General features: G+C 43.2%; 52 protein-coding genes, 2 tRNA genes, 2 pseudogenes and 1 riboswitch (1 of these 57 running past the window's edge). Of the genes and pseudogenes, 21 read left to right on the top strand and 35 right to left on the bottom strand.

Translation table 11 applies throughout. From position 1 onward, the window contains the following. From AB5706_RS13985 to AB5706_RS13975, 3 genes are all read left to right on the top strand, one after another. Window positions 1-443, top strand: the final stretch of a protein-coding gene (locus AB5706_RS13985; protein WP_118583552.1) for a carbohydrate ABC transporter permease. The gene continues 445 nt to the left of window position 1, outside the view; 443 of the gene's 888 nt are visible here — the last part of the coding sequence; the start codon falls outside the window, past its left edge; its stop codon occupies window positions 441-443. 12 nt (window positions 444-455) lie between these two features. Beyond that, the gene (locus AB5706_RS13980) at window positions 456-1,310 is read left to right on the top strand and encodes a carbohydrate ABC transporter permease (RefSeq protein WP_173769643.1); all 855 of its coding nucleotides are present in this window, start codon (window positions 456-458) and stop codon (window positions 1,308-1,310) included. Window positions 1,311-1,444: 134 nt separating this feature from the next. Then, window positions 1,445-3,616 (top strand): glycoside hydrolase family 3 C-terminal domain-containing protein, encoded by a 2,172-nt coding sequence (locus tag AB5706_RS13975; RefSeq protein ID WP_226837860.1) that lies wholly within the window; start codon window positions 1,445-1,447, stop codon window positions 3,614-3,616. 133 nt (window positions 3,617-3,749) lie between these two features. Here AB5706_RS13975 and AB5706_RS13970 read toward each other — a convergent pair whose 3' ends face one another. The 3 genes from AB5706_RS13970 to AB5706_RS13960 all read right to left on the bottom strand — a co-directional run bounded on the left by AB5706_RS13970 (window position 3,750) and on the right by AB5706_RS13960 (window position 6,678). Continuing rightward, window positions 3,750-4,448 (bottom strand): L-ribulose-5-phosphate 4-epimerase, encoded by a 699-nt coding sequence (locus AB5706_RS13970; RefSeq protein WP_118583558.1) that lies wholly within the window; start codon window positions 4,446-4,448, stop codon window positions 3,750-3,752. Window positions 4,449-4,876: 428 nt separating this feature from the next. After that, on the bottom strand, window positions 4,877-5,845 hold the full coding sequence (locus AB5706_RS13965; protein WP_173774036.1) for a Gfo/Idh/MocA family protein: 969 nt from the start codon (window positions 5,843-5,845) through the stop codon (window positions 4,877-4,879). 122 nt (window positions 5,846-5,967) lie between these two features. Beyond that, complete coding sequence (locus AB5706_RS13960; protein ID WP_173774035.1) at window positions 5,968-6,678, bottom strand: acyl-[acyl-carrier-protein] thioesterase; 711 nt, start codon at window positions 6,676-6,678, stop codon at window positions 5,968-5,970. 25 nt (window positions 6,679-6,703) lie between these two features. On the opposite strand from AB5706_RS13960, the gene AB5706_RS13955 reads away from it, so the two are divergent. Together AB5706_RS13955 and AB5706_RS13950 are read left to right on the top strand one after the other, a co-directional pair. After that, the gene (locus tag AB5706_RS13955; RefSeq protein ID WP_368366141.1) at window positions 6,704-6,847 is read left to right on the top strand and encodes a DUF6783 domain-containing protein; all 144 of its coding nucleotides are present in this window, start codon (window positions 6,704-6,706) and stop codon (window positions 6,845-6,847) included. Window positions 6,848-6,905: 58 nt separating this feature from the next. Then, a riboswitch (purine riboswitch) is annotated at window positions 6,906-7,002 on the top strand. A 146-nt stretch (window positions 7,003-7,148) separates the two neighbouring features. After that, entirely contained in the window at window positions 7,149-8,525 is a 1,377-nt protein-coding gene (locus AB5706_RS13950; RefSeq protein ID WP_173774034.1) for an amidohydrolase family protein, read from the top strand. Window positions 8,526-8,599: 74 nt separating this feature from the next. Here the strand turns inward: AB5706_RS13950 and AB5706_RS13945 are convergent, their stop codons facing one another. The 6 genes from AB5706_RS13945 to AB5706_RS13920 all read right to left on the bottom strand — a co-directional run bounded on the left by AB5706_RS13945 (window position 8,600) and on the right by AB5706_RS13920 (window position 20,061). Continuing rightward, window positions 8,600-9,607: a GTP-binding protein gene (locus tag AB5706_RS13945; RefSeq protein WP_173774033.1), complete on the bottom strand. Its 1,008-nt coding sequence runs from the start codon at window positions 9,605-9,607 to the stop codon at window positions 8,600-8,602. Between the two features lie 3 nt (window positions 9,608-9,610). Beyond that, entirely contained in the window at window positions 9,611-10,924 is a 1,314-nt protein-coding gene (locus AB5706_RS13940; RefSeq protein WP_173736161.1) for a sensor histidine kinase, read from the bottom strand. A gap of 6 nt (window positions 10,925-10,930) precedes the next feature. Continuing rightward, on the bottom strand, window positions 10,931-12,337 hold the full coding sequence (locus AB5706_RS13935) for an MATE family efflux transporter (protein ID WP_173772776.1): 1,407 nt from the start codon (window positions 12,335-12,337) through the stop codon (window positions 10,931-10,933). Window positions 12,338-12,719: 382 nt separating this feature from the next. Continuing rightward, window positions 12,720-13,331 carry a type II secretion system protein gene (locus AB5706_RS13930; protein ID WP_173716958.1) on the bottom strand — a complete coding sequence of 204 codons (612 nt, stop codon included), beginning with the start codon at window positions 13,329-13,331 and terminating at the stop codon, window positions 12,720-12,722. 29 nt (window positions 13,332-13,360) lie between these two features. Next, on the bottom strand, window positions 13,361-18,418 hold the full coding sequence (locus tag AB5706_RS13925; protein WP_368366139.1) for a leucine-rich repeat protein: 5,058 nt from the start codon (window positions 18,416-18,418) through the stop codon (window positions 13,361-13,363). A 167-nt stretch (window positions 18,419-18,585) separates the two neighbouring features. Beyond that, on the bottom strand, window positions 18,586-20,061 hold the full coding sequence (locus AB5706_RS13920; protein ID WP_148463463.1) for a nicotinate phosphoribosyltransferase: 1,476 nt from the start codon (window positions 20,059-20,061) through the stop codon (window positions 18,586-18,588). 326 nt (window positions 20,062-20,387) lie between these two features. On the opposite strand from AB5706_RS13920, the gene AB5706_RS13915 reads away from it, so the two are divergent. Then, window positions 20,388-20,459: transfer RNA gene (locus AB5706_RS13915), tRNA-Gln, on the top strand. Window positions 20,460-20,930: 471 nt separating this feature from the next. On the opposite strand, the gene AB5706_RS13910 is transcribed toward AB5706_RS13915, so the two are convergent. The 3 genes from AB5706_RS13910 to AB5706_RS13900 all read right to left on the bottom strand — a co-directional run bounded on the left by AB5706_RS13910 (window position 20,931) and on the right by AB5706_RS13900 (window position 22,011). Then, a complete protein-coding gene (locus AB5706_RS13910) occupies window positions 20,931-21,248 on the bottom strand; it encodes a type II toxin-antitoxin system RelE/ParE family toxin (protein WP_173716955.1) in 318 nt (105 codons plus the stop codon). A gap of 2 nt (window positions 21,249-21,250) precedes the next feature. Then, the gene (locus AB5706_RS13905; protein WP_173719200.1) at window positions 21,251-21,529 is read right to left on the bottom strand and encodes a type II toxin-antitoxin system Phd/YefM family antitoxin; all 279 of its coding nucleotides are present in this window, start codon (window positions 21,527-21,529) and stop codon (window positions 21,251-21,253) included. Window positions 21,530-21,723: 194 nt separating this feature from the next. Beyond that, window positions 21,724-22,011, bottom strand: coding sequence for a hypothetical protein (locus AB5706_RS13900; RefSeq protein WP_173772743.1), 288 nt, complete (start codon window positions 22,009-22,011; stop codon window positions 21,724-21,726). 200 nt (window positions 22,012-22,211) lie between these two features. Between AB5706_RS13900 and AB5706_RS13895 the strand changes: the two genes are divergently transcribed. Next, the gene (locus tag AB5706_RS13895) at window positions 22,212-22,706 is read left to right on the top strand and encodes a transposase (protein WP_226837848.1); all 495 of its coding nucleotides are present in this window, start codon (window positions 22,212-22,214) and stop codon (window positions 22,704-22,706) included. A 157-nt stretch (window positions 22,707-22,863) separates the two neighbouring features. On the opposite strand, the gene AB5706_RS13890 is transcribed toward AB5706_RS13895, so the two are convergent. From AB5706_RS13890 to AB5706_RS13860, 7 genes are all read right to left on the bottom strand, one after another. Then, window positions 22,864-25,050, bottom strand: coding sequence for a glycosyl hydrolase 2 galactose-binding domain-containing protein (locus AB5706_RS13890; protein WP_368366138.1), 2,187 nt, complete (start codon window positions 25,048-25,050; stop codon window positions 22,864-22,866). A 14-nt stretch (window positions 25,051-25,064) separates the two neighbouring features. Then, window positions 25,065-25,907, bottom strand: a complete 843-nt coding sequence (locus tag AB5706_RS13885; RefSeq protein ID WP_148463458.1) for a carbohydrate ABC transporter permease — start codon at window positions 25,905-25,907, stop codon at window positions 25,065-25,067. A 13-nt stretch (window positions 25,908-25,920) separates the two neighbouring features. Further along, complete coding sequence (locus AB5706_RS13880; protein WP_148463457.1) at window positions 25,921-26,787, bottom strand: carbohydrate ABC transporter permease; 867 nt, start codon at window positions 26,785-26,787, stop codon at window positions 25,921-25,923. A 66-nt stretch (window positions 26,788-26,853) separates the two neighbouring features. Continuing rightward, complete coding sequence (locus AB5706_RS13875) at window positions 26,854-28,134, bottom strand: extracellular solute-binding protein (RefSeq protein ID WP_148463456.1); 1,281 nt, start codon at window positions 28,132-28,134, stop codon at window positions 26,854-26,856. 145 nt (window positions 28,135-28,279) lie between these two features. Continuing rightward, the gene (locus AB5706_RS13870) at window positions 28,280-29,902 is read right to left on the bottom strand and encodes a response regulator transcription factor (protein WP_148463455.1); all 1,623 of its coding nucleotides are present in this window, start codon (window positions 29,900-29,902) and stop codon (window positions 28,280-28,282) included. Continuing rightward, a complete protein-coding gene (locus AB5706_RS13865) occupies window positions 29,880-31,751 on the bottom strand; it encodes a sensor histidine kinase (RefSeq protein ID WP_195589066.1) in 1,872 nt (623 codons plus the stop codon). Before AB5706_RS13865 ends, AB5706_RS13870 begins: the two co-directional genes overlap by 23 nt. A 69-nt stretch (window positions 31,752-31,820) precedes the next feature. Beyond that, complete coding sequence (locus AB5706_RS13860; RefSeq protein WP_368072576.1) at window positions 31,821-31,910, bottom strand: DUF6783 domain-containing protein; 90 nt, start codon at window positions 31,908-31,910, stop codon at window positions 31,821-31,823. A gap of 54 nt (window positions 31,911-31,964) precedes the next feature. On the opposite strand from AB5706_RS13860, the gene AB5706_RS13855 reads away from it, so the two are divergent. After that, window positions 31,965-32,219: a hypothetical protein gene (locus AB5706_RS13855; protein WP_226822672.1), complete on the top strand. Its 255-nt coding sequence runs from the start codon at window positions 31,965-31,967 to the stop codon at window positions 32,217-32,219. A gap of 37 nt (window positions 32,220-32,256) precedes the next feature. On the opposite strand, the pseudogene AB5706_RS13850 reads toward AB5706_RS13855, so the two are convergent. The 6 genes and pseudogenes from AB5706_RS13850 to AB5706_RS13825 form a co-directional block, all read right to left on the bottom strand. Beyond that, a pseudogene (locus tag AB5706_RS13850) lies at window positions 32,257-32,466 on the bottom strand (HEPN domain-containing protein); the annotation flags it as partial. A 28-nt stretch (window positions 32,467-32,494) separates the two neighbouring features. After that, on the bottom strand, window positions 32,495-32,830 hold the full coding sequence (locus tag AB5706_RS13845) for a nucleotidyltransferase domain-containing protein (RefSeq protein ID WP_148463452.1): 336 nt from the start codon (window positions 32,828-32,830) through the stop codon (window positions 32,495-32,497). A 551-nt stretch (window positions 32,831-33,381) separates the two neighbouring features. Beyond that, window positions 33,382-33,996 (bottom strand): sugar O-acetyltransferase, encoded by a 615-nt coding sequence (locus AB5706_RS13840; RefSeq protein WP_368366137.1) that lies wholly within the window; start codon window positions 33,994-33,996, stop codon window positions 33,382-33,384. A gap of 11 nt (window positions 33,997-34,007) precedes the next feature. Continuing rightward, the gene (locus AB5706_RS13835; protein WP_368357402.1) at window positions 34,008-34,610 is read right to left on the bottom strand and encodes an HDOD domain-containing protein; all 603 of its coding nucleotides are present in this window, start codon (window positions 34,608-34,610) and stop codon (window positions 34,008-34,010) included. An 88-nt stretch (window positions 34,611-34,698) separates the two neighbouring features. Beyond that, on the bottom strand, window positions 34,699-35,613 hold the full coding sequence (locus tag AB5706_RS13830) for a helix-turn-helix domain-containing protein (protein ID WP_368366136.1): 915 nt from the start codon (window positions 35,611-35,613) through the stop codon (window positions 34,699-34,701). 153 nt (window positions 35,614-35,766) lie between these two features. Beyond that, window positions 35,767-36,723: a ketopantoate reductase family protein gene (locus tag AB5706_RS13825; protein ID WP_227199174.1), complete on the bottom strand. Its 957-nt coding sequence runs from the start codon at window positions 36,721-36,723 to the stop codon at window positions 35,767-35,769. A gap of 230 nt (window positions 36,724-36,953) precedes the next feature. On the opposite strand from AB5706_RS13825, the gene AB5706_RS13820 reads away from it, so the two are divergent. Both AB5706_RS13820 and AB5706_RS13815 read left to right on the top strand, forming a co-directional pair. Further along, window positions 36,954-38,081, top strand: coding sequence for a glycerate kinase family protein (locus AB5706_RS13820; RefSeq protein ID WP_173770243.1), 1,128 nt, complete (start codon window positions 36,954-36,956; stop codon window positions 38,079-38,081). Between the two features lie 10 nt (window positions 38,082-38,091). Continuing rightward, window positions 38,092-38,169: pseudogene (locus AB5706_RS13815) on the top strand (DUF6783 domain-containing protein); the annotation flags it as partial. Between the two features lie 3 nt (window positions 38,170-38,172). Here the strand turns inward: AB5706_RS13815 and AB5706_RS13810 are convergent. The 3 genes from AB5706_RS13810 to nadA all read right to left on the bottom strand — a co-directional run bounded on the left by AB5706_RS13810 (window position 38,173) and on the right by nadA (window position 41,638). After that, complete coding sequence (locus AB5706_RS13810) at window positions 38,173-39,195, bottom strand: sugar kinase (RefSeq protein ID WP_226837972.1); 1,023 nt, start codon at window positions 39,193-39,195, stop codon at window positions 38,173-38,175. 4 nt (window positions 39,196-39,199) lie between these two features. Next, the gene (locus AB5706_RS13805) at window positions 39,200-39,838 is read right to left on the bottom strand and encodes a bifunctional 4-hydroxy-2-oxoglutarate aldolase/2-dehydro-3-deoxy-phosphogluconate aldolase (RefSeq protein ID WP_227199176.1); all 639 of its coding nucleotides are present in this window, start codon (window positions 39,836-39,838) and stop codon (window positions 39,200-39,202) included. An 879-nt stretch (window positions 39,839-40,717) separates the two neighbouring features. Continuing rightward, complete coding sequence (nadA, locus tag AB5706_RS13800) at window positions 40,718-41,638, bottom strand: quinolinate synthase NadA (protein ID WP_173719528.1); 921 nt, start codon at window positions 41,636-41,638, stop codon at window positions 40,718-40,720. Window positions 41,639-41,992: 354 nt separating this feature from the next. Here nadA and AB5706_RS13795 point away from each other — a divergent pair, with 354 nt between their 5' ends. The 3 genes from AB5706_RS13795 to AB5706_RS13785 all read left to right on the top strand — a co-directional run bounded on the left by AB5706_RS13795 (window position 41,993) and on the right by AB5706_RS13785 (window position 44,880). Next, on the top strand, window positions 41,993-43,330 hold the full coding sequence (locus AB5706_RS13795; protein ID WP_173774275.1) for an L-aspartate oxidase: 1,338 nt from the start codon (window positions 41,993-41,995) through the stop codon (window positions 43,328-43,330). Beyond that, window positions 43,323-44,180 (top strand): carboxylating nicotinate-nucleotide diphosphorylase, encoded by an 858-nt coding sequence (nadC, locus tag AB5706_RS13790; protein ID WP_173774274.1) that lies wholly within the window; start codon window positions 43,323-43,325, stop codon window positions 44,178-44,180. The genes AB5706_RS13795 and nadC overlap by 8 nt, the downstream gene beginning before the upstream one ends. Before the next feature lie 151 nt (window positions 44,181-44,331). After that, a complete protein-coding gene (locus AB5706_RS13785) occupies window positions 44,332-44,880 on the top strand; it encodes a transcription repressor NadR (RefSeq protein ID WP_173774273.1) in 549 nt (182 codons plus the stop codon). 124 nt (window positions 44,881-45,004) lie between these two features. Here AB5706_RS13785 and AB5706_RS13780 read toward each other — a convergent pair whose 3' ends face one another. After that, window positions 45,005-46,429, bottom strand: a complete 1,425-nt coding sequence (locus AB5706_RS13780; protein WP_368366135.1) for a GGDEF domain-containing protein — start codon at window positions 46,427-46,429, stop codon at window positions 45,005-45,007. 349 nt (window positions 46,430-46,778) lie between these two features. Between AB5706_RS13780 and spoVT the strand changes: the two genes are divergently transcribed. Then, window positions 46,779-47,327, top strand: a complete 549-nt coding sequence (gene spoVT, locus AB5706_RS13775) for a stage V sporulation protein T (protein ID WP_173717488.1) — start codon at window positions 46,779-46,781, stop codon at window positions 47,325-47,327. Window positions 47,328-47,480: 153 nt separating this feature from the next. Here spoVT and AB5706_RS13770 read toward each other — a convergent pair whose 3' ends face one another. Continuing rightward, window positions 47,481-47,888 carry a hypothetical protein gene (locus tag AB5706_RS13770; RefSeq protein ID WP_226837975.1) on the bottom strand — a complete coding sequence of 136 codons (408 nt, stop codon included), beginning with the start codon at window positions 47,886-47,888 and terminating at the stop codon, window positions 47,481-47,483. 293 nt (window positions 47,889-48,181) lie between these two features. Between AB5706_RS13770 and AB5706_RS13765 the strand changes: the two genes are divergently transcribed. After that, window positions 48,182-49,039 (top strand): M23 family metallopeptidase, encoded by an 858-nt coding sequence (locus AB5706_RS13765; RefSeq protein ID WP_118583191.1) that lies wholly within the window; start codon window positions 48,182-48,184, stop codon window positions 49,037-49,039. 535 nt (window positions 49,040-49,574) lie between these two features. Next, window positions 49,575-49,817, top strand: a complete 243-nt coding sequence (locus AB5706_RS13760) for a GIY-YIG nuclease family protein (RefSeq protein WP_148463437.1) — start codon at window positions 49,575-49,577, stop codon at window positions 49,815-49,817. 103 nt (window positions 49,818-49,920) lie between these two features. Here the strand turns inward: AB5706_RS13760 and trhA are convergent, their stop codons facing one another. Next, a complete protein-coding gene (gene trhA, locus AB5706_RS13755; protein ID WP_118583187.1) occupies window positions 49,921-50,583 on the bottom strand; it encodes a PAQR family membrane homeostasis protein TrhA in 663 nt (220 codons plus the stop codon). Window positions 50,584-50,790: 207 nt separating this feature from the next. Then, window positions 50,791-51,756 (bottom strand): SpoIID/LytB domain-containing protein, encoded by a 966-nt coding sequence (locus AB5706_RS13750; RefSeq protein WP_173719533.1) that lies wholly within the window; start codon window positions 51,754-51,756, stop codon window positions 50,791-50,793. A gap of 238 nt (window positions 51,757-51,994) precedes the next feature. Between AB5706_RS13750 and AB5706_RS13745 the strand changes: the two genes are divergently transcribed. Beyond that, window positions 51,995-53,185, top strand: a complete 1,191-nt coding sequence (locus tag AB5706_RS13745) for a metallophosphoesterase (RefSeq protein WP_173774282.1) — start codon at window positions 51,995-51,997, stop codon at window positions 53,183-53,185. 82 nt (window positions 53,186-53,267) lie between these two features. Here AB5706_RS13745 and AB5706_RS13740 read toward each other — a convergent pair whose 3' ends face one another. Next, entirely contained in the window at window positions 53,268-53,693 is a 426-nt protein-coding gene (locus tag AB5706_RS13740; RefSeq protein WP_173774283.1) for a hypothetical protein, read from the bottom strand. Between the two features lie 45 nt (window positions 53,694-53,738). Continuing rightward, on the bottom strand, window positions 53,739-54,008 hold the full coding sequence (locus AB5706_RS13735) for a DUF6783 domain-containing protein (RefSeq protein WP_325064570.1): 270 nt from the start codon (window positions 54,006-54,008) through the stop codon (window positions 53,739-53,741). Between AB5706_RS13735 and AB5706_RS13730 the strand changes: the two genes are divergently transcribed. From AB5706_RS13730 to yedF, 4 genes are all read left to right on the top strand, one after another. Further along, complete coding sequence (locus AB5706_RS13730) at window positions 53,940-54,092, top strand: DUF6783 domain-containing protein (RefSeq protein WP_325064571.1); 153 nt, start codon at window positions 53,940-53,942, stop codon at window positions 54,090-54,092. The two genes, AB5706_RS13735 and AB5706_RS13730, sit on opposite strands and share 69 nt — an antisense overlap. A 113-nt stretch (window positions 54,093-54,205) precedes the next feature. Next, window positions 54,206-56,149, top strand: coding sequence for a serine hydrolase domain-containing protein (locus AB5706_RS13725; RefSeq protein ID WP_173774284.1), 1,944 nt, complete (start codon window positions 54,206-54,208; stop codon window positions 56,147-56,149). A gap of 73 nt (window positions 56,150-56,222) precedes the next feature. After that, the gene (locus AB5706_RS13720) at window positions 56,223-56,459 is read left to right on the top strand and encodes a putative Se/S carrier protein (RefSeq protein WP_173772864.1); all 237 of its coding nucleotides are present in this window, start codon (window positions 56,223-56,225) and stop codon (window positions 56,457-56,459) included. Between the two features lie 169 nt (window positions 56,460-56,628). Further along, window positions 56,629-57,255, top strand: a complete 627-nt coding sequence (gene yedF, locus AB5706_RS13715) for a sulfurtransferase-like selenium metabolism protein YedF (protein WP_148463431.1) — start codon at window positions 56,629-56,631, stop codon at window positions 57,253-57,255. 342 nt (window positions 57,256-57,597) lie between these two features. On the opposite strand, the gene AB5706_RS13710 is transcribed toward yedF, so the two are convergent. Further along, window positions 57,598-57,670, bottom strand: a tRNA-Lys gene (locus AB5706_RS13710). Window position 57,671 lies beyond the last annotated feature (1 nt).

The following is a 57,671-nucleotide window of genomic DNA, read 5'->3' as shown; positions in this document are numbered from 1 at the left end:
TGGACTCTACCGGATTTATTGTACTTCCCATGTGGGTTATCGCATTTGTTGCCCTGTGGCAGTACCTTGGTCAGAACATGATGCTTTATATGGCACAGATCACCGGAATTTCCCGTGACATTTATGAAGCTTCCTATATAGACGGTGCGTCAAAGGTAAAAGCATTCCGCTACATTACCCTTCCGCTGATCAAACCAATGATGATCACATCACTTTCCCTGAACTGTATCGGTTCTCTGAAGTTCTTCGACCTGGTTTACAACATGACTCAGGGTGGTCCGAACCACAGAACAGAAGTCCTTGCAACTGAACTTTATGCAGAAGGTTTCAACTATTTCAAATACGGCTACGCCAGCGCCATTTCCGTAGTTCTCCTGGTGCTCTGCCTGCTTGTAACCCTTCTGGTAAAGAAAGTCATCAAAGTTGAAACTTACGAGTCATAAGGAGGTGGGAAAATGAGCAACGTAAAAGTAAAAGCTCCGAAAAAGCCGGTAAAACCGGTAATCGTAGTGATTTATATCCTGCTGGTGATCCTGGCAGTTATTTATCTGGCTCCGCTTCTGTGGATGCTGTCCGTATCTCTGAAAGATAACGCTGGTGTTATGTCCGCACCATTTTCCCTGCCAGAGGTATTTCATTTTGAAAACTATGCGCAGGCATGGCAGATGGGAAAACTTGGCACCGCCCTTATAAACTCTGTCATCGTCTGCGGCGCTACCCTGATTGTCAGTCTTTTCTTCGGCGCTATGGCAGCTTTTGCCATCGCCAGAATGCGCTGGAAATTATCGGAATTCATGCACACCTTCTTCCTCATCGGAATGATGGTTCCAGTACATTGTGTTCTGATTCCTCTTTTTGTAAGATTTGCGAAACTTGGTCTTACCAATTCCCAGGGCGGATTGATGATTCCTTATATTACCTTCTCCCTGCCAATGACCATTTTCCTGCTTACCGGATTTTTCCGTTCCATGCCAGGAGAAATGTTCGAGGCTGCTGCCATTGACGGCTGCGGAATCTACGGATGCTTTTTCCGGATCGCACTGCCACTTTGCAGAACCGGTTTCTTCGTATCCGGTCTGATGACCTTCATCAACAACTGGAACGAGCTGCTTCTTGCCATGGTATTTATCTCTGATCCTATGAAAAAGACACTGCCGGTTACACTGACCTATTTCGTTGGTCCTTACGCAACCAACTATGTGCAGATGTTTGCTGCGATCATTATCGCAATCGCACCTACCGTTGTTGTTTACTCACTGTTCAGTAACCAGATCGTAGAAGGTCTTACCACAGGTGCAGTCAAGGGATGATACATAACATTGAAACCTTTTCATTTACTAAACTTTGTGACCTGTATTTGTGCAGGTCACAGAGTTTATATACCCCGATTTAACATTGTGTTTTATAGTCACCATGAATTTATGACAACAACAGGAGAAACATTATGAACAGAGAAGAGGCTAGAAAAAAAGCGACCGAACTGGTCAATCAGATGACTTTGGAGGAAAAAGCAAGCCAGCTGCGTTATGACGCTCCGGCGATCAAGCGACTGGGCATCCCGGCTTACAACTGGTGGAACGAAGCTCTCCACGGAGTCGCACGCGCCGGCCAGGCAACTGTTTTCCCACAAGCAATCGGCCTTGGAGCTACTTTTGACACAGAGCTTCTAGAGGAAATCGCAGATGTGACTGCCACTGAAGGCCGCGCCAAATACAATGCTTATTCCCAGGAAGAGGACCGTGATATTTACAAAGGGCTTACTTTCTGGTCCCCAAACGTAAATATTTTTCGCGATCCCAGATGGGGACGAGGACATGAAACCTATGGTGAAGATCCTTATCTTACCAAAGAGCTGGGTGTTTCCTTTGTAAAAGGACTCCAGGGTGATGGAGAAGTTATAAAAGCCGCTGCCTGCGCGAAACACTTTGCAGTCCACTCAGGACCGGAAGCGATCCGCCATGAATTTGACGCCATTGCTACCCCGAAGGATATGGAAGAAACCTACCTGCCGGCTTTTGAAGCCTTGGCAAAAGAAGCAGACGTGGAAGGCTTCATGGGTGCTTACAACCGCACTAACGGCGAACCTTGCTGCGGAAGTCCTACTCTTCAGAAAAAGCTGCGCGGTGACTGGAGCTTCCAGGGATATTTCGTTTCCGACTGCTGGGCGATCAAAGACTTCCATGAGCACCACATGGTAACCAGCACACCCGCTGAATCGGCTGCTCTTGCCTTAAACAACGGCTGCGATCTGAACTGTGGAAACACTTATCTTCATATTTTGAAAGCTTATGAAAAAGGGCTGATTTCAGAAGAAACTATCACAGAATCTGCGATCCGTCTTTTCACAACCAGATATATGCTGGGATTATTTGAAGAAACAGAATATGACAAGATTCCATATTCAGAGGTAGAATCCCCGGAGCATCTGGCACTTTCCAGAAAAGCCGCCGAAGAAAGCTTCGTGCTTCTGAAAAACAACGGAATCCTGCCATTACAGAAAGAGAAGATCAAAACCATTGGAATCGTGGGACCAAATGCAGACAGCCGCGCGGCACTGGTAGGAAACTATCACGGTACCGCATCCCGTTATTGTACCATTCAGGAAGGCATTCAGGATTATCTTGGTGCTGGCGGAAGCGATGTCCGGGTGCTTGCTTCCGTGGGCTGTGATCTTTTCCGCGACCGTACTGAGCATCTGGCACTTACCCAGGACCGACTGGCCGAGGCCAAGATTGTTGCCGCAAACAGTGATGTGGTAATCCTCTGTGTAGGACTTGATGAAACGCTGGAGGGTGAAGAAGGAGATACCGGAAACAGCTACGCTTCCGGTGACAAAGAGACCTTGCAGCTTCCACAGGTTCAGCTGGATCTGATGGAAGCCATGGCACAGTCAGGCAAACCGGTTGTTCTGTGCTTAATGGCCGGAAGTGACATTGATCTTTCTTATGCAGAAGAACATTTCGATGCAGTGATGGTTCTGTGGTACCCAGGTGCCGAAGGTGGAAAAGCCGCCGCAAGAATACTGTTCGGAGATGTCTCCCCATCCGGCAAACTGCCAGTGACCTTCTACAATACCCTGGAAGAACTTCCGGATTTCACCGACTACGCCATGAAGGGACGCACCTACCGCTATATGGAAAATAAGGCGCAGTTCCCATTTGGATATGGATTGACTTATGGGAAGGTAGTAGTGACAGATGCAGTTGTCAGTGAAAACAGCGCAGCCGACACAAATGGTACAAGTGTTTCCGGCAAGGCAGGTTTCGAAAGCGGCACTAATACCACAGCAGCACCAGTTACAATCCAGGCCACTGTCACCAACCAGGGCGCAATTGATACCCGGGATGTGGTTCAGGTTTACATAAAGAATGCAGATTCTTCTCTGGCCGTTCCAAACCCGGAGCTTGCTGCTTTCACTCCTGTTTTCCTGAAAGCAGGCGAAACAAAAACCGTCACACTTTCCATTGCTCCAAAGGCCTTCACCGTAGTAGATGAAACTGGAGCAAGAACAGAGGACGGCAGCCACTTCCATATTTACGTTGGCTGTACACAGCCGGACAAGAGAAGTATGGAACTTGCAGGTGCGAAACCAGTGGAAATTGAATATAGTAAATAATCTTTATAAGGCGAACTACTATCTTAGTTGTTCGTCTTATATTTTTCCTCCTTTAAAAGCATCGAATATTAAGTAACCGCCATTCATACCTATCTCAAGGTACAAACAGCGGTCACGCAATTCATCTCAGTTTTCACTCAATATTTTCCTGTCCATAATAAGCATTTGCACCATGTTTTCTATAGTAATGCTTATCCTGAAGCTCCTGCGGAGCAGGTTTCACATTCGGATTGATCAGCTCGCAGCGGGAAGCCATCTTGGCAACTTCTTCCAGAACTACTGCATTATGCACTGCCTCGTGCGCATCCTTGCCCCATGTGAAAGGACCATGATTCTTGCAAAGAACAGCCGGAACAGCCTCATAATCTCTCTTCTTGAAATAGTCGGCAATGAGAATACCAGTATTCTTCTCATAAGCTTCCGCAATCTCACTCTTATCCAGATTACGGACGCATGGAACCTCACCGTAAATATAATCAGCATGAGTGGTTCCATAGCATGGAATTGCGCGGCCGGCCTGTGCCCAGCTGGTAGCCCAGGAGGAATGAGTATGTACGATTCCACCGATCTTCGGGAAAGCATTGTACAGAACTACATGAGTGGGTGTATCAGATGATGGGTTATATTTACCTTCTACTTTATTACCTTCCAGGTCTACAACTACCATATCTTCCGGTGTCAGTTTCTCATATTCCACACCACTTGGCTTGATTACGAAAAGACCTTTTTCACGATCAATTCCACTTACATTTCCCCAAGTAAAAGTAACCAGGCCGTATTTCGGCAGGTCCATATTTGCTTTGTAAACTTCTTCTTTTAATTTTTCAAGCATAGCTGTATCCTCCTTTTTACACACGCAAATACGCATTTTATTCTTCAGATGTCTGGTTACATCTCACAAAAAGCTTCCGCTATCTTTCCATTCCCCTTGTCTATCAGAGCTCCTGCATTCTTTACCGCAGACATCATATTAAACATAATATAGCACTTGTGCGGATGTATTTCTACTTGTATCTTATATTTTTTTGTATCTGTTGCTATTGTTGTTACTGTTCACTGGTAACGTTCCGCGAGGTGTTTTTTGTGAACAAAGTTCACAGAAAACCCGAGAGTTGCGGCGCGAAATCATGCAAAGCATGATTTCTGTGCATCGCGAAGCGCGTTACTGTGAACGGAGTGAACAGTAACCTATTGTTGTTACTGTTCACTAAAGCATGTTTGAAAAAGGCTTTCTGCAAAATAGCTGAGCTTCCGCCCTGCCTACTCATACAACGGAATCTCATAGCCCCAGGATTTCCTGATTCCATCCATAATCTCCATCACACGCACAGTCTCATCATGAGGCATTTCCAGACATTCCTTTTCGCCCTGTGCGATTGCTCTGGCGCAGGCCTCAACCTCATACTCATAGCCTGTGATCTGTGCCGGCGGCAAATAAGCTGCAACCTCCTTATGCTCCTTGTCAAACACTGTGATTTTCTCCGGATTATTAATATTCTGCACCTGAATATAACCTTTGGTTCCAAAAATACTTCCCATTCTGTCAGAAATTTCACGGGCACCACACTGCAAGGTAGCCATACGGTCGCCTTCAAATACCATAGCAATCGTATCCAGCATATCCACACCTTCACGGAAAATAGCAGTTGCCTGTACATTCTTCAACTTATCCCCAAGAACCATGCTTGCGAAATTAATGGTATAAACACCAACATCCAGAAGCGCACCGCCTGCCAGCTCCGGCTTACGGATACGTTCCACCTCACTGATGGCATAGTTCAGATTGGCAGTAACAGCTGTCACTTCACCGATCACACCGCTTGAAATAATATCATCAATCATCTTTCTGGATGGCATATATCTGGTCCAGATTGCCTCTGTGATCAGCAGGTTTTTCTCTTTCGCCAAGGCAAAAAGCTTTCTTGCCTGGTCTGCATTTACAGTAAACGCCTTTTCACAAAGCACATTTTTTTCAGCCTCCAGGCACATCTTTGCATGAAGATAATGATGGGAATGAGGGGTTGCAATGTAAACCAGATCCACCTGTGGATCTGCAAGCATTTCCTCATAAGAGCCATAAGCCTTGGAAAAACCATATTTCTCGGCAAAGGCCTGCGCCCGTTCAAAGCTTCTGGCTGCCACTGCGTAATTCTCCACATCCTTCATTCCAGCTACCGTTTTCGCCATCTGAACTGCAATTCCTCCAGCTCCAAGTATTCCAATTTTCATTTATGTAAACCGCCTTTCTAATAAAATCTCCTGCTTCGCTGTTCTCAGCTGACTTTCCCGTATGGAGATGTCGCTAAAGCGATACGGTTATTTCGCTCACATGATATTCATATAGTCTTATCTCATGCAGACATAAACTCTACAATCGCATAAGGTTCGCCATTTTCCGCGGAAAGCGCAACCGTAACCTTTCCCGCTTCCAGCTTCACTGCCGGATAAAAAACGTCTCCAAGCAGTGCCTGCTTCTTATATTCTGCCCTCATCTGGCGGATTTCAAAGCCTTCTGGCAGATAGTCTGCCCCCATGCGGATATACTGGCAATTATTAACATGGTGATGGGTGTCCAGATGATGTTTCTGTATTGCAAAAGGCTCCTGGGCTTCCATCCCTTCCGGAAGGGCAATCTTACGGGGCGCATAATCCATCTCCAGCTTTTCATCCAGTTCGTATCCTCTGGTGTCTTCGTCTGTAAGTCTGGCCGGCAGACCGGTCTCTGTATCAATATTGGTCCAGATACTGTTTGCATAGGATAAAAGCTCTCCATCTTCTGTTTTCAGAGTGAAGTTACGCATTCCAAGAAAGCCTTTGAAGCCATATGGCGCCGTTGATGCCACAACCGTCTCTCCCAATCCCGGATATCGGTTCACCACAATCTGCCAGGATGACAATACCCAGGCTCTCTGGCGTTCCTCCAGCGCCTCCATTCCCTGCCCTATTTCCTCAGATTGAAAGGTGCAGCAATCCTGATAATAATTCTGAATTCCAGGAAGAGTCAGGCAGCCATCCTCGCCTATTTCACTGTATCTGACACGGCCTTTAAAACTGTAACTCATGTTATGTCAATCTCCATTCTAGAGCCTGTTTGAAAAATCATTCCTGCAATCTCCCACAAATTGTGACGCACATCTTGCAGAAAGCCTTTTTCAAACACGCTCTAATTTCTTGTCCGCGAATTTTACTTCATTATATAACAAATCCATCAATAAAGATATGAAAATGTAGATTTTTTTGTGAAAATCCCCTTGATTCTGCACCCTCTACCATGTACAATAAAGATATAAAAATAAAAACAGCAAACGCTTATATATGTCCATAATCTGGTTGGACGTTTCTACCAACTACCCTAATAGTTGTCTATAAGCTGCATGCGAAGAGGTATGCAGGTATGGCATTTTCCGGGTGGTTTTTTTATTGCTGAATCAGCCCGAAATCACATTTTGCATGTTTCCGGCAGTACGTTCTCAGCCGCAAACTATCCCGGAACTTTACTTTGCCTCGCCTCTGGCAGAAAGGATGGTCTGATATGAAAAAAGATTTGTTTGCTTTGAAAGGTACAATTTGTTACAGCAAGAATCAGAAAGAACTTGTTTTTGCAGAAAACTCTTATGCAGTCTGTGAAAACGGGCTCTGTGCCGGTGTTTTTTCCCAGCTTCCAGAGGAATATAAAGATATTCCTGTAAAAGACATGGGTGATCGACTGATCATCCCAGGATTCACCGACCTTCATCTGCATGCTCCCCAGTACGCTTACCGCGGAACCGGCATGGATCTAGAGCTGCTGGACTGGCTGAACACCATCACTTTCCCGCAGGAAGCCAAGTACGCTGACCTGTCCTATGCGAAAAAGGCTTACTCCATTTTCGTGGATGACTTAAAGCACAGCTTCACCACCAGAGCCTGCATTTTCGCCACCTTGCACCGTCCGGCAACGGAGCTTCTCATGGACATGCTGGAGGAAAGCGGTCTGGCAACTATGGTTGGAAAAGTAAATATGGATCGCAACGGAGCACCGGAGCTTCAGGAGAAAAGCGCACAGGCTTCTGCACAGGATACACGCCAGTGGCTGGAAGAGATCAAGGGACGTTACGACCACACCTACCCAATCCTAACCCCACGTTTTACCCCATCCTGTACGGATGAGCTGATGACCGAGCTTGGAAAAATCCAGAGGGAATATCACCTTCCGGTTCAGTCTCATCTGTCTGAAAATTTCGGGGAAATTGCATGGGTAAAGGAGCTTTGCCCGACCAGCAGATTTTATGGAGATGCGTATGACATGTTCGGGCTGTTTGGAACAAAACCCGCATTCAATACTAACGAGGCTGATTTCGCTTCCGCATCCGGCCTTAATACCACTGATAACACAGCAGCTCATATTTCATCTGATGGTGCCAGCGTCTGCCCTACCATCATGGCACACTGCGTCCACTCCACCGACGAAGAGATCCAGATGATCAAAGACCAGGGCGTTTACGTCGCCCACTGTCCGGAGTCCAACACAGACATTGCTTCCGGAATCGCACCTGTCCGCCGCTATCTTGATATGGGACTTCATGTAGGACTTGGCACCGATGTTGCCGGAGGTTTTTCTCTCTCCATGTTCCGTGCTATGGCAGATGCCATCCAGGTTTCCAAGCTCCGCTGGCGCCTGATGGATCAGACCCAGGCCCCGGTTACTCTGGAAGAAGCCTTCTACATGGCTACGATCGGTGGTGGCTCCTTCTTCGGAAAAGTCGGCAGCTTCGAAAAAGGCTATGAATTTGACGCCATGATCCTGGACGACAGCAACATCCGTCATCCCCAGGAAATCTCCACCCGTGACAGACTGGAAAGGCTTGTTTATCTGTCCGACGACCGCAATTTGGTTGGGAAATATGTACAGGGACGGAAAGTAATTTAAAAAGCTAAAAAACCTCTGGTCAGGAAATCAATCTTCGACCAGAGGTTTTTCCTTTTGCTCGTTGCTCGCGTAAATTATTCTGTCCCCAGATACTCCCGTATCCGCGCCTCATTCATATTCTCCCCGATCACGATCACTACTTCCTGTCCTGCGGAAATAGGCTTCAGGGAAAATTCTTTGCGGGTGGCGTTTAGTTCCAGCCAAATATTGTTAGTGGATGCTTTCTGAACGGAGTCCGAATTCATTTTTTCGTTTTCGGTTACCGCGGCAGCACTTTCTTCTAATTTCACAAAGCCCTTAATTCGGAAAACATCCCCACATTCCGGATCATCCAGGATCTGATGCGCCGCTTTCTCCAACTGTGTCTCGGAAATCTTCAGCTCCATAAAATACAATGACTGGAACCCTTCTTTCTCATCAAAACACTGTTTCTCAAAATCTTCCATCACATACCCGCTGTTGAAAATCCGCTGAAAATCCTCATCTGTAAACGTTTCCCAATCCTTATTCAGTATCTCATTTTCCGTAAAACGTCGTTTACATTTCACACTTTCCAGTGCGCGATTCAGATGTTTCACAGTTCCACTAATCTCTTCCTCAGATGCCTCCTGGCTCTTGCTCAGAACAATACAACCTGCATCAGCTGCCTCTGAAGCCAGAATATACTCTGCCTGTGGCTGCAGCTTCTCCTCCAGTCTGGCATCCAGAATGGTGATCACATTTCCAATCTGATACCACTTATCCAACGGCTCTTCATAAAGGGCATCGAAAAACTCATCCACATCAAAAATCCCGGAAGGCTCAATGAGAACCCGGTCATATCCGCACATTCCCATTGCGATCAGCTTGGTCTTGAAACGTCTTCTGTGGCAGTCCGCATCACATCCACCTGAAACCATTTCCAGCTCGCAGTTCTCCCCTTCCAGGTCATGAAGCAGCATCATGTCCACATTCACTGCACCAAAATCATTCTCCAGAATTCCAATATTCTGCCCCTGGCTCATCAGCCATGCAGCATATTTCTTTATGAAAGTCGTTTTTCCCGAACCAAGAAAGCCTGTAATCAAATCAACTTTAACCATTTTTTAATCTTCAACCTCATTTTTCAATATAAAGCTGGCCTGGAACCTGTTGCCGACCGCTTCGAAGCGACTGGCTCCGCCATGTTTTTCGCAAAGTTTTTTCATGGAAAGAATGCCGATTCCTTCCTGTTTGTTTTGCCGTTTTTTTGAGTAAATTTTCCCATTTTCCTGGAATAATATTCCGTCAAAAGAATTGTCTACCGTAATCAGAAGCATGTCGTGTTTCTTCTCCGTAGCAACTTCAATAAAGCGTTTTCCGTCATACTGACCGGCGGCAGTCACCGCATTATCCAGGGCATTGCCCAGAATCGTACAAAAATCAGTGTCCGGAATAGCAATATCTTTCAGATAGCAGCATACGGAAAACTCGATATTTTTCGCCCTGGCAATACAGCCGTAATGATAAAGGACGCCGTCTGCCGCGGCGTTTCCTGTATATGGAATTGTTACTTTTCCCATCTCTTCCAGTTCCAGATCATCACAATATCCCCGCAAGCCCTCCATATCATTTTTATCAAGAAAACCTTTAATAGCAGCTACCTGATGACGGAAATTATGGCGTGCTTCACGTTCTGCCAGAACCTGCTCCGTGAGCGCATGATAGTAACCTTTCTGCTGATCGATCTGCCGGTTCAGTTCTTTTTCATTTAGAAAATGCTGCTGATCATAAGACACCGCAAAGCAAATCAGCAATGTGGCGACGCCGATCAGACATTTACTCAACATTTGTGGAAAAGTGGTAGTGTAGACATCCACTCCTTCTGAAAAAATACTGGAAAAAAACATGGCAATAGGAATGAACCATAAGGTCTCCCAATAATTTTGGCATTCAATTTCAAGGAATGGTGTTACGGTATAACGGAGCAGGCTGCTAAGCAGCGGATATAGAAGCGCATACACTACAATTGCAATTGCGCTGGTTTCTGCAATTCCAATCGCATTTCCCTGCATTCCCAAAAGTGAACTGACATAAGCTCCGATTGACAGTGCAATCATGACAATATCTGCCACAATTCCAAATACAAACAAATGCACCTTGGTGTATCCAGGGACAAGCCAGATATTTACAGCAGCCATTACAATACAGAAAGCAATAAGATTTATCTTATAAAACGGCACGTCAATTTTCCGGTAATTTCCCACCCACATGCAGATTCCGAAGTCCACAGCCAGACCAATTGCATAGATTACAGTCAGTCTGATCCTGTCTTTATCTGAGATTTTTTCGTGAAACGGAACAATTCGCAGGATCAGAGTGGGGACATGAGCCAGGATACAGAGAAGACTTACAATCGCGATTATAATTGTATTTTCCATATATTTTTACCTCGTTTTAAAGTACTCCATGGGACGGTCCGCCTCTCCGTTTTTCTTCTCCATCCTCTTTAACTCCGGCAATATAGTCAGCAGCATTGTAACAAAACAAAGGCTTCCGCCAATTACATTAGATACCGGCTCTGCCAGGAATACTCCGTGAGTTCCCATTTTAAACACGTAGGGAAGCAGGTATGTCAACGGAACTACAATAAAAACTTTTCTCAAAAGCGAGAAGAAAATGGCCTGTTTTTTCTTATTTAAAGACTTGAAAACAGTCTGTCCAATGTATTGCAGATCCATAAAAATAAAGGCTGCAAAGTAGGTTTTCAATGCCGGAACTGCATCCTTTATCAAGAGCTTATCGGAGCTGAAAATGGCAATCAGATAATCCGGGACAAAGATAATCACGCTCCACATTACTGCTGTATAAACCAGAACCATTACTGCCAGAGTGACCATTGCCTTGCGGACAAGCTTCGGTCTTTTTGCCCCATAATTATAGCTCAGAATAGGTGATGTTCCTTCATTTATAGCATAAATCGGCGTCTCTACCATCTGACGGACACTGGATACGATAGTCATAACGGATATGTAAACATCCCCTCCGGTGACCCCCAGAACATTGTTGCAGCAGATGGTTACCAGGCTGTTTGTCAGCTGCATAATGAAGCCTGCAGTACCAAGACTGACAATGTTTTTTGCATTCTCTTTGCAGCTTTTCAGCTCTGTTTTTTTCAAAAGCCGAGCTTTCATTTCCGCTCTTTTTTCAAGAAAAAGTAGTACATAAGCAGCTGATAGGAACTGGGAAAGAACAGTCGCAATGGCAGCTCCTTTGATTCCGAAACCAAGCACAAAAATGAATAATGGATCCAGGATCAGATTGGCGACTGCACCAATTGCTACAGAAAGCATGCCAGTTGTCGCGTATCCCTGTGCATTGATAAACGGGTTCATTCCTGTGGCGATCATGGATGGAATCGTTCCGATCAGGTAGATCATCATGTAGGGATATGCATAAACCAAAGCATCCTCAGATGCTCCAAAAAGTACCAGCAGAGGTCTTGCAAAAAGCATACCAGCTATCATCAGAATGATCCCGCTTCCGCACACCATAGTAAAGGAAGTGTTCATCACTTCCTGCGCTTTCTGGTTGTCTTTCATACCTCTGTTTATAGAAAAAACAGGAGCGCCGCCACTGCCAAACAGATTTGCAAAGGCAGTGATAATCACGATTAACGGGAAACATAAACCGACTGCGCCAAGCGCTGTAGTTCCCACTTCAGGGATTCTGGCGATATAGATTCTGTCTACAATATTATATAAAAGACTGAGTATCTGTGCCACCAGCATGGGGATTGCAGCGCTGAAAATGTTTCTGGTTACCGTACCATTTTCAAAATCAATTCGTTTCATTTTGTTTCACAGCTTTCTTTTTAATTCATATTTTTATAATACTCTTGTTCTGTCAGTACAAATCGTTCCATTTCTTATGGAAATCTGGTAATCTCCGACATCCAGACAGTCCCCATTTTGGAAGGTTGTTTTTATGCAGAATGGGTTACTGCTGCGTAGGGCATCCTGGCCGGAAAGTGTCTTCTAACTCCAGTTTTCCGGTGCCTTTAAGTGTAAAAACTCCTGTCTCATGATATAATTTCTCCTGAAATTGTTTGAACTTTATAGGTTTATTTTGCACATTACGTGGAAAAATGTCAAGAGAAAAGGGACTATAACAGATGAATGTCACTTCATACGCAGCACGCATCTATTACAGTCCCTTATATATTCTCTTGTTACATTAATTTGATCCGCCTATTGCTTTTTCGATGTTTGAAGATCCAGCTTCTACAACTTCCATACCCGATTTATCCCCTTTAAAGCCACTATAAATACGTGAGTAAAACTGCTCCTTTGCAAACCCGACTTCTATAACAATCCAATCCCAGCCTTTCTCCTTATCGTTTCTGCTTTTAATTTTCAGAGTATCACAATTTAAACCGGCCTCCTTTAATACGGCTTCAACACCAGTATTATACGACTTCCAATTATTGCTTTTTACACCGTTTACTGTAACTCCGGAATTTGCTCCACAATAGATACTTTTTCCATTTAACATATCTGAAGTATATGCGTCTGGCAGTTCACTTGTGCTACGACATATCACAACCCAGACACCACAGCCTGAATTTTCTTGTCCTACAGCTTTCTTTGGAATATCCATTCGTCCTTCATTATATGCATTCGTCAATGCCGACTTAATAATTCGCGCATTTTGCATATCCACTGCCCTGCGTGCTTTTTCCAGCTGTCCATTAAAAATCGGGATTGAAACAGCAACCAATACCGCAATAATTGCAACTACAATCAATAGTTCCGCTAGTGTAAAACCGTTTTTGCTTCGGTATTTCATACAAGACCTCCCCATAACGCAAACAAATATTACATCTTCTTTATTACAATCTTTTTGCTTATGCCTCGTTTTACAAAAACCGTTTTGTAGCTCTTTGCCTTTTTCCTGGGGACGTAGATTTTCATCCTGGATGGAGTGCCTTTGAAGGCATTGGAGCCTACGTATTTGGCTTTCAGGCGGGAGGTGTAGATTCTCATTTCGTTTAACTTCTTGCAACCATAAAAGCTTTGTTTTCCGATAGCTTTTACTGAGCCGCCGATTTGTACGTAAGAGAGTTTCGTGCACTTATAAAAGGCATAGCTCTTAATCTGGATTACATTGTTTCCTATAATAGCCTTTTTCAGGTATTTATTGCTCTTGAATGCTTTGGAGGCTATTGAGGTTACTTTGTAATTCGCGCCCTTTAGATTTACGCTGTCTGGAATTGTGACAGTGCTTACTTTTTTCTTTATCGGTTTTATATATTCTACCGTGTCTGTGGCGGTAACTTTATAATATCCGTTTGTCGCTGGATGTTTCACTGTTGTGCCCACTTTATATCCAGTCGGCGCAGGTGTGTTTGTCGGCGTTGCTGTTGGCACCGGCGTATTCGTCGGCGTTGCCGTTGGTACTGGCGTGTTCGTCGGCGTTGCCGTTGGTACCGGCGTGTTTGTCGGCGTTGCCGTTGGTATTGGCGTATTCGTCGGCGTTGCCGTTGGTACCGGTGTGTTTGTCGGTACTGGCGTGTTCATCGGCGTTGCCGTTGGTACTGGCGTGTTCGTCGGCGTTGCCGTTGGCACCGGCATGTTTGTCGGTACTGGCGTGTTCGTCGGCGTTGCCGTTGGCACTGGCGTATTTGTCGGCGTTGCCGTTGGTACCGGCGTGTTTGTCGGTACTGGCGTATTCGTCGGCGTTGCCGTTGGTACTGGCGTGCTTGTCGGTACTGGCGTATTCGTCGGCGTTGCCGTTGGCACCGGTGTGTTTGTCGGCGTTGCCGTTGGCACTGGCGTATTTGTCGGCGTTACCGTTGGTACTGGCGTGTTCGTCGGCGTTGCCGTTGGTACCGGCGTGTTCGTCGGTACCGGTGTGTTCGTCGGCGTTGCCGTTGGTACCGGCGTGTTCGTCGGTACTGGCGTATTCGTCGGCGTTGCCGTTGGCACCGGCGTGTTTGTCGGTACTGGCGTATTCGTCGGCGTTGCCGTTGGTACTGGCGTGCTTGTCGGTACTGGCGTATTTGTCGGTACTGGCGTATTCGTCGGTAAAACAACCAACTTCGGAATTTCCTCTTCGCGTTTGCTCTGGCACACAGTACAAGTATATGTCTTAATTCCTGTACTCGAAGTGGTAGCCTCTTTCGTTATAACTCCGGCATCCCAGGTATGCGTATGCTCAGTTTCCCCGGAACCACCCTGCGTTTCATCATAAAAAACGACTGTAACCGTATAGGTTATCTTCGTTACGCCATCTGGCGCTGTCAGAACATACTGTACCGGATTTGTAAAATCATGAGATCTTCCACTGGTAAACTCATCTGCCACCGCTGTTCCTGTACCAGAACCATAATCAATATTCGGTGCCAGCCTGGTAACATCAGTTCCTTTTGGCAACCGCAGCGTAATCTTACGGTTCTCATTATCAATTTCCCCAACAACATCCTCTTTTAATTGGGAATTAAACGCCTTGTTAAGTACAAAACTATAAAATCTTGCCTCATTAGAAGCCGTCACTATAATTTTTATTGTGACTGGCAAAACTGCCTTTGTTCCTGTATCCACAATTTTATACTGTGACTCATAAATTCCCACTGGTGCAGTGACAGTTCCGGAAAAAGTAAAGTATTTGCTTCCATAAGAGCCTCCGCCAGGAACCGCAAAAACAGTTAAACCAGCTGGTAAATTCTCAGAAACAACCTGAGTTTCATACTTACCACTTCCACCTGTAACAAAGCCTGAATATATCCACTGCTCTTTTCCAGTTCCTGTAACCGCGTACAGCTCAGTATCTGTAATCGCCAATGGTTCTGTTACGCTCATTGTTCCAAGCACAGCGATCACGGCACCATATTCTCCTGGCAGCTTATCAGTCGCATAAGCAATAAGATCTTTTCCATTATCTGATGACTCTGTTATTCTGCCATTATCAATCACTGCCGATGAACCGCTTCCACTTCCAAGCGCCAAATGTATTCCATAAGTATTCAGATCAGCCCTTGTAATAACCGGCGATACTTTTCCATTGCTATATGTAATCTGAAGCTTCACTCCGGTCAGATCGAGTTTATCTCCAGCTACATAATTCAGTTTCTCAGGAGCTGCAAGCATAGTCAAAGCCGCTGGTGCATTCGCTGCAACCGTAATCGCCCACGGTATTTTTGCTCCAAAGTAATCAAAAGTAACCTGAGTATCCGAGGTTTTCAGTGCACCTGTTTTGTCATAGGTAAATCCACTGTAAATATAAGCTGCACGACCACCAATCGTCGCATACATACTGGCTCTGGATGGATTGAATACATCTCCTTCCACATAAGATTTCTTCGGCTGTCCTGATATTACAATGCTGCTGATATCACTGGTTTTTGGCGCAACAACTTCCATTGAATAAGCAACCTGTTTGCCCTTATATTCTACATAAACATGAGTAGTTCCTTCAGCAGAACTGTCAAAGCCGCTTATCATATCGGCTGTAATCTCAGAATAAGTTGTACCATTTATCAAAAGCCTGCCCCAATACCACGGTTTTTCTCCCACGTAACAGGAAGTCCAGTTGTTTTTTACCTCCAATGAAGTAATCTCCGGATTCTTCACCCGCTCTGGCAAACCATCCTCTGAAATCTTCCAGTCAGTTCCAAACTCCCAGCCCACGTAAGATTTGGAATCTTTCATCTGTGCCTCTGTGAGAAGTCCACCTGTTCCAATGGAAGCATCAGTTCCGCCGACAAGATTCCCCTCTCCACTCTTTCCATAACAGTTCAGCACATGTCCGCTTAAACCGTAAGAAGAGCTGAGTACATTATCAGCAGCAGTTCCACACATCTGTCCTACACGGTTGTTTGCTGCAGTTACTGTGATTTTTCCTGCATGGAGGCATTCTTTGAGCACACCGCCCATGCCCCCAAACTTCTGGATTTCTCCCGCAATTCCGCCCACATAGACCGGATATTCGTTTCCGTTTGTCTGGGTAACACGAATCGTACCGGTGCTGACACACTTGCTTATAGTACCAATGTTCAGACCTGCAATTCCACCTACCCAGCTTTTCATAGGAGCCATTGTCAAATTAACATTCAGCTTTGATGTGCAGCCAAAAATACTTCCGGCAAGTGCATTTTCACCTGCAATTCCGCCAAATTCCGGATATACAACAGCTCCGTTTCCGCCCATATATCCGCTAATCATTCCTGTCACCATACAGTCTTCAATATTTCCTTCATTGTACTGTGTGATGACGCCCTGCACGTTCTGCATATCATCATTAAAATCTGCAACTACACGCAGATTTCTAATTTTTCCCTGATTCATGGCTATCAGAGGCTTCTTCAATCCATAGATCGTATGTCCGTTTCCGTCCAGCGTTCCACCAAAATAAGAGATGGTAAAATTAATTCTTCCCTGTGTCTGGATATCTGAGGTCAGCTGATAATATGCGCCCTGATTTTCCTCGATCAAATTCAGATCATCCAGAGAATCAATCTGATAAGGACTGCTGCTTGTACCATTTCCGCCAGCTGGTTTCACAAATGAAGTCCGGCTTCCTATTACACGATAAACAATTCCGCTTTCCCCATCAGATGGGACTGTAAATTTTCCATCCTTCAGTTTCACAAGGATCGCGGAAGCTGCCGGAATGGAATATTTTGAGCCACTGTCTCCGGAAAATACCGGAAATGCAGATGCCTTTTTTGCCGCTATCCGATCGCCTGGAAAACTGTATATACCAGAAGCTTCTCCTGCTGCCACAGCTGTATAAAAATCTGAAAGAAGTGTTTTAAACGGAATTCCTGTTACCTTCTCCAGATAAGCTTCACAGGTAAGGGAGGAAGCATCTACTGTATAAAATCTCGGCAATACAGCCATAGGCTCATAGCTTCCTGCCATACGGTCAATTACGTATCTGACAAACAGGTATGGCATTCCATAGTCCTGGGCAATATCATCGCGATAACTCTTATACATCAAGGAAGAGCCGTTACGAATAGCGGTACTTCCTGCAATTCCGTTCATCCAGCCATTTGTGTCCGTACCGCCCCACAGATAATCCATGACCGTTACTGCAAGACCTTCGTTTATCCACATATATTTCTCGGAGGCATTGAATTTTGTTTTCAACCAGAATACTGCGTGCTGTCCCTCGTGAACCAGCAGACCGTTTCTTCTGGTCATTTCACCGGAGACATAGGATGCTGCCACCGGAGTGTTGATATGGATTGCTGTAATTCCCTCATCATACTGAAACTGACCACTTGCGCCGCTTAAGGTTTCCAGCACAATAGAGAGCTTGCCGGATCCATCTTCCCAGGGAAGATCGCCTCCTGCCAGTGTTTTCAGGATTTGATAGGGCTGTCTGTCATAAATACTCGCCATGTCTGATGCTATGAGAGATGTTTTTCCAGCGGCATCATAATCCGCTTTCATATTTTTGTCCATCCAGATATAACAATGTTCACCAATCCCAATGCATATATAGGTCTTGCCGCTGCCATTGCTTCTGTAAATATATTTTTCTTCTCCTATTGCATAAGTGGTAGTCGCTGCCTGGACGGATATACCATCGTCAGTCTCATCTGCTGATGTAATGGACGAAATAGCGCTTTTTTCATTCAGCGCAGTGACTGAGCGGGTGCTCCCTGCATTCAGCCCGGCCATGCTTTGAGCTGCGGGAAGCTCACTTCCACTTGAAACTGACGCAGTACTTCCACTGTCATCAAAGATCAGTGTGCCTGTACTCCTCGAATCAGATGTATCCGTATTAATAATCACTGCATACTCCCCAGTAAGTGTTTCCCCGGCCTTTCCCTCTGTCACTGCAGCAAAAACATTTACAACGTCCAGTATTCCCAGAAGCAGAAGACAGATTCCCACACACAGACCAATGGATTTTCTTTTTTTCATACACTCCTCCTGTAAAAAATTTCCTTTCCTACAGTTTACCATTTTTACAGTTTGTACACTATGTTTTTTTCTGCACTTTTCTGATTAATTTCAACAAAAAATGAGGCGAATGTATCGTTTCCGCTGATACATTGCCCCATTTAGACTTACTTTATTTTCTTATTAAATTACTCTTCCTCAAACTCCAGATCCTTACGGCTCATCTCCTCGATCAGCTCTCTCTTCACCTCAAAAAGCTTCGGAGAAAGATCCACATAAACCTTCTGTGGGTTGGAGAATCGTCTGGACTCGTCCCAGAGAGTGCTCTGTTCCTTCTGGCAGATTGCGCGAAGTTCCATTACTGACGGAGACGTATAAACGCGTTTTCCCTCCTTAATAACCGGAACCAGAAGCTCACGCACCTCGTAAGTGCCGCCCAGAATCTTAGTTTTTTTCCAGGTGTCAACCGGGTCAAATACTACCATAGTTTCATCTGGGTTCAGTTTCTCGTCAGCAAGACAGATCAAATCAGCTTTAATCTTGCCTGTGGACTTGCTGTAAATACGATATACTGTCTTATTTCCAGGGTTTGTTACCTTAGCTGTATTCTCCGAAAGCTTGATCTTCGGAACAAATTCACCTGTCTCAGGATTTTTCACTGCTGCCAGCTTGTATACACCGCCAAAGGCCGGGTTATCATTGGCTGTAATAAGTCTTGTTCCAACGCCCCAGGAATTAATCTTGGCATCCTGTGCTTTCAGGCTCTCGATGAGATACTCATCAAGGTCACTGGAAGCGGAAATGGTAGCGTCATCAAATCCGGCTGCAGCCAGCATCTTATATGCTTCCTTGGAAAGATAAGCAAGGTCACCGCTATCGATACGGATACCATATTTTTTCAGCTCAATGCCTTCCTCCCGCATTTCCTCAAATACACGGATTGCATTGGGAACACCAGATTTCAGCACGTCGTAAGTGTCTACCAGAAGGATACATGCATCTGGGTACATTCTTGCGTATGTCTTGAATGCAGTGTATTCATCCGGGAAGCTCATGATCCAGGAATGTGCATGGGTTCCAAGCACTGGCACGTCAAACATCTGACCAGTAAGCACACAGGATGTTCCGACACAACCACCGATCACAGCCGCACGGGCTCCAAAAATACCAGCATCCGGTCCCTGGGCACGGCGAAGACCGAACTCCATGATTCCGTCACCTTTCGCCGCATAGCAGACACGTGCTGCCTTAGTAGCGATCAGGCTCTGATGGTTCATAATGTTCAAAATCGCAGTTTCCACAAGCTGAGCTTCCATAATCGGTGCTACCACTTTCACCATTGGCTCTCTTGGGAAAATAACAGTGCCTTCCGGGATGGCATAAATGTCTCCGGTAAAATGGAAAGAGCGAAGATATTCCAGAAAATCTTCCTCAAAAATAGAAAGACCGCGAAGATATTCAATGTCTGCGTCTGTAAATCTCAGATTCTCAATATATTCAATTACCTGCTCCAGTCCTGCACAGATAGCAAAACCGCCTCCGCATGGGTTATCACGGTAAAACATGTCGAATACGACAGTCTGGTCAGTTGGGTTCTTAAAATACCCCTGCATCATGGTAAGTTCATAGAGATCCGTGAGCAGAGTCAGGTTATTTGCTCTCATGTTTATTCTCCTTATTAATGAGGCCAGTCTGAGACTCAATTACCTGAATAATTTTAAACAGGCTCCAGACAGGCTGTTTAATTATAAAAATTTTATACGGCAGCCACCTATGCGATTCCGTATATTTTGCTTGATTATAACACATTCATCCCGAAATGCACAGGGAAAAGGCACTTGAAATCTTAATTTTTTCCAGTAAAATCAAGGCTTTGCACGAATTGAATAAATTTTTTTAAAAAATTTGAAAAAAGGGGGTTGACTTTTATATGGGTGTTGATATATAATACAACATGTCGCAAGCGAGAAAACAACTTGCTAAAGCGCATAGGGCTATCGCCAAATGGTAAGGCAACGGACTCTGACTCCGTCATTTCAAGGTTCGAATCCTTGTAGCCCTGCTAAGTGGAGCACCTCGGATGAGGTGCTTTTTTCGTATTATGAAATTTCCGGAAGCCGCGTATTTACTGGCTTTGCGGGACTTTTAAAATTTTTTCTGAAACGCTTTTTCGTGGCTCTGAAAGGCGATTTTTTCCTTATTTGGCTTACTGATTTTTACTACATTTTCGGTGGTTTTCAGATGTGATAGGTCAATTTGGGATCGATTATAGGTCAATTTAAAATGACGTTGCTGCCAAAAGGTGCTGAAAACAGGAAAAATGAAGAAAATCGGCTAAAAATCGACAAAATTCTACTTTTTCTACCTTTTGCACAAAAAATTATGTTTACTTTTGTGATATTTTCGCCTCATAATCAAGACAGTTTCCACGCTTCAAGTGCACAAATCCATTTTAGTACTCCCACCGCTTATTCTTCTGTCCGAAGGCGAACCTTAATTGACTTACTTGGTCAGTTATATTTCGGCGTTTGCCTCACAGCCCTCGGATAATGTTCAAATAATCCTGTCTCTGGTCTACGACAGCATATATAATAACTTCCTTTCGGGCTTCATTAACTTTATAAAATACAAGGTCTTTTTCAAGAATCAATACCTTATAGCCCTGACGCTTTAATACCAGGTATCTTGGATCAATTCCAAGATCTGGATTTTCTCCCAGCTGTCGTATACGATCTTCTATTTCGTCTAACTTTTTCAATGCCACATCATTGCCGAAATTTTGTGCAATATATAATACAATCTTTCGCAGACCAGCATCTGCGGTATCAGTACGAACAACATTGTATTTCAAACTCAGCCCTCCTGCAGCATAGCACGTAAATCATCAAAGGTTTCACTGATCGGCGCAACACGACCATTCTTTACATCGTCTTCAGCTTCAGCAAGGACTTCAAGCAATTCGATTCTTGATTTCATATTCTTATACTCTTCATAGGACAAAGACACCGTATCACCTCTTCCATTTACAGTTATGATAACAGCTTCTTTTCCCTCACGGCACTGCTTTGAGATTTCATTATAATGATTTCTTAAATCCGCCGATGGTCTGATAGTTTCCTGCATAGCAAACATAATACGCACCTCCTGTTGTTATATATGAAAATTATATCATTTAATGTCTATACTTTCAACTTCTTAGTCAATTCCATTCATAAATTTTAGAATTCTTCATTTGTTCTAGCACCCCAAAAGGGGATGTCGATTAATACCTCATTTCGACATCCCCAGTAGTAATTGAACATAACTTCTCTTGATCTGTAATTAACTTAACTAATCGTATAGCCTTTCACATTCCTTAACAAGCAATTGTCTAGTTCCTCCTCGAACTCTTTGTCTGCCTTACTATTTTTCCTCTTTTCCAATATATCTATTATCTCTTTAACTTCAATTTCATCTCCATTTTTAAGATGCACTTCTGCATCTTCTTCCAATCCAGAAATATCAATACATTCTATTTCGTAATACTCCCCATTATACACAGCCTGAAAATTTGCCTCTTCTGTGTCATCTTCTATTAGATCACCTATTCCTTGTTCATCCAAATCTCTTTGCAAATCCGCAGTCTCTTTATTATCTTTGTACCATTCCGCAGCTTCCCTTGTTTCAAATGGATTGTTTCGTTCCTTTGATGGAGCACTTCAAACAAACTTATGGATTCTATCCCAAATATCCTGTGGCAGATGCTGGATATGGCTCATACAATAATTATATTTTCTGTGAACAGAACGGAATTGAAAAGTACATGAAATTTCCAATGTTTAAAAAGGAAACTAAAGATGAGAAATATCATGAAGATCCATTTCGTGCAGTTAACTTCAGAATTGATGAGCAAGGTGTCATGAGATGTCCTAACGATAAAGCATTCCATTTTTTATACAGAAAAAATGTGAGGGGAAATCAATACGGACGTAAGGAAGAATTGTATGAATGCGAAGACTGTAGTGGATGTCCATATGCAGAGAAATGTAAGAAGACAGATAAGAATCGAACCGTTCGGATCAATCAGGAATTAACTTCCATGCATCAGGAAGTAATCGAAAACCTAGAAAGTATCCACGGTGCATTATTACGAATGAACCGTTCGATACAAGCAGAAGGCACTTTCGGAATTATGAAAAACGACCGTTGGTACAAGAGAATTGTCCGAAGAGGTATTCATTCAGTCAAACTGGAAGTTTTACTTGTGGCGATAGGCCACAATCTATATAAATATCAGAAAAAAAAGATGAGAAACAGAACTGCCGCATAGATTCAAAAAAAGAATTTCTATGGGGTAGGGGAAGTGCGCTTTCTTTGCGCATGATTTCAATCATTTATACACAACAGGTACAAAAAGGGAGATGCGAAAAAACTCAATCGAGTTTTTTCACATCCCCTTTTTCCCTATACCACGTTACGTTCCATCATTACGCCCAGTAAATTCTGCATCCAGTTTCATGGCTCATATGAACCGGATGGCCAGGTGTATGCTCTGGCATATAAAATACATCATGGTATTCGTTTCTGGCCAGAAGCTTTCCATCCTGCTCTATCCACAGTGCAACATTATAGACGTTTCCACTGTGAATCGTTCCGTCAAAATCCCAGAGCTTTGTGAGAGAATCCTCTGCTATGACAATGCTTTTCACATCCTCAGCTACTACTTTGCCTGTTTCGTCAGTAATGCTGTAGCCTACCTGGCAGGTTCCAAGCGGATAACTGTAATCGTTTACTGCATAAATTGCATCCAGCTTGTCTTTAAATTTTAAAAATATTCCAATTGGCATATTGCTTTCCAGCACAGCCTGCAGACCCTTTTTCGGAAGCCCCCAGTAATCATAAATTCCGTAAAATGTTTGCGGACACATATCATTAAATAAGAACTGTACATAGCCTGCGTTTGGTTTATACTTCTGCATACGGTAATGTTCAATAAAATATTTCAGTAAATAATATTGATACTGTCCGATTGAATCCAAATTTTCCAGTATCGGCTGCAAACGGCGGTATACAGGTGGCATTTTTTTCAAGTCATCGATACATGGCGGTGCATCAAAACCAAACTCTGTATTCATTTTTTCTGTCGTTCCATAGATATCACTGTAATGTCCATCTGCACCATCCAATGAACCGGTATAGTTATGGCTGTCTCCGCTGTCTGGATCATTTACGCAGAAAGAACCTTTAATGACCGGACGACTTGGATCATGCTCGCATACTGCTGCAAATAGCTTCGGACCTGGGCTTACCTTCATCGCATCACAGTCAGCCCGATCCATATCCGGAGTAGGATTTAATGTAAGATTACCCGGCTCATTCATACAGATCCAGCAAAACAGAGAAGGATGTTTTTTTAGCATATCGACGGTTTCCAGATAAATATGGATAAAACGGTCTGCAAATGCTTCGTCCACCGGATGCATCCAGTTATATTCAGAATCATGCATAATTCCAAGGCCAAGTTCATCACATAGCTCATAGAAAACTGGAAGGTCTACGTGTACGTGTACACGAAGCATATTAAAGCCGCTGTTTTTTATTTGCAGCAAGTCTCTGCGATAACGTTCTTCGTTCATTGCAGAAACATATGCATCTGGAAAATAGGCTGTTCCTCTCATGTAGAAATCTTTTCCATTTAAAATAAATTTTGTCATTTCCGGTGTGCGATGCATCTCAATTTTCCGGAAACCAGTTGTCTCCTCGTAAGATTCCATTACTGAGCCATCTTTTGCACAGAGAGCAACTTTTACCCGGTAGACAAAAGGCGTTCCTTTATCCCATGTATTCCAGAGACGGACATGAGAGAGTATTCCATCCAGGCTGGCAACGGTCGGTTCAGGGTCATTGCATGACTGTGTGCCGACCAGATCCTCATTCTTTAAAAAGACTACTGCTCCGGTAAAGCAGTCTGTAATACTCCACTTCAAAGACGCAGTTTCCAGATTCTTTATCTTAACTTTCAAATGCAGACTGGCATTCTCCAGCGTATCATCCAGCTGATAAGAAAATTCCGGGTTTTCTGCAAAGCCAGCTCCCTTTTGTATTTTCAGGCTGACGCTTCCATAAATGCCGACCGGATTTACATCTCTTTGAATGAACGTGTCAGAATGCTCATAAGTACCTTTTACCATATTTCGGTAGATTAAAAAGGTACGCCGTTCCTGTCGGTTTGCTGCAACCTCGTCATCCCATGGTGACCAGACTTTTACGATCAGTCGGTTCTTTCCGTTTCTCTGTACTGCCTCGTCTAGTGAAAAAGAAAATGGAGCTGAATATCCTTCATGACTACCAAGGTATACACCATTCAGCCAAACTTTGCAGTAATAATCCACATTTGTAAAACAAAGTTCTATATGTTCTTCTGCTCCAAGTGCCAGTTCAAACTCTTTTTTATACCACCATGGGGCATCATTAAAATATCGCAGTTCTCTTCCCCAGTACGGATGCTCCGAAAAAAGGAGCTGTAGGTGCTTTAATTCTGGCAGTGGCTCCCATTCTGAAATTTGTGGCCCCTGCAGTGTCATAAAATCCTCACGTTCTGGCAGGCCAAGCTGCTCACACGTATCATGTACATCCTGTAAAATATTCCAGTTCTTTGATAAATCCAGTTTCATATATCCTCCTGTATTCAGCTCTTGACAGCACCTGCTGCCATGCCCTCCATTACCTGTTTATTTAAAAAGAAATATACTATAATTGTCGGAAGAATTGCAATTACGATTGCTGAAAAGGTAGCACCCCAGTCTCTGCGTCCCATTTCACCAACAAAAGCGTTTAGTCCGATTGGAAGAGTTTTCATCTCGTCTTTTGTCATAAACGTATTTGCATAAGTAAACTCATTCCAGATTGACACAAAGTTATAGATAACCACTGTGACAGTGGAATTTTTTGCCATTGGAAATACTATCTGCCTGAAAATCCTAAAATTACCTGCTCCGTCAATTGCTCCCGCCTCCAGCAGTTCATTCGGTATGTATTTCATGAATCCAACATACAGGAAAATACACATTGGCAGACTGAAGCCTATCTGTGGCAGAATAACGGCAGCATAGGTATTACGCAATCCCAACGTATTATAAGTCTGGAACATTGGGATCAGACATGAAAATGTGGGAATCATCATGCCAAGTAAAAAAAAGGTTAATACCTTTTCGCTCTGTTTGAAGCGAATTTTGCTGATCGCATAGGCCGCCGGTGCACTTAGTACTACGATACCAAACAGTGTACATATAGCTACAACCACACTGTTAAGAAAATAGCGCACGAGACTGGACTGCGTAAACGCTTTGATATAATTTCCAAGATAAAAGCTACCAGGAAGCGCATATGGCGCAGAACCGGCAATTTCCTCTGGTGTTTTTAAGCTCGCTATAAGAACCCAAAATACCGGGTAACTTTGCAGCACTACAAAAAAGATAATGAAGATTAGAAATATTATTTTTGTTTTCTTACCTGCCTGTAACGTTTCCATCTAATCCCCCCCATCAATCACTGAATTTTTTCTGAATCAGTTTAACGATTCCTACGGCTATTAATGATTCAATCAAAATAAATACCGCAAGCGTACTTCCATAGCCGAAGTTTGACATACTGAATGCCGTTTTATACATATAGGTTGCCACAAGTTCTGTTGCATTACCAGGACCACCTCCGGTCAGGATGTAAGATACATCAAATCCCTTCAGACAGCCGTTTACAAGAATGACCAGAACCACAAAAAACATATTTTTAATTGCCGGAAGTTTGACAAAGAAATATGCCTGTATCCAGTTGCATCCATCAATATACGCAGCCTCTATGGTGTCTTTGGAAACATTCATCAGTGCGGCATAAAAAATAACCATATATAATCCACAGAATTTGTATCCATCAATCAGAGTCACCCATGTTAGTGCATATTTAAAATCAGATAAAAAAGCTATTGGTTTGAGATGCATCAGCTTCATCAGTGCCGGTATTACACCGAGTGGCTGAACTGACAGCAGTTTTTCAAAGATCTTGCAGACCGCCATAGATGAAATAATACAGGGAATGAAGTACAATACCCGGAATAGATTGGACCCCTTTTTAATTCCGGAAAGAAGGGTAGCCATTAAAAGTCCCATAAACATCTGAAAGACTGTGCCGAGCAACAGGAAAAACATATTATTCAAAAAAGCAGTTCGCAAATTTTTATCTGACAGCATTCGGCTGTAATTTTTCAAGCCTGCAAATGTTTTTTCTCCGATTCCATTCCAGTCCATAAAGCTGTAGCCAATAGTTTGAAGCATTGGGAAAAGAACAATCGACACATAAACCACAAGTGCGGGCAATAAAAAAAGCCATGGTTCTATTTTTCTTTTTGGCTTCATATTTGTCTTCCTTTCTGATATCCAGGGCTTTTGATTTTCAAAAGCCCCGAATGCTGTTTCTCTGTCTTATTTCTGATTTTTTACATATTCATCCATATTTGCAGCCCACTCTTCAGGAGTTTCCTGACCAAGTGCAAGGATGACGGTCTCTTTTTCCAGCGGCTCTACAAGTGCAGAATCAATAACTACATCCCAGCATTTTGCATACTCCTTCACATTGGACACATCCTCAATGATCTGCTGATATACCTTTGGAAGACTCTGCATTGTTTCTTCATCTGGCATTACGGATGGAAGCTGATTGTAAGAAAGACTTGCATCTGCATAATGTTCAAGAAGGTATTTCATCCACGCTTTCATCTCGTCATCCACAGCATCGGTGCGAATCGCAGTTCCAATACCGGAGTTTGCAAAGAAGTCGGTTGCTGTTGTCACATCTGCATCTGAATATGTTGGCATAGTGAAGTATCCAATATTATCTTTAATGTTTTCGTCCTCACCAATCATATCTGCCTGATCAAGTGCCCATGTACCATTATACATAATTGCTGCCTGTCCGGAAGCAAAGAGATCAATCATTGTATCGTAATCTGCACTGCTCCAGCCTTCCTGGAAGTACTGTGCAATATCCTGAATAAACTGTGCTCCTTTCAGTCCTGCTTCTTCACCAAAAGATCCTTCTCCGGATACTGCATTTTCAATATATTCATTTCCTGTCAGTCGGAATGGAACCTGTGCAAAGTAGCGGAGGATTGGCCAGTCACCACCCATTGCAATCGGAATAATTTCCTGATCCTGTAACAGCTTGCAATCTGCAAGTAACTCATCAAATGTTTTGGGAGTTTCCGTAATTCCAGCCTGCTCAAACAGATCTTTGTTGTAGAAGAAATATTCGGTGTTGCACTGCAGCGTCATCAGATTCAGACTGCCATCTGAAAGTCTTGCGTATTCCTTCGAGATTGGGAAAATCTGGTCATACATTCCAAGCTCTTTGTACAAATCTTCAAAGGAATAGGCTTTTCCGTCTGCAACAATATCTGCGAACCAGGTATCCGGATCGGAGTCAAACCACTCAGGCAATTCATCGCTTGCTGCCAGAATTTTCAGTTTCTGCAGATATGCAGTACGATCTGAAATATTCTCAATTTCAAAATTAAAGTCCAGATCAGGATTCTCTTCCTGGTACTGCTTGGCAATATCCTGTATTGCCAAAATTGCTGATTCAGATGCACTTCTGGATGACAGCCAGTTAATATTCAGTTCACGTTCTGCTGCATTTACTGTTACTCCAAATATAGAAGATGCCATGGCAGCTGTTAATGCTGCGATAAGTATTCTTTTTTTCATTACGATTTCTCCCTTTTAATTTAATTTTTTGTTCCTGAATATACTTCAAACCGGTTTAATTTTTTTCTGGAACTCTTTGTTGTCTTAATTATAATAAAATACGAATCTCTCCGGAATGGAGAAAATTCGTATTATTGGTAAAATCTTAAGTTGTCTTTAGATAGTTGCTGCTCACATTCTGATACTGTTTCGGTGATACACCGAAATATTTTTTGAAGCACTTACTGAAGTAACTGACATCGAAAAATCCGACTCTTTGAGCTACTTCTGTCACATTGTAATTCGTTCTTTGGAAAAGCCTGCCGGCCATTTCCATTCGTGTCTGTAAAATATATGCTCCAATCGTTGTATCTGTCTGTTTCTTAAAAAGAAAGCACATATACTGAAGATTGACATCCAGTGCATCCGCAATCTGCTCAAGGCACAATTCATCATCCTGATAATGTGCCTTGATGTATTCCTTTGTTCTTCTCACAATGGCAGAATTGCTGCTATTCTTTGAAAGATGTACCTGCTGTAAAATCTGTTCTCCATAGCGAATGAGTTCCGTCTGAATTTCTGAGACAGAACTGATTTCTATATAATCACTGGAAAAAAGCTTGCTGTTTTTTTCAACCGTTTCTGTCACTCCGTATTCCATAGCGAAATCCAGCAACGCAGACGACACCTGGTTGATCTGCAGCAAAAACTGTTCCCGAGATGGCTGGAGCAATGCAAGAGAGTCTGCAAATGTCCGCAGCATTTCTTTTACTAGGCTCCTCTGATTTTGTCGCATAGCAGCAACCAGCCGTTGGATAAAATCATCATTTTGCAGCAGATAGCCGTTTTCCTGCTGCTCTTCAGTGGCATCCTCTACGTAAAAAACGCCGGAATATTCATAAAAACACCGTTTTCGTTCCAACGCAAACGCTTCAATATAGGAGTCATAAAGCTGATTGGCTTCTGTATAAAATCCTCCAATTACAGCAGTGGTTCCAAGATCGCCCTCCGGGTCACATACCTCAATCGTTTTTTTCAGCAGCGACCGAATCCACTCTGCATCATAAGGTGATTCACATATTCCTACAAGAAGGCAGAGCGATTTCTGGAAATTAATGTAACTGATGCAGCAGTTTTTTTCTCCAAGTAGTTCACAAAACACATTTTCTACCGTAAAGTAGTAAAGCTCATAATCTGTTTTTTTCCAGTTGCCCGGTAAATGATTAACCCGGTAAAGTATGGCGACATGGCGCTTGGCATCCAGTCGATAGCCCACCTCAGAAGCAAGCTTCTGCATTCCCTCCTGATCCTTATCTTTTCTTACAAACTGTGATGCTGCAAAATGTCTCATATAATTTTGATAGTTTCGCTTTTTTTTATCCAGCACCTCCAGATTTTGATCCTTTTTCACTTCCTGATCGATTCGTTCACTGGTTTGCCTGAGACTCTTATGCAGACTCTCGACTGTCACAGGCTTCAGCAGAAAATCCTGTACTCCCATCTGAATGGCTTTCTGCGCATACTCAAACTTGTCATAACCGGAAATGATAATAAAGCGGGTCTGAAGTGCTTGTTTCTGTATATATGAAATTACATCAAAGCCTGTCATCTGTGGCATACTGATGTCGATCAAAATAATTTCCGGATGATACTGTTCAATCAGCTCGATACCAAGCTTTCCGTTTCCGGCGTCACCTACCACAGTAAATTCATCCTTAAAGCTCCTGACATATTTTATTAACGCCTGTCTGAAAAAATACTCATCATCAATAATAACGATTTTCTTCATATTGCTTTCTCCCCGCTGTTTCTTGGTCTCTTTCCAGTATAGACGATGCTGTTTCGTCTAAATGTTCCAGTTTCGGAATCCGTAATATCACGATTGTCCCTTTCCCTGGTTCACTTTCCAAGCGGATGCCGTATTCGGTTCCATATAAAAGTCGCACACGCCTGTTGATGCTGAATAATCCGAAAGAACCCTTTTCCTCTCCACGGGCTTCGTCAAGATTCTTATTCAGCTGACAGAGTTTTTCCGGTTCAATTCCGTTTCCATCATCCTTTACGGTAATTACAACAGTATCCGCTGCATTTTTTATGCTCAGTGAGACGAAACACATACGACCATCTGATGCTGTTCCGTGAACAATCGCATTCTCCAGAATCGGTTGCAGAGTCAATTTTGGAATTACGTACTGTTCCGTTTCCTTTTCACATACGATTTCGTAATCAAAATACTCCATGTGGCGTAATTTTTCAATGTATAAATACTGTTTTACCATATCAATTTCTGTAGCAATGGTTATAATATTGGATCCCTTGCTTAACGAATTGCGATAGAATCTGGCAAGTGTAGAAATTGCTTCGCCTGCCTCATCATAAATACCAAGATCTATCATAGATTTGATCATTTCAAGCGTATTGTACAGAAAATGAGGTTTAATCTGCTCCTGTATCAACCGAAACTGATAGTCATTTTTTTCACGTTCTTCTTCATAAATGGTTTGTAAAAGCTGTTGTGTCTGTTCGGCAAATGTATTATACCCACGGTATAAAATCTGGATTTCTTCGGAAGTTCCAGGCACTTCTACCGGTGCATAGGCTTCTTTTACTACATTCTTCATGACCTCACTCAGATCCAGGATTGGCCCAGATATGGCTCTGGCATTCCACCAGGATAAAAGTGCAAAAAACAGAATCACCAGTAAATTACAGATAAAAAAGATCCTTGCAAACAAATGCTGTTCTTTCATCAGCTCATCCATTGGAATCACATGAATGAGCTTCCAGTCTGGCAGTGACATTTGTGTTGAGCAATAGACAACATTTTCCTTGGTCAAATAGTCCTGTGTTTCCAGATTCTCTACATCCCTCTTGGAAAAGGGAAAGGCTTCCCGTATGGTTTTTCCTGTGTAATTCAGGTCCGATGCAAGTAAAATAGTATTTTCCTGATCCGTTATGTAAAACGTAACCTCGCTGTTATTTGGCCTGTAGTTTACAAATGGCGAGGCTATAGTTGATGCTTCGATGAAAAACATAAGGTATCCATAAGTTTCTCTTGTATTTAAATCAACAATCGGCTTTGATATCAAAAAAACATATTTTCCGTTTTCCTTTAATGTTTCTCTTGCAGGCAAATAAAAATAAGGACCTGTTATCATCGCCTGTCTTGCATTTTGATGCTGTTTCATTATCTGTTCTTTATCAAACGAATCCAGTTCCGACAGATTATATCCGCCAGCCTGAAAAAAACTTCCGTCTTTCGCCATAATATCCCACATTGCAATATTAGGGCTCAGGGCAATAATGGCATTAATAATGGTATTGATTTTTTTGCGGACAGCATATTGTTCTGCTTCAGATCCCGGCAGTGTTGGATACGTTCGGGCGATACGGATAATTCCATCATTGATCGATGCTGATATGCTGAAATTGATGACGTGCTGTAGTGTACTTTCCAGATTATCTGTGATAGAAGCAAGCTCTCGCCTGGTACTGCTTACTGCAAGCTGCGAAAAATATTTTTGTGAAGAAAACTGAAACACCCCCATAATGAGCAACATAATTCCTAAAAAACATCCAACAAAAGAGAAAAAAATCCGGTTTCTCAATTTTGCAAACCATTTTTGTACTTTTGTCATAATTTCCTCCATTTTCATGATCTGTACTGCTTTTCTTAATTTTTATTATAACCAGTTTATATCTGTTTCTCAATCAATAATTTCCCACAAACTAGGGTGTGTTTGGAAAATGCTTTCTGCAAGATGTGCGTCACAGCTTGTGGAACCTTTGTCCCGCAAAGTGAGGAATGCAGATTCCAGAAAGGAGCAGATGTTTCATGGATGAAGTGTTAGATGAGCGCAAAAGAAAAATGTGAAGATAAAAAAGATGAAAGCGAAGAGTGTAAAGAAACAGATGGTATTCAATATAGCGATAATGATATAAATAATTTTATAAATAAAGCAAAGAAGATTATGCTGGAAAGATATTGTGAATTAGAAAATGGGTCATTAAGAAAGGATGATGAGGAAAGAGATAACATACGTCGTTATATATTACAAAAATATCCAACGGTTGTAGAGAAATATAAAAGTCATCATAATCGCTAGTTTCACGCTCTTGTTTCAATCTTCCCAGCTTTTTTCCGATTTCTCTTGGAAAAATATCTGTTGCAACATATGTCTTATTAAAATATGCAACAGCATCTTTATGTCTCTTAAAATCTACCTCTTCTAAAGCCAAAACCGCCTTCACCGCATAAAAAGCGGCATAATAGCTACGGTTTATTGAATCCTTATAATGTTGACTTTCCAGACATAACGCAGATACCCCCAACGTCTCGATTGCGCTTCTCATGCGATATATACACAAATCAACTTTCTTTTCACTCACTGACTACTACCCCCTCATCTCTCACATTTCGATAAAAAGGTAACGTATCTACCCAATATTCATACTGTTCTTCATTTTTGATAACCGGAGATATTTCAATTCCTGTGCTCATCTCCACATCAAAAGCCAGATCGTAAATATCATTTTTAATAGCTCTGATTTCCTCGTCAGACAATTTTACCAGTATCATAATATCTACGTCAGAATTATCTCGATAATCACCCCTGGCATATGAACCATATACAATAACTTTTGTCAGCTTTTCACCCAGCATACGCTTCACTTCCTGGGAAAATTTATATATAATACTACTTACATTTTCTGGCATACAATCACTTCCTTACTGATAAATGGTTCCCGTGTTCTCTTTTTCTCAGTATAGCATATTTTTCTATAATATTTCCACTTATTTTGCTTTTAATGCAATTACACTGAAACAGATAAAAACAGGTCAATCCATAGGTCAATTTTATCTGGACACCTCCGCCAGCCCTTATTTTATGGGCATTCCAGCCTAAAAGTATAGCGGACTCTGACTCCGTCATTTCAAGGTTCGAATCCTTGTAGCCCTGCTAAGTGGAGCACCTCGGATGAGGTGCTTTTTTCGTATTATGAAAGTCCCGGAAGCCGCGTAGTTACTGGCTTTCTGGGACTTTTAAAATTTTTTCTGAAATTGAACTAATTCATTTTTAAAGGATTATCTAATACATAGTACAAAGAAATATACTCATCACCATTTCATTCCATTCTCTAATGATTAGTCTATCTGTTTCAAGAACAACACCTGTTAAATCAACATTTGCATTCATAAATCTATCACTCCTCAATCAAATTGCTCGGTCAGTTATATTTCGGTATTTCCAGGCTCTAATCAATCTTCTATAATTCCCCAATTACTTCATGCTGCCACCTTTCCCTGTTCGTATCAAAATAACGTATCACCTTGCATGGATTCCCTACTGCAACACAATTAGGAGGGATAGGGCGGGTAACTACGCTTCCAGCCCCTATCACGCTGTTTTCTCCTATAGTGACTCCGGGAAGAAGAATACAGCCACCGCCAATCCAGACATTGTTTTCTATCTCTATCGGACGTGCATAGGTTCTGAAAAATGTTGTCTTGCGTTCCCTCCAATCCGGCACAAGCCTTTCCTGTGGCAATACAGGGTGCGAAGATGTATACATCTGCACATTTGACGCGATCAATACCCTGTCACCAATCCGGATAGTTTTGTTATCCACAAAGGTACAATTCATATTGATTATCACATCATTTCCCAAAAATATATTTTTCCCATAGTCACAATGAAAAGGCGTGTCGATTACCACGTTTTCTCCTATTCCACCCAACAGCTCCCGAAGAATGGAAGTGCGTTTTTCTATATCTCCATAATCAGAAAAATAATATTCCCGTGTTAATTCCCTTGTGCGGGCAATCTGCTTTAACGTATCACTGTCCGCAGTTTCCAAAAAATCACTGGATTCGTAATACATAATATCCCTCCTTAGCGAAAACTATTTTCCACAATACCCGGAAGCAGAGAATAGATAGAACAGCCGATCTGATTTTCAAACTGTTCTTTAATCTCTAAAATCTTTTTCCACCTGTCTATTGTCGCTGTGTGAACACCGTACCGTATTGTCACGTCTACAAATCTCTTTTCCAAAAGACAGAACCCCGTCGGCATAGCCAATGCGTCACATAACTGTACAAGACGGTCATAATCATCATATACCGCATTTGCAACAAATTCTTTCATAAACAGGTAATCCTGATCACTGACATCAAACTCACCGATAGATGTGGCAATATCCTGTATCATAAATGCGTGGGATATACATATCTGTGCAGCTTTTTCCCATCCGCGCTCCATACAGTACCGATAGCCGTCTATCAGATGCCTTTCCGAACTCACTCCGGCATAGCGTCCAATATCATGCAACAGCCCGAAAATATATGCCTGTTCAGAAGATAAATCTTTACAGTGTGATGCGATGTTTTTACAGGCTTCGGCTACAAACCGGGAATGATCTGCCCATGCTCCCGGATTGGATTCTGATGCTTCCTTTAATGCCAATTCTGCAGTCTGAATATTTAGTTTTACCACTTTGCGCTCACCTCCTGTAAATTGCTGATTTACTTTACAGGTATCATTATAATGCAAAAGACATAGGAAAAATATTTCTTTTCCGCCATTATCTATCACTATTCTGCCATTTCTTTCTATATTCTATAGGTGAACATTGTGCGTATTCCCGAAAAATCTTTCCAAAATAACTGCTGCTCCCTAAACCACACTCATGACTGATAACAGTAACAGCTTCCTGCCCCTTTGCCAACATCTGACAGGCAACTTGTAAACGGTAAGTTGTTATATACTCGACGGGTGTCATGTGCAGACAGTCATGGAACACTCTATAGCATTCCCTTTCGCTTAAATATGCTGCCGCAGCAAGTTCCGGAATAGATATTTTTTCTCTGTAATGTTCATGAATGTATATCATCAGCAGCTTTATTTTATCGTTGCTTTTGTTACGTTCCCCTTTCTTTTCACGCATAGAACGAGAAAGTTCAAAAAGCATGAGCCATATTTCCGTTAGGGCTTCCCGCAGTTTTATTTCATATCCAAATTCATCACTGGATAAACGAAATGAGGCAGCAAGCAGTTTCAAAATCCTTTCTTCTTCTTCTGCATTGCCCGGAAAAAGCGGGATTACCTCGATCTGCGGGGCTGTTATGACAGGTGCAATATATTTTTGTTCAATCCTGCTTCCCTGTTCTCCGGCAAGTAGGGAAACATCGAAAATATGAAGTAGCTGTATATTCTTTTCTCTCTGCGATATTGCTTTTGTCCTATGGAGTACATTGGGATTTATCATGCCACCGCTTCCAGTCGGAAACAATATTTTTCCTCTTGGCGTATCATATTCAATGCTGCCACTTTCCATATAAAAAAGTTCCACTGTCCTGTGCCAGTGCCACGGTACATAACCCCCTATATACTTGTCGAGTTCTGCCCTCGAAGCGATATAGGGAAAATCTTTTTCAAAACCGGGAAGCAATTCTTCCTTGCTTCCAGTATAAAATTCAATGCTATGGATATTTTTCATGTCTGTTCACCTACACATCCGGGATTTTGTATCTATTTTATGGATTAAATATACTGGTGTGGGTACAAGAGAGTGCAGCCGATGCTTTGAATACGGATTGCAAAATCAAGCCATTTATCGTTCATTTTTACGCCTCTCAATAGCTGTAATTCTTTACCTGGAACAGGTTACTTCTCCATCCTCTTTGCTATAGTCAAACTTCCCATCATTTTTCTCTTCCAAAGCTTTTATCATATGGTAGGTATATTCATTATACGGCGTAGGAATCCCAAGTTCCCGCCCCATGCGGACCAACGCGCCTGAGAACATATCAATCTCCGTATGGCGTCCCGCATCCAGATCCTGCAGTGTGGAATATCTGGCTGATGGAGGAACGGCACTTCCATGGCCGGAGGATGCTGCTGCCTTACTTATAGCGATTCCTTTTGCAGCGGCAATGGCTTCCAGTTCTCTTCTAAGTCCGTCGCTGATTGCTTTCATATGAACGCTGTCCTGGTAACAGCCAACTCCTGCCCCTAGAATTGCCTGGGGCAGATTATTGCATACATTCAGCCGAAATTTGCTCCATATTTCTTCCCTGATATATTCTGTAGAGCGATAATGCAGTCCGGTATCTGCAAAAAGAGCCTCAATGGCCTGCACACGTTCACTGTCATAGGGTGCGCAAGGCTCTCCGAAAATAATACCAATGGTGGTTTCCGGGTTAAAACAATATCCATTTTCCTCTTTATGGGAAGCAACTTTTATTACCGAATAGATCACATGGGAAGCTCCAATTTCATCGGAAATCAATTTCTCACTGTCCACGCCGTTCATAAGACTCATAACCGTGGTATTCTCTCCTGTAACCTGGCGGATGCTGTCCATTGCACCTGGCAGCGCTCCATATTTCAAAGATACGATCAGCAGGTCTACCCCTTTTGCTTCCTGGGGTGTCCATACTTCCGGATGATAAACCTCACCATTGATCGTGCAGCCTTTTTTCAATTTCTCCGCACGCTTACCTTCTGCAAGAACTCCCAGCCGGATATCCTTCCGCCTGGAAAGCCCCCATATCACATAAGACCCAACCGCACCTGCGCCAAGAACTGCAACTGTTTTTATCTTCATTGTCTTAATCTCCCATGTATATTTTTCCTATAGGTAATTGCGAAACAAGTTCGCAATTACCTATACAGATATTACTATTTTATCATTATCTGATAAAAACTCCATGCAAAAATTCTTGCTTTTTTCTACTTGACTCCACAAACCAGGCGGTCTATCCTTTAAACAGACATAAGATTGAAAATCTTTTCGCAACATATTTTACCATTTATTTTTTTGGGGGATTTTTTCATATGAAAGTTGTCATTGCAATTGATTCTTTAAAAGGAAGCTTAAGCTCAATAGAGGCCGGAATGGCTATCAAGGAAGGAGTTCTTCGGGCAAAGCCGGATGCCAGGATCGTGGTAAAACCTCTCGCAGACGGCGGAGAGGGAACTACTGATGCCTTGATCGAAGGCATGAACGGAGAGCGGATCGATCTGACCGTCACCGGACCTATGCATGCTCCAGTCAATGCTTATTATGGATATTTGAAAGACAGCAATACCGCTGTTATGGAAATGGCTTCCGCTGCCGGAATCACACTGGTTCCAGATGATACAAAGGATCCTCTTCTTGCTACCAGCTACGGTGTGGGCGAAATGATAAACCATGCCCTCCAGAAGGGTTGCCGCAATTTTATCATTGGAATCGGCGGAAGCGCCACCAACGACGGCGGCATCGGTATGTTAAAAGCTCTTGGCGCACGTTTTTTCGATGAAAACGGTATGGATGCAGGCGAAGGTGGACAGGCACTGGCAAAGGTTTCCAGAATCGACATTTCCGGCCTGAATCCTCTTTTGAGAGAAGCTCATATTCAGGTCGCATGCGATGTGAATAACCCTCTTTGCGGTGAAAATGGTTCCACATACGTTTACGGTCCGCAAAAGGGTGTGACAGAAAATCAGAAAAAGCAGCTAGATGAAGCTATGGCACATTTTGCCCAAATTACTTCCAAAACTCTGGGAACAGATTACTGCAATACCCCTGGTGCCGGTGCTGCCGGAGGGCTTGGCTTCGCCTTTCTCTCCTACCTGGGCGCGGCACTGACACCTGGTATCGAACTGATTCTGAATGCTGTGGGACTGGAGCAGGAACTTTCTGATGCAGACGTGGTAGTTACCGGCGAAGGCCGCCTGGATTTTCAGACAGCCATGGGAAAAGCCCCTGTAGGCGTAGCGAAGCTGGCAAAAAAGCACCATGCAAAGGTTATCGCATTTGCCGGAAGTGTCACAAAGGAAGCAGCTGCCTGCAATAAAGAGGGAATTGATGCTTTTTTCCCAATTTTACGAAATATCTGCACACTTGCGGAAGCTATGGATTCAGCCACTGCAAAAGCCAATATGACTGCCACTGCCGAGCAGGTGTTCCGGCTGCTTTAAAGCGTAATTAATCTTTTCCTGCTCTGGATATACCGCAAAGTGGGGCGTGCAGATTGCGGGAATGATTTTTCAAACACGCTCTACTGGCTATCTAACGCTTCATTTCAAAATCCTGTCCTATACTATGATGCATCTCGATTGTCTGTTGAATTTCCTGAGGGTCTGTCCATAACATATCCCCACTGACGGTATTTTTCATAGCACTGGCTGCATTTCCATACTCCAACGCATCCTGACAGTTTCCATTTTCTTTTAATAATCCGTATAAGAAACCGGAAATATACGCATCTCCGCTTCCAATTCTATCTACAACCTCAATTTTCTCATAAGGTTTTTCTTCATAATAGCTGTCTGTTTTTTTCTCATAAATTACGGAACCAAAAGTATGAGACTTGGGACTGTGCACGATTCTCTGGGTTGCTGCAACCACAGCGATATCGTATTCATCAGAAAAACTTTTCAGGATTTCTTTTATGTCCCCTGTTTTTCCAAATGTAAGATTAGCTGTGGATTCTGAACAGAAAAAAATGTCTACGATAGGCAAAATCTTTGTAATGCAATCTCTTGCCTCATCTCCAGTCCACAGATTTCCTCTGAAGTTTACATCAAATGAAATCCGTGCACCTTTTTCTTTGAATTTTTTCATCATTTCAATGGCATTTTCCCTTACCGGACCGCCAAGTCCCAAGGTGATTCCGCTGGTATGGAAACACCTTGTATTTTCATACATTTCTTCTGGAAAATCTTCTAAAGATAATTTATTCACAGAAGAATACTTGCGGTCGTAAACCACCTGAGGTTTACGGGGATCTGCACCATATTCATAATAGTAAATTCCCAGTCTGGAATCTGCACTGTCATCTCCAGCCAGGTAATCCGTGTCAACACCGTTTCTTCTGATCTCCCTTTTCGCATAATTTCCAATGGCGTGAGACGGAATCTTGGAAATAACACCTGTAGTAAGCCCCAGATTGGCTGCGCCAACAGCTACATTTAATTCTGCCCCACCCAGCTGTTTCTCAAACCTGGTACCCTGGGTTAAACGTTCGTTTCCTTCTGGTGATAAACGAAGAAGCACTTCGCCTAATGCCAGCATATCAAATTTTTTTCCCATTTTATTATCCTCTTATATTCTTTACGATTTCTGCGGCTTCTCTGGTCAGCTTCTCAATTTCGTCAAACCTGCCTTCTGCGATCAGTTTGCCTTTTACCATCCAGCTTCCTCCACAGGCAAAAATACGATCGTATTCCAGATATTTCTTTACATTCTCCGGATTGATTCCGCCTGTTGGCATAAAACTTAAGGAAGTATACGGTGCTGCCATTGCCTTAATAAATGCCAGTCCACCAGCCTGCTCCGCCGGGAAAAATTTGATTACAGAAAGACCTCTGCGTACTGCCCGTGCAGCTTCAGATGGTGTAATGCAGCCTGGAAGCACCGGAATCTTTTTCTCAATACAGTAATCGACAATTTCCGGGTCAAAACCAGGGCTTACAATAAATTCAGCACCTGCCTGAACAGCACGGTCTACCTGATCCACAGTGAGTACGGTTCCTGCACCAACCAGCATCTCTGGGTGTGCCTCTTTCATAAGACGGATAGCCTCTCCTGCTGCTGCAGTTCTGAAAGTTACCTCTGCGCAGGCAAGTCCGCCATTGCAAAGAGCATCTGCCAGCGACACTGCATCTTTCTCATTTTCAATTACTACAACCGGTACAATTCCCATTTTTTTAATTTTTTCCAATACTGTGTTCATACTTTCTCCTTTTTCACCACTTAATTTACTACGAAAATCCTGTCTAACAATAGACATGAGCGTTTTGCAAATATATTGAATTCATCATACCATTTTTTTGTTTTCAACAGATAAGCTCCATTTTTTAGCAGATATTTCTTTTTTATTATTAAATTCATCTGATGTGCTTATAATATATCTCACCATACTCTATTTGCAATATGTAATTACTACCAATTATTTCCTTCATTTTTAGGTTATTTTTCCATTTTGACAGTTCTTTTTTACAAGTTTCCTGTAACTATAGTCTTTTGCGTTACTGTTCACTGGTAACATTCCGCGAGGTGTTTTTTGTGAACAAAGTTCACAGAAAACCCGAGAGTTGCGGCGCGAAATCATGCAAAGCATGATTTCTGTGCATCGCGAAGCATGTTACTGTAAACGGAGTGAACAGTAACTCTTTTGCTTTTGCCATAAATATTTCCTGTAAAATTTTTTGACATTCTATTTAAAGCATGATAATATAATTAGTATAAAAAAGGTGCTACTGATAGACGGTTAGTCCGATTTTATGTATACACAAAGTAGTCGCTCAGTTTCTCGGACCGGGGCGGCTATTTTTGTGGCTTATTAGTATCTTTGCCGAATGTGTATCCGGCACAAAAGCAAGTAATGCCAAAACTCATTACTGCAATAAAGTCCAAAATACTCATTGGCTTAGCCCTCCTTTCCGTTTGATTCCCTTCCGGGTTTCTATGTAATCAGAGGGTCACAGTCCCTCTGCCGAAGGACTAACCGCCTACCGTTATGGTAGCACCCAAATATAATTATATCAGTTGTATTCTTTTTTTACAATTAGTAATTGTCTCTAATTTCTGCTTATCTTAAAAGATAAATTTTCTATTCCCCCATCGTCAACATCGTATCAATACAAGCCTTCGCCTTCACTCTCACATTCTCATCCAGCTTGATCTCTTCTCCGCCCTGACCGCAGACGCAATTATAAACATCCATCAATGTAGTCAGTTTCATATTGTGGCATACGCAGTCCTTTGACAGCGGATAAAATTTCTTGTCCGGGCACTCGTACTGGAGATGCTGGACAATGCTGTTCTCGGTGCCGATAATAAATTCTTTAGCATCGCTTTCCTCGGCATATTTCATAATTCCGGTAGTACTTCCAATATAATCTGCCATTGCAGAAACCTCTGGCAGACACTCTGGATGAACCAGTAACTTCGCTTCCGGATGAGCGGCTCTGGCTTTTTTCACATCTCTTACAGACATTCTAAGATGAGTTGGACATCCCCCGTGAACGAACTTGAACGTTTTTTGCGGAACCTGCTTCTCCACCCATGCGCCAAGGTTGCAGTCCGGGATAAACAGGATCTTGTCATTGTCGATATTGTTCACAATCTTCAACGCAGAAGAAGAAGTTACGCACACATCACAGATTGTTTTCAGTTCGGAAGTGGTATTAATATAAGCCACAACTGTGTAGTCCGGATTGGACTCTTTCAGTGCGGAAAGCATCTCCACATCCAGCTGCTCTGCCATTGGACATCCTGCGCCGCTATTGGAAAGGTAAACCTTTTTCTCCGGAGAAAGAATTTTTACTGTTTCTGCCATAAATCTTACACCACACATCAGCACGTTCTTCTGCGGAGCCTTAGCCGCCTGCTGGCTCAGTCCATAAGAATCACCTGTGTAATCTGCTACCTCCAGAATCTCATGGCTCTGGTATGCATGCGCCAGAATGCAGATATCTTTTTCCTTCTTTAAACGCAGAATTTCATCCTGCAGCTGTCTTGTTGTCATCATAATCGTTTTTCACTCCTGTGTTTTCATTTATTCCGGAACTTTAATTTTCCATGTATACCCGAATGTGTTCTTAAATATCTTCTTACCCTCATTGGCTGCTAATAGCTCCACTCTTTTCGGACATTTTCTTAGGATTATATTACCTGCCGTCCTCACTGTCAATAAAAAAGTTTACAGCTATCTTGTCAATTGTAAAGTTTAGTGATATACTACAGGGCATGTCGTTCGGAAAATTTGAATCCGCGCGCACAATTGCAATCATTCACAGAGAAATTTTATAAGCCTGCGCTTCAGATTATTTTTGCAAAATTTCTCTGTACACCAAATTTATCCACGAAAAAAGGACCATCAATTATGAAAACAGATATCCTCATCGCAGGAAGCGGCTGCTCCGGTCTTTACTGTGCCCTCCAGCTTCCCCGCGACAAAAAAATCACCGTCATCACCAAGTCCGACCTTACCAGTAACGATTCCTTTCTCGCCCAGGGCGGCATGTGCATGCTGAAAGAACAGTCCGACTATGACAGCTTTTTCGAAGACACCATGAAAGCCGGACACTACGAAAATGACAAAAAATCCGTAGAGATCATGATCAAAACCTCCCCGGAGGTTGTCAGGGATCTTGTTTCTTACGGTGCCCAGTTCGAGCGAAACGAAGACGGCAGCCTTGCCTACACCAAAGAAGGCGCCCATTCCACCAACCGTATTATTTTCCACGAGGATGTAACCGGAAAAGAGATCACCAGCACCCTGCTCCGCGAAGTCCAGAAGCTTTCCAATGTAGAACTTCTGGAATACACCACCCTGGTTGATATTCTGGAAAAAGACAACCACTGCTACGGCGCTGTGATCCGCCGTCCAGATGGTTCCCTTGACACCGTTACTGCAACCTATACCGTTCTGGCCAGCGGAGGGGTAGGTGGACTTTACAGACATTCCACCAACTTCCGCCACCTTACCGGCGACGCACTTGCTATTGCAGGTAAGCATAATATTGAACTGCAGAACCCGGATTACGTGCAGATCCACCCTACCACCTTCTACACCAAACATCCGGAAGACCGCAGCTTTCTGATTTCCGAATCTGTCCGTGGCGAAGGTGCCAGACTTTACGACAAAAACATGAACCGTTTCGTAAACGAGCTGCTGCCTCGTGATCTTCTTTCCCAGAAAATTCACGAACAGATGGCAAAAGACGACACCGACTTTGTCTGGGAAGACCTGCGCACCATCCCGGTAGAAACTCTTCGCCACCATTTTCCAAACATTGTTGAGCACTGCAGGGAAATGGGCTATGATGTTTTCAAGGAATGTATCCCGGTTGTTCCGGCACAGCATTATTTCATGGGCGGCGTAAAAGTGGACTATCAGAGCCGTTCTTCCATGGAAAATCTCTATGTAGTAGGAGAAGCTGCCTGCAACGGTGTCCATGGCAAAAATCGCCTGGCAAGCAACTCCCTGCTGGAAAGCCTTGTTTTCGCAAGACGGGCAGCGCAGGATATGGCAGAGCATGATCTTAAGAAAGCTTTACCTCAGAATGCCAGTGAAATTGCTGATTACCTTGCTTCCCACGTAGACTTCACCCCATACCAGGACATTCAGACCCTGGCCGAAACTTATCACCATCTTGCCACACAGGCCATCACCCTTGGCCAAAATCCAGAAGGCAGAAAGGAATTTTTATATGTATGATCAGGTAACTCTCGGATTAAATGTTGATCCGTTCATTTTAAGCGCATTAAAAGAAGATATCACAAGCGAAGACGTATCCACCAACAGCGTAATGCCAGATTCCACTCCAGGCGTTGTAGATCTTATCTGCAAAGAAGATGGAATCATCTGCGGACTCCAGGTTTTTGAGCGTGTTTTCACACTTCTGGATTCATCCACCAGAGCTGAATTCTATGTAAAAGACGGAGACCATGTAGAAAATAAACAGCTTGTGGGAAAAATTTACGGAGATATCCGTGTGCTCCTTTGCGGGGAAAGAACCGCCCTTAACTATCTCCAGAGAATGAGCGGAATCGCCACCTACACCAGCCAGGTTGCAGCTCTTCTTGAGGGAACCGGGATCAAGCTTCTGGACACCAGAAAAACCACCCCGAACAACCGTATTTTCGAGAAATATTCCGTTCGCGTAGGCGGCGGCAATAACCACCGCTATAATCTTTCCGACGGCGTTCTTCTCAAGGACAATCACATCGGTGCCGCAGGAGGTGTAAAACAGGCCATCTCCATGGCAAAAGCCTACGCTCCTTTTGTCCGCAAAATTGAAATAGAGGTAGAAAATCTGGATATGGTAAAAGAGGCAGTAGAAGCTGGTGCGGACATTATCATGCTGGATAATATGACCACTGAACAGCTGAAAGAATCCATCGACTACATTGCCGGACGTGCCGAAATTGAAGTTTCCGGAAATGTAACAAAAGAAAATATTGCCAGACTCACTGGTTTGGGTGTAAATTATGTATCAAGCGGAGCACTTACACATTCCGCTCCTATTATGGATTTATCAATGAAAAATCTACATCCGGTGGAGTAAGCCCTATTCGGCTGAACTCCCCCACCGACAGCAATTATCAGAATGGAAGTCATCTGTTTCCCGCCATCAACACGTCCCAAAACGTGTTTGACAAAGGCTCTACACGGTAACAGGTAACTTTCATCACAAACCAGCAGACAGGAGATAAAAAATGAAAGGTGAAAAAAGACGAAAACAACTTCTGAATATCCTATCTTCCAGCAATAATCCCGTTTCCGGCGGTACCTTATCTAAGGAATTAAATGTAAGCCGCCAGATTATTGTCCAGGATATTTCTCTCCTGCGTGCCAACGGAGCCACCATTTTTTCCACCAACAAAGGCTATCTGCTCCAGGAGGACAGGAAATATTCCAGAGTTTTCAAGGTTTATCACACTGATGACCAGGTCGAAGAGGAATTAAGCACTATCGTAGACGCCGGCGGACAGATCCGCGACGTATTCGTCTACCACAAGGTCTACGGCGTGCTGAAAGCTGACATGGGAATCAAATCCCGCCGCGACATCCGCGCCTACATGGAGGAAATCAGCACTGGCAAATCCAGCCTTCTGAAAAATGTAACCTCCGGCTACCACTATCACACCATCGACGCCGAAAGCGAAGAAATTCTGGATGCCATTCAGGAAGAACTTCAGCAGAAGGGGTTCCTTGCGAAATTACAGGACTACGAGCCCGTGGATTTCTGGGGCGGTCAGGAATAAAAAGCGAAAAAATCTAAGAACCAGGCTGAGCACAAGTCTCATCCTGGTTCTTGTTATTCCAAAAGAATTTCAATCAACTCTGTTGTATTTAGAATATTTGAAAATATAAGGAAAACGCAATCTGTTACCTTCGTCTGACTATTTTGCTTTCCTGGTAATAGCGTTCCTTGTTCTTATACATTCTTTCATCTGCTTCTTTGGCAATGTCATAGATGTTATCCCATTCTTTCTCAGAACTGAAAACATATCCCCATGAGATTGTCATAGAATCCACCAGTTTCCCATGCCATTGTGCAACACGCCGGTCAAAGCTTTCTATTATGCTTTGAAATTCCTTTGTATTTCCGGTGATGATCACAACAAACTCATCTCCTCCGATTCTGTAGACATTTCCATACTTTCCAAAACTTTCCCTCATACAATTGGCCGCTGCACATATAAGTTCATCGCCTGCAGCATGTCCAAGAGAATCATTTGTATGTTTTAGGTTATTAAGATCCAAGGAAATATATATCCATTCCTCGCGGAGATCAAGGTTGTTTATCCTTTCTTCGTATGCATGTCGGTTAAAGCATCTTGTAAGTTCATCTGTGTTTGATATGTACAGCAGTTTTTCTTTTTCATATTTTTCTTTCATAACTCTTGAAAGCAGGTAGAACATACAGCAGGAAGCCAATACAAGATACACGCCAACTATGAGAACCGCAAAAATATTTCCTTGCCGATAAAAGGAACTGTCTATAGTTACAGCTACAATATAGTCATCATACTGACTGAGTAAACATTTGCAGCGTTTTCCACCTATCCTTATGAGTCGGACATCTGTCTCGCCGCTTTTTTTATCAGATGATACAACAAGCCCTTCCAGTTTCACGCCTATCTGTCTGGAATCCGTAGCACCTTTTACAATTTTGGTCTGGGAGTCTGCCACGAAAATTTCGATTCCCTTATAAACAGGCATATCACTTACTACAGCGGAGATTTCATTTTGCTTTAGTTCTTTAAGCAGACGCTTTGGTTCGATGCCGATCTGGATCATTCTGGTACCGGCTTCGTTCCATGTAATGGCATACATCAGTTCCTTTCCTTCAGCGGTATTCGGAGTAACATCCTGACACATGGTAAGATTTTTATTTTTAAGCATGGGCTTAAAATATTCCATCTGCTCTCCGGAGTCAAAACTGAAGCCATAGTATTTTGGCAAAGTACCACTGTAGATATATCCGTTTTTATCAAACAGATGAATTTCGTCTACTGATATCAAATCTGCTATTTTCTGCAATTCTTCTACATCATATTCCACCTGTGGTTTTGCATCTATAATATAGGATACAGCCTTTGCTCTTACTATATAATCGTCCTTTAGCGATTCGATGAGTCCATTTTCACTATCATCATTTTTATTGAGCACGGTGATAACACGATCCAGCAGTACTTTTGACATCCTGTATGTATTACTGTCATTGACATACTTTAAAATTCCGGCTTCAAGCAATAATGCAATCGCAATGGTTGCAAACGCTAAAAAAACAAGCTTTTTTTTCTTCATGGATATATTTTATCATAATTTCCATATGTAAACCATACTAATTTACATGAATTTGCTCCCAAAGTAACCCGTTGTTACTGCTCACTGGCAACACATAACAAATGGTACTTATTATGTAAACCAACTTTTTCACCTAACTGCATTTCAAAAAGGTTGAATATGATAAATTCTTATTGCCGCGATCAAAAAATTGCCTCATCTCGTGCGCATAATTCCCCCATATTTTCACATACTATCCATACACTACAAAATATGGAAACCCACAAAACAAACAAGCTCTATAGTGTGTTTGAAAAGAAGGTCAATTGTTTCCCACAATTGCATCATAAAGTACAGGAGGAACAGATAAATGAAAGCCACAGGAATCGTAAGAAGAATAGATGATCTGGGCCGGGTGGTCATCCCAAAAGAAATCCGTCGGACCCTGCGAATCAAAGAAGGTACCCCACTTGAAATTTTCACCGACCGTGAAGGTGAAATCATTCTGAAAAAATACTCCCCAATCGGAGAGCTTAGCCTTTTTGCAAAAGAATACGCCGAGTCCCTCTCCCATTCCACCGGCATGCTTTCCTGCATCACCGACCACGACCAGGTAGTAGCTGCTGCCGGTCCGGGAAGTAAGGAATTCATTGGAAAATTGATCAGCAGCCAGCTGGAAGCTGTTATCAATGACAGAGAAGCCAAATGTCTTAGTGCCAAAGACCGTGGCAAAGTCCCTGTGGTGGATGAACAGCCAGCTCCATCCACATCCCAGGTCATCCAGCCCATCATAGCCGCCGGAGATGCTATTGGCAGTGTCATCCTCATGGGAAAAACCGACAAAGACATTCCCGGTGCCAGCGAAAAGCTTCTGGCGCAGACTGCTGCCGGGTTTCTTGGACGGCAGATGGAACAATAATTTTGTTATCGCTGCAGTCAACGTCTCGATAGAGCCTGTTTGAAAAATCATTCCCGCAATCTGCCAGTGAACAGAAACTAAAAAACTGCTGTATCCATTTAGCCCCTCTTCAAAGTCCATTAAATGGTACAGCAGTTTTCGAATTTATATACCTCAACAATCCTGTTCTGTTTTCTCTTCAGATACAGTGCTACCCTGCTTGCCCTGATCCCGCATCTTCTGCCTCTGCCTGGTAATATCAAAATACTCCGGCGAAATAATCCCACGGGCAACCAGTGCATCAAAAACCTCCTTCTGCGACCGCGTCATCACCATACCCACAGTTGAATTATAATCTGTAAGCACACATCCTGTCTTCTCGATCATCCAGAACAGTGCCGAATCATTCTCCGGGATCATCTTCCAAATCTCCTTCTCCGGATATGGCAAAAGCGCCATCATGGTCTGAAGATGGCCCTTCTCCTCAATCAATCTGTAATCCCCATCCGGCATAATGACTCCATCTGAGAAATTCGGAATCTGATCAGCTTTCTGCAAAAGCTCCTCTGTAATCTTCACCACAAGTTACCCCCTGTAAATTATTTTTTAACGGACATGTCGCCTGTCGGCGACATCACCATATATGAAAGTCAGCTGTTCCGCGCCTATGGCGCTCCCACAGCTGCCGACATCATTTATTTTTCACAGCACCGCACATGTTTTCCCCTATTATACCATGCCGCTTATATAAGTGCCACCAATTTAAATTTTCTCATTTTCATGAATTAATGAATAACCTCCAATTTTCTGGACACCCTATAAATACAGACAGGTACAACAGCTGTGAACAGAATGTATGTAGAGGTGAAAAGAATATGAGGAAAAACAGAACAGCAAAATTTATTTTCAACGGCGCTCTCCTTGCAGTTATGGCAGTTCTCGGAGTGACCGCTTACCAGGTTGCAAACAAACCAGAACATATTCAGGAAGTGCTTCCATTGGAAAGCACCAAGGAAAATGACACTGCCAAAGCAGATGGAGCCAACTCAACTGATGATTCGTCCCTTGCAGAAGCAGGTACTAACATGGTAGAAGCAGATCTGGACGGAATTTCCGATACCGGAATCCTAGACAGTGAGTCTTTGATAAACGAATCAGATAATTCATCCGCAACAGACATGGCAAGCCTTGACAATACCGTGGACTTAACCAATTCTGCTGACATTAACGATACCGCTGATATTTCCAGCTCCTCTGACATTGGAGAAAGTACCAGCGTAAACGCCCAGATCTCCCTGCACAAAGGACCGGAAATCAACTTCTCGGAAGATACATTAATGGAGTGGCCGGTAAACGGACATGTTCTCATTGATTACAGCATGGATCAGAGTGTTTACTTCCCAACTCTGGATCAGTATAAACTGAGCCCTGCGATTTCCGTACAAGCAGTGGAAGGTGCCCCTGTAGTTTCCGCAGTAAACGGAACCGTATATTCGATTGAAAATAATGCCCAAACTGGCACTACCGTCACCATGGAGCTTGGAAACGGCTACCAGGCAATCTATGGTCAGCTTACTGATCTGGACGTTGCTGAAGGCGATACCGTCACCAAAGGTTCCATCATAGGCTATGTCGCAGCTCCTACCATTTATTACAGCGAAGAAGGCAGTAACCTGTACTTCGCCATGAAAAAAGACGGAGAACCAATCGACCCGATCACGTATCTGCCGTAAAAAAAATTCAGTCCATGAAATATCAACATTCACAAAAGTAAAAAAACAACGTATAATAAAGCAGGTGGGAAAATCCGCAGTCGGTACCTAAATCCTACCTGCTTTTTCCAGTCCTTCCAGGCAGCTAAGAGCCCGGAACCCGCCATGGTAGCCATTCTGACACGCTATAGTATTCTTTTGGACTGCAAATAATATACCAGCTTACCGATTGCTTTTTATAAAAATAAGGAGCATTGTCAGCCAGTTAACAGCATGACGATACTCCTTTACATAAATATTTATTTAATTCCTAAACGGACATGTCGCCTGTCGGCGACATCACCATATATGAAAGTCAGCTGTTCCGCGCCTATAGCGCTCCCACAGCTGCCGACCGCATTCGTAATCCGGGCTATCACCCTACTTACTCATACGCTCTAGCCCGTCCGATATCCAATAATTCGCTCATGTAAGCATGGCTCATTCTTGGCTGCCGTCCGGGACTTTCATAGTAAAACATTAAGAACTTTCACCTTACAACCCAAAAAGGAGCCCCATGAATTACACCTACATCGTCCAGTGTGCCGACGGTACTCTTTACACCGGATGGACAAACTGTCTGGAAAAGCGCCTGAAAGCCCACAACAGCGGCAAAAACGGAGCCAAATACACCAAAACCAAACGTCCGGTAACCCTTGTCTACTACGAAGGCTACGCCACCAAAGAAGAAGCCATGAGCCGGGAATATGCAATCAAACAATTAACCCGGGCAAAAAAATTAGCCCTGATGGAATTTTAGAGGAGATCACAGTTCCTTCTAAATATTAAAAATTATTAAAAAACTTCGTCTAAAATATTTGTTACAGGTAACTTCATTACTAATATTTTACCTTACCATATCATCAAATCGGCATATTCGCCACAAAACAATACATCACAATAAAATGACACGCGCTTCCCAGCATAATAAATACGTGGAAAATCTCATGTGACCCAAAATTCTTATGTTTCGCATTAAAGATGGGAAGCTTCAATGCATAGATCACACCGCCAATCGTATAAATAATTCCCCCCGCCAGCAGCCAGCCAAATCCAGCCTTAGGCAATGCATGAATAATTGGCATGAACGCAAGCACACACAACCAGCCCATTCCAATATACAGCACAGAAGAAATCCATTTCGGACAAGTCACCCAGAATGCCTTAAATACAATTCCCAGAATTGCTGTCGCCCACACAAGTGCGCAAAGTATATATCCAATCTTGTTATGAAGAACAATCAGGCACACCGGCGTATAGCTTCCCGCGATCATTACAAAGATCATCATATGATCCAGCTTCTTCAGTCTGCGGTTCACCTTCGCCGTAGAATCAACGGAATGATAAAGAGTACTTGCCGCATAAAGCAGCATCATCGTAAGAATAAACACTCCCAGTGCCACAATATGAATATGATCGCTCCACTCTGACGAGCGAATCAATAAAGGCGCTGCTCCCACTGCTGCCAGAAGAAAAGCAATCCCATGTGTAATCGCACTTCCCGGATCTTTTAATTTAAATTTCATGATAGCACCTCCTAAAACTTTTCCAAAGTAACTTTTCCAGAAATCAGTCTGGTTCCTAGGTTTATAATGTTTTGCAAACTTTATCATGTAGTTTTAATTACTACATCATAAAGTATGTGTTATACTATAACACTTTTTTTGAAAAATGCAAGGGGTTTTACAAAACTTTTATAATAAAAGTAATTTTTTGACTTTCAGCAACATTTTTCACCTTCCCATCTCCATCACCACCTCAACCTCCATCTCCGGAAAATATGTCTCCAATATCTCCTCCCAGCTACTCCCTTTCTTCGCCATCTCATTCCCCCCATACTGGGAAAATCCAAGCCCATGTCCTTTTCCTTTACATAAAAAGCGTACCATTTTTCCTACTTTCTGCACGGAAAAATCTGCGGAAGCCAGATGCATGCCCTGTCGAAAAGTCTCACCCTCAAGCCAGTTTCCATCAGCTGTCAGCGCAGTCACATAACCGGCACTATCTCGCTTTTTGACCACCAGCTTCGCAGGAAGCTGACTGGCAGGCACATATGCACTGTTTACATAGCCTGGAGCCTCCCTGTCCTGACTGCTTTCCACTGATTTCAGATAGCCATATTCTGCACTGTGAAAAACTTCTGTCCCATCCCTGGTTTTACCGCTGCTGATCTCATGATACGGAACTAATTTCAGCTTTCCATTATATGTAAGAACCTGCCCGGCCGTTGCCTCTGCCGCTGCTCCATACTGCTGCAGCTTATCCACCGCACTCAGTAATTTCCAAACGCCTCCATATCCAACAACAAAACTCCTGCCACTATTTAATTCTGCTATTCGGAAGGATAACACCTCTTCATCTTCTGTCGCAGCTGTCATTTGCTCAACTCTTCTTTCCCTGTTTTTCCCTGCGATACTTTCACTTACTTCATCCAGAATTTCTCCTTCACTTTCCCCCTCCTCCAGCCGCCTGTACACCTCCGACCTTGCAATCACCGCCTGAGCTTTCACCGCTTCCTCCGCATAATCCCCTTTCATCTGTACCAGCAACATCAGCGGAACCATATCCTCCACCCCCGGAGAATGCAGTAAAAGTGCTTTATCCGCCCCATTCAAGGCGATTGTACACATATACGGCAATAATAAAATGAATGGAATAAACAGCCCTGAAGAATAAAAGCTCCGAAACCATTTTCTCATATATTTCCTGCACTTTGCCATTGCTTAAAAATAATCGGCATACCTGATGTTCCCGGTTTCAGGAATCTTTCTCGCTTTGCCGCATAAGCAACAGCTCTCCTGACTCTCTCATTTCTCCCTATTATATGCACAATTGCAAAAACTTATTAACCGTAGTATACTGTACCCATTATTGCGCAGACACGGTAACAAAGCGTGTAACTGCTAATTTTCAAAGTAAATATAACGGAGGTTTTTCATGACCGCACTCTTTCTTGCACCCCTATACATCCTGATCAATGCATACGTTGTCCGTTGGATGATACGATGGATGGGCGCCTGTCACAGACTTTTTCAGACAATGGCATTTCGCGCTTCCTTTATAGGAGTTTACATAATATTAGCAACAGCCCTGCTCACCGGCTTTCTCATCAAAAAGCCGGCCAACCTGCACCGTATTCTCAAGCATACAGGTAACTATTTTCTCGGAACTTTCATCTATATTCTGCTGGTAATCGCTGTCGTTGATTTTGGCCGTCTGATACTGAAATACATATTCCATGCCCCGTTTATCGGGCACCGCAGCACTTTCGTCATCACAGGCCTGATCTGCACCATACTGATCATCAGCCTCAGTGTTTACGGAATCCTTCATGTAACCCATGTGAAAACTACATCTTATGAGATAAACGTTGAAAAAACAGTTGACGACATGGATTCCCTGAAAATAGTCCTTCTCGCTGATACCCATTTCGGCTACAGCATGGGAACCGCCCAGGCAAAACGAATTGTGAAAAAGATTAATGCTGAAAATCCAGATGTAGTCTGTATCGCAGGTGATATTTTCGATAATGAATATGACGCCATTTCCAAACCAGATAAATTAAAAGAAATTTTAAAAGGAATTAAGTCCAAATATGGAGTTTACGCCTGCTGGGGCAATCACGACCTGAACGAACCAATCCTGGCAGGTTTCACCTTCAGCGGAACAGAAGATAACTACAATGATCCCAGAATGGAAGAATTTCTTACAGACGCAGGAATTCACCTGCTAGACGATGAATCTGTTCTGATTGACAACAAATTTTATATTGTCGGCCGCCGGGATGCCTCCCGATGCGAAAAAGTGGAAGGTTCCAGAGCCACTCCGGCCCAGCTTACCGAATCGCTGGACCAGAGAAAACCAATTATTTTCATTGACCATCAGCCAAAAGAATTAGACAAGACAGCAGCTGCCGGTGTTGACCTTGACCTTTGTGGTCACACCCATGACGGCCAGATTTTCCCCGGAAACCTGATTATCCATCTATTCTGGGAAAATTCCTGTGGCTACCTTCGAAAAGGAAATATGCACAACATTGTCACTTCCGGAGCCGGAATCTGGGGGCCGAACATGAGAGTCGGCACCAACAGCGAAATCTGTCCGATTACAGTTTATTTTAACAATTAATATAACTGTTCCGCAGATACTATACCGCGAGATGTTTTCGTGAACATAGTTCACAGTTACATTAAATCAACCGATTATGCCCCTACGGACTGCCTCTGCACACCCATCGTTCCATGCAAGGCAGTCCCTTCTCATGTGAAACATCCCGTATCCGATTTCCCCTTCTTCCTCGCAGCCCAGCCCTTTCCACTAAAGCCTGTCCACGCTTCACCACATCTATTCCTTCCAGCATCTTTCCCTGGAAAAATCTTCCCACTACACCTTTTTCATATATTCCATGAGCTTCATGCGCGCCCAGCTCCCAGCCAGTCACCACACTCAGCCATCCATTCATCCTTACAGCCAGTCCGCCGATTCCACCAATCAGTCCCTTTATTCCCTGCATACCCCGTCCATTTTCACCCATCACTCCCATGAAAAAGCAAGTCACCACAGTCATCACCATATTGAAACGTTCTTTCAAACTGAATTTATTTTCCCGGTTGAAATATTTTTTCAATAATCTCATAAAGGTCCTCCTTCTTGTCATGCCTGTCCAAAATCCAAAAGCTCATCACCGCCGCTGTCTCCTAATGCAATTAACTTTGTACCATTTCAGGCACTTTTTCTGCCTCCGGCAGACTGCACGGACAGCTAACAGCAAACAGCCGCCAGAATATGCCTGAAAAAATTCATCTGCGAACTGCGCACTTTTCATGATTGTGCAGGGTCTAGAGCATGTTTGAAAAAGGCTTTCTGCAAGATGTGCGTCACAATTTGTGGGAGATTTTGCCCGGATGAGGGCGCCGTAGCGGGCTACGGCAACCGAATTCGGGTGAAATATACCGCAAAGTGGGGCGTGCAGATTGCGGGAATGATTTTTCAAACAGGCTCTAGTAATATTTATGTCTGCCAATACAACCTATAGAACCATTTTTTATAAATTTTCCCTATTTCACCCCTTATTGACACACTTGTCCCCCACTGCTACAATAACCCTAACAACAACTTTTACCGCTTTCCCAAAGAAAGGAGCACCTTATGGCAAAAGAACAGATTGCAGTTGCAGAACTGATTACAAACATTATCCTGGGAAAAACGGACGGAGCCAGCCGGGTAGATTTCTTCCCGCAAAAGCCTAAATTTCCATTTGACAAACCATACGAGCAGCCATTTCCCCGCGCCACGCCGGAGAGCCAGGGTATTTCCTCTGACATGCTGGCCGACCTGCTGCGGGATCTGGACTCTTCACACTATACAGACATGCACCATTTCATGGTACTCCGAAATGGAAAGGTCATCTGCGAGGCCAATTTCGCCCCATACCGCAGCCGAATCTGGCATGTGACCCATTCCATGTGCAAAAGCATCACCGGCATGGCAATTGGTCTTCTGGTAGAAGAAGGCAAGCTTTCCCTGGACGAAAACATTTACGACATTTTCCAGAAGAAGCTGAACACCTTTAACAAGATTTTCCGCCCTAAAGTCACTGTAGAAAATCTTCTCACAATGACCAGCGGCGTCACTTTCAACGAATCCGGGATCGTCTCTGGAAACGACTGGCTCACCAGCTACCTGAATTCTTCCATCACCGGCACCCCCGGGGAAAATTTCCAGTACAACAGCCTGAATACCTACGTTCTGTCCGCCATCGTCACGGAACGCACCGGCCAGTCACTTACCGAGTACCTGGAACCACGGCTTTTCGCTCCCCTTGGAATCACCCACTATTTCTGGGAAACCTGCCCTAAGGGCATTACCAAGGGCGGCTGGGGACTTTTCCTTTGCACTGAGGACATGGCTAAATTAGGTCAGCTTTATCTTCAGAAGGGTAAATGGAACGATCAGCAGATTATCCCGGAATTCTGGGTTGAAGTCTCCACTGCTAAGCATAAGGAAAGCATCGAAGGTACTTTCGGCTATGGCTACCAGCTGTGGATGGAGGCTCGCCCGGGCAGCTTTGAATTCAATGGAATGCTTGGTCAGAATGTGATCGTCTACCCTGACATGAACATGGTTGTAGTCACAAATGCCGGAAATAACGAACTTTTCCAGAACTGCGTCATGCTGAACATTATCCGCAAGCACTTTCCGCGCAACTTTCATCCTGCAGATATTTTGCCTGAAAACCCATGCGCCCAGACACTCCTGAACCGCCTGACTGCCGAGCTTGAAAACGGCATTCACGCGCCTCAGACACTTCCTTCTCTCCGAAAGGGTGGCTGGAAAAAGAATCCGCCCGGACTCCGCCGCAGCACCAATACACGACCTAATACCTGGAATTACGTGAAAGGACTTCTTGCGCCGAATCCTTACCAGTTCACCCAACAGCTTAATGGCAAAGTTTTTGAACTTTCTCCACAGAGCATTGGTCTTTTCCCGCTGTTTATCCAGATTTTCCACAATAATATGACGGAAGGTGTGCAAAAGATTTCATTCGCCTGTGAAAAAGGCAATTTCTCCGTAAACTTTCTGGAATCCGGCGAATGGCATAACATCCCGACAGGACTTGGAAAATTCAAAGAATCCTGGCTTACCCTCCACGAGGAAAGCTATCTGATTGCAGCCTCCGGAGAATTCACTACAGATGAAAACGGAACCGCCGTCCTGAAGCTGGACTTCACCTTCCTTGAAGAATGTGTTCGAAGAAAAATCAACATTTTCTTCCTTCCCGAAGATGAAATTCTCATCCGCTGGTACGAAACACCAGGCAAAGGCATGATCATGGAAGGTCTGGAATCCATCACCGAAGAAATCTCCAACAACTTTCTCTATGGAGCTTTCAAGGGCACAGGCGGCCTGGGGCTCCTTCACAGGGTAATGGAACAGACTATTGAACCGGTTTCGCATGGGTATCTGGTGACACCTGCTGAAAAGGCTCCAGAACAGGAAGCAGTTTCATCCTTAAATGAATCAGATTGCGGAGAACTCTCATCAGAACCCAGTGAAATAACGACCACTTCCTATTCTACAGAAAGTTTGTAATGCACCATATATCGCACTTTAATAACAAGAAAATTTTTTACGACCAAATATGCGGTCAATCAGGAGGTACCCCATGATTTCCCAGGAAAAACGCTTAATCATCACCTTTCGCTGCACCACCGACGCCATCGCCATGGAGAAATCCTGCAAAGCCACTGGTGCTCCAGGAAGACTGATTCCGATTCCAAGAAGTATCTCTGCCAGCTGCGGACTTTCCTGGTGTGCGCCCCCCACAAGCCGCACTGCCCTTGAGAAACTACTTCAGGAGCAAGACCTGGATCCTGAGGGCATATATGAGTGTATAATTTAATTATTAAACAGGCTCTAATGCAGTACAAATTAATTTTCAGCATTACTTACGCAATATATTAAAAATTTACTGTGTCAGAGTATCCATTACTTAATATATGCTGTATTATAGAGTCTGTTAAAAAATGTCAATTAAAAAAATACAATATAGATAGTAGGAGAAATTACACATGGAAAACAAAACATTTGATGCGAGAGGAATGGCCTGCCCACTCCCAGTTGTAAACGCAAAGAAAGAATCCGAAGAAATGACAAATGGCGGTACCCTTATCATTCTCGTTGACAATGAAATTGCCGTCCAGAACCTTACCAAATTTGGCAACAGCAAAGGCTTTACAGTCTCTTCTGAGAAAAAAACAGAGAAAGATTTCACCGTAACCTTCCAGATTCCGGAAAACAGCACAACCTCAACACCAGCAGCTGAATCCGCCGCTCCCGCCTGCACCCCGGATTCCAAGAAACATGGTCTTGTAGCCGTCCTTTCCGCCAATACCATGGGAAATGGTGAAGAACAGCTTGGAAAGATTCTTATGAAATCCTTCATTTTCGCTCTCACCAAACAGGATCAGCTCCCAGAGATCATTCTGTGCTACAACTCCGGAGCATCCCTTACCTGCGAAGACTCCGATTCCCTGGAAGATCTGAAATCTTTAGAAGCAGAAGGAGTAAAAATCCTCACCTGCGGTACCTGCCTTGACTTCTACGGCCTGAAAGAAAGCCTGGCAGTCGGCAGCGTTACCAACATGTACGAAATCGTAGAAATTATGGAAAACGCAGGCACTATCATACGTCCATAATGCTTTGACACATTAAAAAAGTACTCAAAAATTCCGTCCGATATCCATGAATGAACCATGCTTGCATAAGCGAATTCATGGATAACGGATGGGACTTTCATAGCAAATAACTTCTAAATAAATAAAATCCACGCTTTAAAATCAACTCAATTTTCTTTGTAATCAAATTTTGATTTAAAGAAAATAAAAAGATAAAAGCGTGGATTTCATTTTTATCTGAGACACATTTGAGACATCTTGTTTTCAATGGGACATTTACTCACGATTACTTGGTGTTATTTAAGAGTTATAAAAAAAGACCGGAAACCCTTACAAATAAAGGATTTCCGGCATTCTGTGAAGTGAAGCATCGGGGATTCGAACCCCGGACAACTTGATTAAAAGTCAAGTGCTCTACCAACTGAGCTAATGCTCCA

Origin of the sequence: Ruminococcus sp. RTP21484sp1_RTP21277st1_D2_RTP21277_210401 (assembly GCF_040924225.1) — a bacterium.
Classification (GTDB): domain Bacteria; phylum Bacillota; class Clostridia; order Lachnospirales; family Lachnospiraceae; genus Blautia_A; species Blautia_A faecis.
The sequence above is the reverse complement of the archived record's forward strand: the minus strand, read 5'-3'. Positions and strand labels throughout refer to the sequence as shown.

Excerpts from the sequence above, each read along its gene's own strand:
- AB5706_RS13845 (WP_148463452.1), bottom strand. The coding sequence starts at position 32,830 with ATGCCAGAAAATGTAAGTAGTATTATATATAAATTTTCCCAGGAAGTG.
- AB5706_RS13810 (WP_226837972.1), bottom strand. The coding sequence starts at position 39,195 with ATGGGAAAAAAATTTGATATGCTGGCATTAGGCGAAGTGCTTCTTCGT.
- AB5706_RS13895 (WP_226837848.1), top strand. The coding sequence starts at position 22,212 with ATGTTTAAAAAGGAAACTAAAGATGAGAAATATCATGAAGATCCATTT.
- AB5706_RS13785 (WP_173774273.1), top strand. The coding sequence starts at position 44,332 with ATGAAAGGTGAAAAAAGACGAAAACAACTTCTGAATATCCTATCTTCC.
- AB5706_RS13970 (WP_118583558.1), bottom strand. The coding sequence starts at position 4,448 with ATGCTTGAAAAATTAAAAGAAGAAGTTTACAAAGCAAATATGGACCTG.
- AB5706_RS13920 (WP_148463463.1), bottom strand. The coding sequence starts at position 20,061 with ATGAGAGCAAATAACCTGACTCTGCTCACGGATCTCTATGAACTTACC.
- spoVT (WP_173717488.1), top strand. The coding sequence starts at position 46,779 with ATGAAAGCCACAGGAATCGTAAGAAGAATAGATGATCTGGGCCGGGTG.
- AB5706_RS13935 (WP_173772776.1), bottom strand. The coding sequence starts at position 12,337 with ATGAAACGAATTGATTTTGAAAATGGTACGGTAACCAGAAACATTTTC.
- AB5706_RS13885 (WP_148463458.1), bottom strand. The coding sequence starts at position 25,907 with ATGGAAACGTTACAGGCAGGTAAGAAAACAAAAATAATATTTCTAATC.
- AB5706_RS13965 (WP_173774036.1), bottom strand. The coding sequence starts at position 5,845 with ATGAAAATTGGAATACTTGGAGCTGGAGGAATTGCAGTTCAGATGGCG.
- trhA (WP_118583187.1), bottom strand. The coding sequence starts at position 50,583 with ATGAAATTTAAATTAAAAGATCCGGGAAGTGCGATTACACATGGGATT.
- AB5706_RS13980 (WP_173769643.1), top strand. The coding sequence starts at position 456 with ATGAGCAACGTAAAAGTAAAAGCTCCGAAAAAGCCGGTAAAACCGGTA.
- AB5706_RS13720 (WP_173772864.1), top strand. The coding sequence starts at position 56,223 with ATGATTTCCCAGGAAAAACGCTTAATCATCACCTTTCGCTGCACCACC.
- AB5706_RS13760 (WP_148463437.1), top strand. The coding sequence starts at position 49,575 with ATGAATTACACCTACATCGTCCAGTGTGCCGACGGTACTCTTTACACC.
- AB5706_RS13805 (WP_227199176.1), bottom strand. The coding sequence starts at position 39,838 with ATGAACACAGTATTGGAAAAAATTAAAAAAATGGGAATTGTACCGGTT.
- AB5706_RS13890 (WP_368366138.1), bottom strand. The coding sequence starts at position 25,050 with ATGAAACTGGATTTATCAAAGAACTGGAATATTTTACAGGATGTACAT.
- AB5706_RS13975 (WP_226837860.1), top strand. The coding sequence starts at position 1,445 with ATGAACAGAGAAGAGGCTAGAAAAAAAGCGACCGAACTGGTCAATCAG.
- AB5706_RS13870 (WP_148463455.1), bottom strand. The coding sequence starts at position 29,902 with ATGAAGAAAATCGTTATTATTGATGATGAGTATTTTTTCAGACAGGCG.
- AB5706_RS13950 (WP_173774034.1), top strand. The coding sequence starts at position 7,149 with ATGAAAAAAGATTTGTTTGCTTTGAAAGGTACAATTTGTTACAGCAAG.
- AB5706_RS13855 (WP_226822672.1), top strand. The coding sequence starts at position 31,965 with ATGAGCGCAAAAGAAAAATGTGAAGATAAAAAAGATGAAAGCGAAGAG.
- nadC (WP_173774274.1), top strand. The coding sequence starts at position 43,323 with ATGTATGATCAGGTAACTCTCGGATTAAATGTTGATCCGTTCATTTTA.
- AB5706_RS13745 (WP_173774282.1), top strand. The coding sequence starts at position 51,995 with ATGACCGCACTCTTTCTTGCACCCCTATACATCCTGATCAATGCATAC.
- AB5706_RS13880 (WP_148463457.1), bottom strand. The coding sequence starts at position 26,787 with ATGAAGCCAAAAAGAAAAATAGAACCATGGCTTTTTTTATTGCCCGCA.
- AB5706_RS13740 (WP_173774283.1), bottom strand. The coding sequence starts at position 53,693 with ATGAGATTATTGAAAAAATATTTCAACCGGGAAAATAAATTCAGTTTG.
- AB5706_RS13940 (WP_173736161.1), bottom strand. The coding sequence starts at position 10,924 with ATGGAAAATACAATTATAATCGCGATTGTAAGTCTTCTCTGTATCCTG.
- nadA (WP_173719528.1), bottom strand. The coding sequence starts at position 41,638 with ATGATGACAACAAGACAGCTGCAGGATGAAATTCTGCGTTTAAAGAAG.
- AB5706_RS13945 (WP_173774033.1), bottom strand. The coding sequence starts at position 9,607 with ATGGTTAAAGTTGATTTGATTACAGGCTTTCTTGGTTCGGGAAAAACG.
- AB5706_RS13825 (WP_227199174.1), bottom strand. The coding sequence starts at position 36,723 with ATGAAGATAAAAACAGTTGCAGTTCTTGGCGCAGGTGCGGTTGGGTCT.
- AB5706_RS13840 (WP_368366137.1), bottom strand. The coding sequence starts at position 33,996 with ATGTATTACGAATCCAGTGATTTTTTGGAAACTGCGGACAGTGATACG.
- AB5706_RS13930 (WP_173716958.1), bottom strand. The coding sequence starts at position 13,331 with ATGAAATACCGAAGCAAAAACGGTTTTACACTAGCGGAACTATTGATT.
- AB5706_RS13830 (WP_368366136.1), bottom strand. The coding sequence starts at position 35,613 with ATGAAAAATATCCATAGCATTGAATTTTATACTGGAAGCAAGGAAGAA.
- yedF (WP_148463431.1), top strand. The coding sequence starts at position 56,629 with ATGGAAAACAAAACATTTGATGCGAGAGGAATGGCCTGCCCACTCCCA.
- AB5706_RS13875 (WP_148463456.1), bottom strand. The coding sequence starts at position 28,134 with ATGAAAAAAAGAATACTTATCGCAGCATTAACAGCTGCCATGGCATCT.
- AB5706_RS13765 (WP_118583191.1), top strand. The coding sequence starts at position 48,182 with ATGAGGAAAAACAGAACAGCAAAATTTATTTTCAACGGCGCTCTCCTT.
- AB5706_RS13725 (WP_173774284.1), top strand. The coding sequence starts at position 54,206 with ATGGCAAAAGAACAGATTGCAGTTGCAGAACTGATTACAAACATTATC.
- AB5706_RS13960 (WP_173774035.1), bottom strand. The coding sequence starts at position 6,678 with ATGAGTTACAGTTTTAAAGGCCGTGTCAGATACAGTGAAATAGGCGAG.
- AB5706_RS13865 (WP_195589066.1), bottom strand. The coding sequence starts at position 31,751 with ATGACAAAAGTACAAAAATGGTTTGCAAAATTGAGAAACCGGATTTTT.
- AB5706_RS13905 (WP_173719200.1), bottom strand. The coding sequence starts at position 21,529 with ATGTTTGCTATGCAGGAAACTATCAGACCATCGGCGGATTTAAGAAAT.
- AB5706_RS13780 (WP_368366135.1), bottom strand. The coding sequence starts at position 46,429 with ATGAAGAAAAAAAAGCTTGTTTTTTTAGCGTTTGCAACCATTGCGATT.
- AB5706_RS13750 (WP_173719533.1), bottom strand. The coding sequence starts at position 51,756 with ATGAGAAAATGGTTTCGGAGCTTTTATTCTTCAGGGCTGTTTATTCCA.
- AB5706_RS13820 (WP_173770243.1), top strand. The coding sequence starts at position 36,954 with ATGAAAGTTGTCATTGCAATTGATTCTTTAAAAGGAAGCTTAAGCTCA.
- AB5706_RS13795 (WP_173774275.1), top strand. The coding sequence starts at position 41,993 with ATGAAAACAGATATCCTCATCGCAGGAAGCGGCTGCTCCGGTCTTTAC.
- AB5706_RS13925 (WP_368366139.1), bottom strand. The coding sequence starts at position 18,418 with ATGAAAAAAAGAAAATCCATTGGTCTGTGTGTGGGAATCTGTCTTCTG.